The organism is Pseudomonas sp. B2021, from assembly GCF_018135665.1.
Lineage (GTDB): Bacteria > Pseudomonadota > Gammaproteobacteria > Pseudomonadales > Pseudomonadaceae > Aquipseudomonas > Aquipseudomonas lactis.
In genome coordinates this window covers 1,744,847-1,798,570 of the sequence record NZ_SMOF01000001.1, presented here as the reverse complement: position 1 = coordinate 1,798,570, position 53,724 = coordinate 1,744,847, and the positions used below count along the sequence as shown (strand labels likewise).

Genomic DNA, 53,724 nt, shown 5'->3' with positions numbered 1-53,724 from the left:
TTTCTTTCTTTTCATTTGAAGCCTATAGAAAAGATCATGTTCGCCATCATGCCGAAAAAATTGATATTGGTGGGTTCGATAGTGGTCACTTTGCTGTCGCTCATCCAAGGCTGTTTAGTGCGATCATTGTTGCAGAAAAAATATACCTTCCCGCCTTCTACTATTTGATCAAGCTTACCAATATTTACGCTGTGATATTTAGTGGCAGCAGGCGCGAGGTTGCAAGGGGTATTGGAAGCCTGTGCATTTACGTTGTAGCCTTCGCTACGTTTGCCCGGTTCTCCCTGATGGTTGTGCTGGTATGGCAAGCCTCCTCCTTCCTGAGGATACACATCGTACGATTCGTCGACTGTTTCCAGCATTCTTTCCAGCAGGTGTATACGCAAGGAGAAAAGCTAACCCATGGAAAACACTACGAAATCAAAAACACCTTCTCCGTACCGGTGGCAAGAAAGTTTACCTTCCTCAATCTGATTATTTTGAATTTTGGTTACCACGCGGCCCACCACTGCTTTCCAACGTGCCCTTGGTATATGTTGCCACACCTTGAAGCTGCAATAATAAAACAGTTGAGGCTTTACGGAGTATCTGACACAAGAGAAGAAAGCACGCCATTCTTCAACTTCTTGACTGCCTATCATCGTGGGCGATTATCAAGAATCATCAGCACCGATGAAGGACAACCCTATGATGCTGATGGCCAATTTACCACCCATCACTTCACCGGTGCGTACACAGATAAGCTCTTAGGTTGAGTCACCCACTCAGGTCGGGCCTTATCAAAGCATGGACACTGTCAGGTCGTGCTTACGGGGACCCCACCTCAGCGCTTGAAAGTCTTAATTTACTTATAACTTAACTCATGACAAATCAATCAGACCTTTAAAGGAGTGCGTGTGGACGATTCATGTGCAGACGCCAACAGCTTCTGGCTGACGGCCGTTGAAAAAGAGAGTATTCGGGACGCGCTTATAGACATTTGTTACGAGCCAACGGGAGGGCGAGACTACATCCACCTCATTCGCATGACCGCTTATCAAAAGTTTCCTGCGCGACTTCTAAAAAAGCTTGAATCCCTTAAAGATGACGATGCTTCTTATTGTGTATTCGAGAACCTTCCGATTGATAACACATTTGGCAGCCCGCAGGGCGACGCTAATAGCTTGAACTTCAAAAGCGGTTATCTTTCTGAAAATGTGCTGGTTGCCCTGGGCAGTTTGATAGCGGAGCCCTACTCCATCAAGCATGAGGGGCCAAAACTGATCAATGACTTGGTACCGCATCCGGAGGCCGTGGGCGAGTATACCGGCAACGGTTCGGACCTGGAGTTGGACCTGCACACCGAGAATGCCTTTCAGGCTTATGACTCCCGTGGAGACACCTCGCCGCTGGCTCTTTTGCTTCTCGGCGTTCGCGGTGACCCTGCCGGGGTGGGCCCGAAAACCTGGGTTGCCGATGCGAGGGAAGCCCTTCAGGCACTGGAACAGGCCGATATTGAAATCCTATATGGCAAACATTTCATCATTCGTCAGCCCTACCGCTGGAGGAACAGTACCGCAGGCGCGAAAGAAACTCATGTATACCCAATTCTGAGCGGCCCGCTGACTCACCCTAGAGTCACTGCGGCGTTTTACCCGGACATGGTAATTGCCGCTGATCACGAAGCACAAAATACCCTGTTGAGATTTTACAACGCGCTTAAAAGCGTAGCGCGGCCGCTGGACATTCAACCTGGCAAGTTGGTGTACATCAACAATCGTTTCATGCTCCATTCGCGTGATAAGTTCACCCCCAGTTTCGATCCAGAGGGGCATGCGTACCGTTGGATCCAGCGTTTGTTCATCACTAACAACTTGTGGAACTTCCGCTCATTCAACAAGTGTGGCGCGCGAATCTTCGAACCCGTTACTCGATGATATAAAGAGATAAATTAAATGTCGAACCATAAGCCATATACGTCAATTATTCATAATATAGGCACTTTTCTCACGGGTGATCTCGCAACTCCACTCATTACAGCCGATACCCTCGTCAGTGTTGATGGAATGATCACCTACGTTGGTCAGGCAGTAGATGTAGATTTTTCACACGCAGACCTGCTGATTGACGCCAAACAGAGCACGGTCATGCCAGGTTTGATCGACAACCACACTCACCCGACCCTGGGTGAGTACAGCCCGCGCTCTGGCAACCACAGTTGGATCTGGCACTCCTTGCAGGGCGGCGTGACGAGCATGATCTCTGCCGGTGAAGTGCACGTTCCGGGGCTACCGACCGACAGGGTCGGTACTATCGCCATGGCAATCGCAGCGCAGCGCTCTTTCTCCAATGCGCGCCCTAGCGGAATAAAAATGGAAGCCGGCGCGCCACTGCTCAACGATGAATTTTCGGATGAGGATTTCGCCGCAATGGTTGCTCAAGGCATCAACCAACTGGGAGAGGTCGGGATTGGCCCTGTCAAGTCAGTCAGTCGTGCAGCTGAATTGGTCAAAATGGCTCGCAAACACGGCATGACCTCTATCACCCACACGGGCGGTCCTTCAATTTCTACTTCCCAGAGCATGGGCGCAGAAGAGATCCTTGAAATTGCGCCCGATATCATCGGGCATATCAACGGCGGCTATACCGCACTGGCACCGAGCCAAATCAGATGCCTGTGTGAAGGCTGTCTGGGTGCCTTGGAAATCGTACATAACGGGAACGAGTTCGCGGCGGTCACCACCCTGAATTACGCACGAGAAATGAACCAACTGGACCGTATCGTCATTGGCACAGATTCTCCTGCCGGATGTGGGGTTCCCGCGCTTGGTATGCTCAGGGCAATTGCCTTGCTCAGTAGTTTCGGCGACGTACCACCGGAAAAGGCCGTCTGCTTCGCAACGGGTAACACCGCCAAGGTGCGAAAGTTGAATCGCGGGATTCTGGGCGTCGGAAGAGAAGCCGACATTCTGATCGCCTGCGGGCCTTTGGGAGGAGCGCAACCCAGCGTACTTGGAAGTTTCAGCAGTGGTGACCTTCCAAGTATTACCTCGATTCTGATCGATGGGCGCCTGGTCGTGAGGCAATCCAGGAACTCGCCACCGCCGTCTGTCACACCTGAAATAACTCTGCGTACCTAATAGCAGCGTCCCGAAAGGGACGTCGCCTCGAGAGCACTCATATGCACAGAATTCTGCCCGAAATTACGCGCAGAGGGCCTACCGTACTTGCATGCGGTTGCGCAATTGGATTGGCTATTCCCTATCTTGCAGACTTGGCGAGGCCGTTGCTCCCCGTCATGGTTTTCATATTTGTTCTGGGCACTCTGCTGCGTATTAACAACGCTGAAGTCATCACTGCAGCAAGAAACTTAAAAATATCTCTGATATTTCCAGCCCTGATGGTGGTGGCTTGCCCTTATATTTTTGGAATGCTTTCGCTTTACCTCACCGGCAATCAAGAACTGTCCCTTGCGATAGCCATCGCTGTTGCCGCCCCGCCCGCCAGCGGAAATGCAGCCGTCGCGAGAATGCTCGGGCTTGACCCTTCCATGTCGTTGGTGACTGCACTCTGCTCAATGGCAATTATCCCTGTCACCGCTCCGCTGATACTCCACCTATTCGCTGATGGCCTTTCACTCTCCTTAAACCCTGTTGATCTGGCGATCAGACTGGCCGTGTTGATAGGAGGCGCCGAAGGCGCTGCTATTTTGATACGTCGTTTTTCCCACACCTTCGTCGCCACGCACGGCCTGGCTATTGACGGTATTGTCGTCATCGCGCTTTTCCTCTTTGCAGTAGGCACGATGGCGGGCATGCAGCAGGTAATTCTGGAGACCCCTTCGTTGGCCATCTCAATGATCGCCATCGCCTACTGCATCAACGTTTGCCTGCAGCTTCTCATGGGCTGTTTATATCCCGGATCATTGATCTCCAAGTTCACCATGGCACTCAACGGCGGCAATAGAAATGTTGGACTATTATGGTCTGCTCTTGGTGTCAGCTTATCGCCCACAATGGCGTTGTATTTTGCATGCTGCCAACTGCCTATCCACACCATGCCGAAGATACTGCAGTTTGTTTTACCCAAAATTGAAAGCTATTTGAACAAACTGGTTTTAAGCAAGAACCGAATCTGAGCTATTACCGCCTGGAACAGCATAAAAATGATACTCACGCCAGAAACTATCAGGCAGATTGCCGAACGCTCTTCGCTGGAGCCTACTGCCTGCTCTTGTGTTCGGGGCTTGTCGCAGGGGTGGGAAACCTTACCCAAAACACTCGAGGCGAGCAGCCTATTGCGCTTCATAGGCGAAATATCGAGCGATAGGGCACAAGAACTCAGCCTTGAGGAATACCACCCGAACGGTACCCATTTCTGGTCTGAGGACGCGCCTATCTGCTTTGATTTCTTTCCTTATAATATTTCAAGCATCTGGGGCTGTAAGTGTTGCTCGCGAGCATTCCTCAAGTTTACAGAAGCAGGCGCCTATCACTCCGAGCAACGCATCCGTATTTTGCGTGCGTCGCTGATTAGCAACCCTGTTCAAGAAGAACACGTTGAGGATTAGCCGTTCTTGAGCCGCCCTCCCTGCCCATAGCACGGATATAAGCCTCAGGCTTTATTCGCTACCAACCCGCGATCACTCATGAAGGCCTCCAGCCGCGAGCGCATCCAGCGTTCCGCCGGGTCGGTGTCGACATGGCTGAGCCACACCATCGACAAATCCAGGGTCGGGGTTTCGAACGGGAACGGCTCGCAGAACAGGTTCCCGCTGGCGGCCATGGCCTGGGCGGTGTAATCCGGCAGGCTGGCGATCATGTCGGTGCCGGCGAGCAAGGCCGGCAACGAGCTGTATTGCGGCACCGAGAGCACCACATGGCGTTTGCGGCCCACCTCGGCCAGCCACTCATCGGCAAACCCGGCCACGTTGGCGGTGTGGGACACCAGCACGTGGGGCCGTGCGCAATATTCGTCGAGGGTCAGCGGTGTGTCCGAGGCATCGGCGCGCAGCAGGCACGGGCGAATGTGCCGCAACAGCTTACGCTTGGCATTGGCCGGCAGCCCGCGGGTCTGGGTGATGCCGACGGTAATGTCGCCGGAAGCCAGCAGGTCGGGAATGCGCCAGTAGTCCACATGCTGCACCACAAACACCACCTGTGGCGCTTCCTGGCGCAAGGCGCGCAGCAAGGGTGGCAGCAGGCCGAACTCCACATCATCGGACAGGCCGATGCGGAAAGTCATGGTGCTGATGGACGGGTCGAAATCATGGGTCAGGCTCAGGGCCGAAGACAGCGAATCCAAGGCCGGCGACAGGTGCTGGATGATCTCCTCCGCGCGCGCCGTAGGCTCCATGCGATGGCCGACACGAATAAACAGCGGGTCGTTGAACAGGGTACGCAGGCGGTTGAGGGCCGAACTGATGGTCGGTTGGCCGAGAAACAGCTTCTCCGCCACCCGCGTCACATTGCGCTCGAGCATCAGTGCTTCGAAGACCACCATCAGGTTGATGTCGGCCTTGCGTAATTCATTGCGATTCATCGGCGCCTGCCCCTTTCCCCAAGACAAGCGGCAGTTTAGGAAGGCTGGGGAGCTGCGTCTATGTGCACGGTAAAACATGTGGGAGCGGGCTTGCTCGCGAAGGCAATGGTTCAGCCGACGACTCCGTTGACTGACACACCGCCTTCGCGAGCAAGCCCGCTCCCACAATTAGACCGCGTTTTACCTGATGCTCAGGGCTTTAGCGGGCGCTCCTGGTCACGTTCGGAAAGCTCGGTGCCGTCGTCCGGATGCTTCCAGGTTTGCGGCTTTTCGTCTTCGCGCGGCTGCCGGGGTTCTTCACGCTCCGGCTTGTTGTGCTGCTGTTCGTTCCCCATAGCGACCTCCGCCGATAAGAATTGGACCCAGGTTCAAGCATAGAACACGGCAGGCCATTTTGAAGCTGGCTCAGATTGATAGCCAACACACATCAATCAATCCAAATTTGTCACTTATCATTTCTAAATGTGTCAGCCACTATCCCAAGTCTTAAGCGAAACAAGCACTTTAAAAAGAACGCTGGAGACACAAAACCATGACGACCCCTTCCCGGCCTGCGGCTGCCCCCTCGAAAGTAGGCGCGGTATTGCGCGTTACTTCGGGCAACTTCCTCGAACAGTTCGACTTCTTCCTGTTCGGTTTCTACGCCACCTATATCGCTGCCGCGTTCTTCCCGGCCGCTAATGAGTTTGCGTCATTAATGATGACCTTCGCCGTGTTCGGCGCGGGCTTCCTGATGCGGCCATTGGGCGCGATTATTCTGGGTGCCTATATCGATGACGTGGGCCGTCGCAAAGGCTTGATCGTGACCTTGTCGATCATGGCCAGCGGTACGCTGCTGATCGTGCTGGTGCCGAGTTATCAGACCATCGGCCTATGGGCACCGTTTCTGGTGCTGTTGGGGCGCCTGCTGCAAGGCTTCTCGGCCGGCGCGGAACTGGGTGGCGTGTCGGTGTACCTGTCCGAAATGGCCACGCCGGGCCGTAAAGGCTTCTACACCAGCTGGCAGTCGGGTAGCCAACAGATCTCTATCGTCGTTGCCGCGGCTCTGGGTTATGGCCTCAACGTGTGGATGGAACCTGCGGTGGTGGCTGATTGGGGCTGGCGGATTCCGTTTGCCGTCGGTTGCGTGATCATTCCGTTTATCTTTGTGCTGCGTCGCAACCTGCAGGAAACCGAAGAGTTCGCCAACCGCAAGCATCGCCCGACCATGCGTGAAGTGATGGCGACCCTGGTGAAGAACTGGACCGTGGTCATCGGCGGCATGCTGATGGTGGCCATGACCACCACCGCGTTCTACCTGATCACCGTGTACGCACCGACCTTCGGCAAAACCGTGTTGCACCTGAGCACCTCGGACGCCTTGCTGGTGACCTTGCTGGTTGCGATCTCGAACTTTTTCTGGCTGCCGATCGGCGGCACGTTAAGCGACCGCTTCGGCCGTAAACCGGTGCTGATCGCCATGACGGTGCTGACTGTCCTTACGGCTTATCCGGCATTGTCCTACGTGGTCAACGCACCAAGCTTTGCGCACATGCTGGAAACCCTGCTGTGGTTCTCGTTCCTGTATGGCATGTACAACGGCGCGATGATCCCGGCGCTCACCGAAATCATGCCGGTGGAAGTGCGTGTGGCGGGTTTCTCCCTGGCCTACAGCCTGGCGACCGCAGTGTTCGGTGGCTTTACCCCGGCGATCTCCACCTGGTTCATACATATCACTGAAGACAAGGCTTCACCTGCATATTGGATGATCTTCGCCGCGCTGTGTGCCTTGTGTTCGACCCTGGCGTTGTATCGCCGCGCCAATACCCGTGGCCAAGTCATGCAGGAGGCAGCGCAATGAAGCCGCTGGTCAAGACCCTCACTGCTGTCGTCCTCGGCACCCTGGCGCTGACCGCCCAGGCCGAACAACTCAAAGTCATGACCTCGGGTGGCTTCACCGCCGCCTATAAATTGCTCGGCCCGCAATACGCCGAGCAAAGCGGTGACACCCTCGACACCATCCTCGGCCCGTCCATGGGCAAGGCGCCGGAAGCGATTCCTAACCGCCTGGCCCGTGGCGAGCACGCCGATGTGGTGATCATGGTCGGCTATGCCCTGGATGAGCTGATCAAACAAGGCAAAGTCGACCCCGCCTCGCGCGTGGAATTGGCAGACTCGCGGATCGGCCTGGTGGTGAAGGAAGGTGCGGCCAAACCTGCGATCAGTACCGATGCCGAGCTCAAGGCTGTGCTGAGCCAAGCCAAGTCGGTGGCCTATTCGGATAGCGCCAGCGGCGTGTATGTCGAGAAGGAACTGTTCAAGAAGCTCGGCATGCCGGCCAAGGGCACCATGATCGAACGCGTGCCGGTGGGCGAACAGGTGGCCAAGGGTGATTACGAGGTCGGCTTGCAGCAAGTGGCGGAGTTGTTGCCAGTCAAGGGTGTAACGTTTGTGGGCAAGATCCCGGAAGACGTGCAGTCCGTTACCCGTTTTGCCGCCGGTATTCCGGTGAACGCCGAACACCCGGAGCAGGCCAAGGCCCTGTTGCAGTTCATGGCATCGCCCGAGGCCCAGCCGGAAGTGCAATCCACCGGCCTGGACTCGGTGTCACGCTGACCGGAACGGCATCTCCCGCACCAAGCGCTCCAACTCCAACGCCGCTGGTGGCAACGTCCGCCCGCGGCGCTTGATCAAGCCCACATTGCGCAGTACGTGAGGCTCCACCAGCGGCACACTGACCAGAATCGGGTGAGTGTGCGCCGGCATCGCAATCGACGGCACCATCGCCACGCCCAGCCCCGCCTCCACCAGCCCGATCATCGTGGTCACATGGTGGGTCTCGCAGATACTCGGCTTTTTCACCCGCACCCCACGCAGGGCCTGGTCGAGCAGGAAGCGGTTGCCCGACGTCTTGTCCACCTCAATGTAGTCATGCTCATAAGCCTCGGTCCAGCTCACGCTGTCACGCGCAGCCAGAGGGTGATCCCGCCGGCAGGCCAGCACGTAGCGCTCCTGCAGCAGCAACTCGAATTCCACCTCATCGGCCAGGCTGCCGCTGAAACTCACGCCAAAGTCTGCCTCGCCGCTGGCCACCGCATTGCACACCTCGCCGGCACTGGCATCCAGCACCCGCAGGCGAATCTTCGGATACAGCTTGTGGAATTCGGAGATCACGTGGGGCATGAAGTAATACGCGGTAGACGGCACACAGGCGATGGTGACGTTGCCCATGCGTGTGGACGCGACGTTGCTGATGCCCATCAAGGCGATGTCCAGATCATCGAGCATTCGCTCGACCTGGGGCAAAAACGCGCGCCCGACCATGGTCAGGCTGACCCGCCGCGTAGTGCGTTCGAACAACTTTACATCCAGCGCCGATTCGAGCTTTTCGATACGCCGACTGAGGGCCGGTTGCGAGATACGGATGGCCTCGGCAGCGCCACGAAAACTGCCCTTGTCCACCACGGCGCGGAAGGCTTGGAGGTCGTTGAGGTCGAAGTTGATGATCACGGGAGGCAGGCCAAAGGTGGTCGAGGTGGCGAGCATTATCGTATGGGAGCCGGTGGGACGCCATGTGTGCCGAGAGGGTTTGTCGAGATCATCCTGTTACACATATGAAGTCATACATATCAGCAGGTTATCAGCCGCCTGCGGCCACGCGATCGCCAAAACGGGTCAATACTTGAAGCCTGACCTACACAACTGGAGACGTAGCAACTCATGCAAACCTACCCCTTCTGGATGGACGACGAGGCGCCGGGCATCGGCATCGATCAGTTGCTTCTTGCATCGCGCCAATGGTCGAGTAGGATTGAATCCTACTCACCTGCGGCGGATACCCCCATGCGCTCAACCCAGCAAATGAGCATCACCTTGCCCCTTGAAATGGCAGCACTGGTCAAAGCCAAGGTGGCTGCCGGCGAATATGCCAGCGAAAGTGAAGTGATTCGCGACGGCCTGCGGGCGTTGCTGGCGCGTGATCGTGCCATGGAAGACTGGCTCAGAGACGAAGTTATCCCAGCAGCGACCGCCCTTGAGGCGAAGCCTGAGCTTGGGTTATCGCCAGAACAGGTCCGCGAACACATGGCCGCCAGACGTCAGCGCAAAGGCACAGGGGAAGCGTGAGCTACTCGGTAGTTTTTTCGCCCGAGGTCTTGGCGCAACTCGATGCACTCGAAGACTACATCAGCGATGTCGGCTCCCCTCCTGTAGCGGCGCGTTTTATCGACAATCTTGTCAGCTACTGCGAAAGCCTTGCCCTGTTTCCCTTGCGTGGAGTGCGCCGTGACGACCTGCTGAAAGACTTGCGCATCACTCACTATCGTCGCAGCACCATTATTGCTTTCTGGGTGAGGCCTGATTTCAAAACGGTATCGATCATGGGCGTGTTTTATGGGGGGCAAGACTACGCGGCGTCGTTGCATGCAGATGAGAACGAGCACCCAACAAGGACTGGAAAGCCTGCTGAAAACTGATCAGCAGGCTTTTAGCGTCTTCCAGGCTGTTGGCGTACTGAAAAACGCCTGCGCATTACTATTCAACGTCTCCAGGTGATAACCACCCTCCTGCACGATCAGGCACGGCAGCCCCAGCCCTCGAATGTACTGCCCCAACCGCGCAAAACCTTCCCGCGTCACCGCGACTTTGCTTTGTGGGTCCAGCTCGTAGATATCAAAACCCAGTGACAACACCAGCACATCCGCCGAGAAGTCCTTCACCGCTGCCAGGGCCTGCTCCAGCTTTTCGAAGAACACCGCTTCGCTGGCACCATGGGCCATCGGCAGGTTGAGGTTGTACCCTTCGCCGGCGTCGTTGCCTTTTTCCTCGGCAAAGCCTGCTACGCCCGGATAGAAGTTGGTCGGGTCGCCGTGGATCGACACATACAGCACGTCGTCGCGGTCGTAGAAAATTTCCTGGATGCCTTGGCCGTGATGCATGTCGGTATCGAGCACGGCGACACGCTGGAAACCTTGGCGCAGCGCTTGCGCAGCCACGGCCGCATTGTTGATGTAACAGAAGCCACCGGCCGCGTCGAAGCGGGCGTGATGGCCCGGGGGCCGGCACAAGGCATAGGCGGCAGGTGCGCCATCGAGGATGTCACCCGCTGCGGCAACGGCGCTCTGGGCTGACCAATAAGCCGAGCGCCAGGTCAGCTCACCGATGGGGCAACTGCCATCGGCCAGGTAGCGCGCAGCCTGGGCCAGGATGCCGCGCAGGGCATTGGGTTCACGTACGAAGATGTTGGACATGACTTCGTCGCCCCAGTCTTCGGGGATCTCTTTCCAGCGCTGATGAGCTTCTTGAAGAAAAGCCAGGTAGGCGCCACCGTGCACGGCGAGCAACGGATCCAGACCGTAATCGGCTGGTTGATGGATATCGAAGCCCAGGGTTTGCGCAGCCAGCAACAGGTTGCGCGCACGCTCGGGAACCTCCTGGGGCGTGCGCATCTGGCCGCGGGAGTAGTAGCTACGCGGGTGATGCAGGAGTTGTTCGGGGTGAAAAAACGTCTTCATGAGTTGCTCCTGGATAAACACAGAACCTGTGGGAGCTGGCTTGCCTGCTCCCACAGAGGCATGGCGTCAGCCTTCAGAAATGAACACGCCCGGCGCGTTTCAACACGGCGTTGAGCAAGACATCGGTGCCCTGGCGCACATCGTCGGGCAAGACATCTTCGGCTTCGTTGTGGCTGAGGCCGCCGACGCAGGGGATGAAGATCATCGCGGTGGGGCAATAGCGCGCCAGGTGAATCGCATCGTGGCCGGCGCCGCTGACGATGGTCTGCTGGCTGTAGCCCAAAGCGTCCACCGCAGCCTGCACGCAGGCCACGCACTCGGCGTCGAACGGCGTGGCCGGGCTGACCCAGTGCGGTGTGATGGCGACGCTCAGGCCACGGTGGTCAGCGATTGCCTGCAGGCGTGCGCGCACTTGCTGCTCCATGGCGTCGATATCGGCGTCGCGATGATGGCGCAGGTCGACGGTAAAATTGAGCAAGCCGGGAATGGTGTTGCGCGACGACTTGGCGATGCTCAGCTCACCCACAGTGGTGAGGCCCTGCGGGGCAAAATCGGCGGCGAGGTTTTCCAGGGCCTGGATCATTTTCGCCGCGCCGTACAGCGCATCTTTACGCAACGGCATTGGCGTGGTGCCGGCATGCGCAGCCATGCCTTCGACCCGCACATCGAGCCAGCGAATCGCTTGACCACCGGTGACTACGCCGATGCTGTTGGCGTTGTCTTCCAGGATCGGGCCTTGCTCGATATGCGCCTCAAAATACGCATCCACTGCGCCACCCAACGGGCGCTCACCATTGTAGCCGGTGGTGCGCAACGCCTCGGCCACGCTGATACCGTCGACATCGGCGGTGGCCAGTGCCTTGTCCAAGGCGAGCGTGCCGGTGAATACCGCCGAGCCCAGCATGGCCGGGGTGAAACGGGCGCCCTCCTCGTTGGTCCACACCGCAATTTCCAACGGCTTGCGCGTCTGGATGCCGTGGTCGTCGAGGCTGCGGATCACCTCCAGGCCAGCCAACACGCCGTACACCCCATCGAAACGTCCGCCTTCGGGCTGGGTATCCAGATGGCTGCCCATCATCACCGGGGCGGCGTCCTTATCGGTGCCGGCGCGGCGAGCGAACAGGTTGCCGATAGCGTCCACGCTCAACGTCAGGCCAGCTGCTTTACACCAGTGGCTGAATAGCTCCCGACCGGCCTTGTCTTCAGCGCTCAATGCCAGACGGCAGCTGCCACCGCGTGCCGTCGCGCCGATCTCGGCCATGGCCATCAGGCTATGCCACAGGCGCTCACCATTAATCTTCAACATTGCTGACTCCCTCAACTGTGTGCCATTTCCAGGCGGTGGGCCGTGGCGTGGCGGCGGGACAAAGCGAGTACGCACACCAACGACACCGCTGCGATGACGCTGTAGAAAACCGCCATCGGCCACCATTGGCCCAGGTATTGATGGGCCAGCCAGGTGCCGATCAGCGGCGTCAAACCACCGGCCAACGCGCCACACACCTGATAGGCCAAAGAGATCGCGGTGTAACGCACACGGGTTTCAAACAGGCCGCTGACGTAACCCGCGATCACGGCGTAGAACGACGCCATGCACACTACCGCCAAGGCAATACCAAAGATGATCAAGGGCGCCTGGCCGCTGCTGACCAAGACGAACATCGGATACGGCGAAGCCATTGCCAGTACGCACATGGCGCACAGGAACCGCGTAGCGCCGACCTTCTCCGCCACCCAGGCGGCCAGCGGCTGAACGCAGAACTGGATAATGGCAACGAAGAACAGGCATTCCAGAATCAGCGATCGCGGTAGGTCCAATTGCTGAGTGCTGTAGGCAATCATGAAGGTGTTGGTGAAATACACGCCGGCAATCCCCAACGTGTTGGCGCCAATGCACAGCAACAGGGGGCGCCAAGCCGTCTTCAGCACTTCCAGCACGGGGGCTTGGTCTTTCTTGATGGCGCGGGCTTTTTCCGCCAGGGCTTTGTCTTCGAGGAACTCCGGCGACTCGTTCACACCCAGGCGAATCGCCAGGCCGACCACCAGCAGCAAGGCACTGGCCAGGAACGGCAGGCGCCAGCCCCAACTGAGCAGATCCTCTTCTGGCAGACGGGTCACAGCGCTGAACGCCAGCAAGGAAAGGATCAAACCGGCTGGGCTACCCAATTGCGCGAAGGATGCAAAGAAGTTACGGCGCCCCTTTGGCGCATGTTCCCCGGCCATCAGCACCGCCCCGCCCCACTCGCCACCGACCGCGATGCCCTGCACCACGCGCAGCAAAATCAGCAACACCGGGGCCGCAGCGCCGATCTGCGCATAGGTCGGTAACAGGCCGATACACACCGTCACCACGCCCATCATCACGAGGGTAATCACCAGGGACTTCTTGCGCCCGATGCGGTCGCCGATATGGCCGAACACCACGCCACCCAACGGCCGTGCGAAAAAGCCCACGGCGAAGGTGCCGAATGCGGCCATGGTGCTGAACAGTTTATCGTCGGAAGGGAAGAACAGCTGACCGAACACCAGCGCGGCGGCGGTAGCGTAGATGTAAAAGTCGTACCACTCGATCATGGTGCCGATAAAGGCGGCGGCCGCGGCACGGCGAGGCTGCGGCGAAGCGGAAGGCTTCATGGGGCTGGCTCCTTTGGTTATTTTTTTGGCAGGAGAAGGTCAAACCAGTGCGCTCTGGTGGCGCTTGTTGAGCCCGATTTTTCGGCCTGGGGCTATGATTAGTCAATTTTCTATTTATTATCTTGATTATAAGAACTGCTTATTATCGAGCGACCCCATGCCCGAATCCCGCCGCGATATTCACCCCCTGCTCAATGACCGCCTGGACTGGAACTTGCTGCGCACCTTCCGTGTGATCGGCCAGGAACTGAGCATCAGCCGCGCCGCCGCCCGCCTGCACCTCACGCAACCGGCGATCAGCCAGGCGCTCAAGCGCCTGGAAGAACAGCTCGACTGCCAGCTCATCCTGCGCCGTGGCCCGCGCTTTGTGCTTACCGAGGCCGGTGAGCAGATCTTCGCCATTGCCGGTGAGATGTACGGCCAGGTCTCGCAGATGAGCAACGCCCTGCAAAAGCCGGGTGATGAAGTGATCGGCAAAGTGCGCTTGCTGATGATCAGCCGGATTAATTCCGACACGTTCGATGACTTTCTCGCAGGCTTTCATCGCGAGCACCCACGGGTAGACCTGGAGGTCGAAGTGATGCGCAGCTCCGACATCGTCGCCGCCCTGCTGGAAAAAACCGCAACCTTGGGGCTGAGCCTCAACCGTCGGCCACAGCCGCGCCTGGAACAGCACCTGTTCCTACGTCAGCGCTATGCGTTTTTTTGTGGGAAACACCACCCCTTGTTCGGACGCACCGGCTTGGTCGAAGGAGACTTGCAGTCGGAAAACTTCGTGAGTTTTACCAGCGATCAGATCGGCGGGATGCTCTCGCCGCTGACGATTTTTCGCGATCAGCAAGGGTTCGGCGGGCGGATCGTGGCGTCGTCATCCAGCCTTGAAGAAGTTCGGCGCCTGGTGATTGCCGGGTATGGCCTGGGATGCCTGCCGGTGCACGTGGTGGCCGAGGATGTGGAGAACGGGCTGCTCTGGCGGTTGCCGCCGGATGAGGGCATTGCGGATGTGGATATTCACGTGCTGTGGAATCGGGAGCAGAAGATGAGTCGGGCGGAGGGGGTGTTTATTGAGTGCCTTTTGGAGCGGTTGGCCAGAACATAATTGGCCGCATCCGAGTGCGCCAAAAAGCAGTTACAACTCACCGGATGCGCACCGAAGCGCGCACGGCTAGGATTGCAGCCAACTAAGCCAATGGCGTACATTAGCGATGATTTTCATTGAGACATCGGTCTTCACACGTCGCGTTAAAGAATTGATCGACGAGGATGCCTACATGGCCTTTCAGAACGTGCTTGTAGTGAATCCCGCCGCAGGCGATGTGATTGAGGGTACGGGCGGTATCCGCAAAATACGAGTAGCAGCCAAGAGCCATGGTAAACGAGGCGGGGCACGTGTGATCTATTACCACTTCGCCTCGGCATCACAGATTGTTTTACTGATGATCTATCCCAAAAATGAACAGCAGGACTTGAGCGCCGACGAACGCAAGTCACTGAAGGCTGCGATTGAGCACTGGAGATAGCTATGAGCCGACTTTTTGATGAATTGATGGAAAGCGTTCAAGAGATGAACGAGATCCTGCGCGGAGAACGGGAGCCATCCCGTGAATTTCATGTTGACTCAATGCGAGTTAAAGAAATCCGTAAGGCAACAGGGCTGACCCAGGCTAAATTCGCAGCGCTGATTGACGTTCAGCTCGGTACGTTGCGCAACTGGGAGCAGGGTCGTCGCGAACCTACTGGGCCGGCAAAGGCGTTGTTGAAAGCTATCCATAATGATCCAGTACATGTACTGAACGCGCTGGCTAGCTAAAATAAAACTCCACCCCCTGCACCTTAAACATCGTCATAACCGGAAAAGCTCGGAGCTGACTCAACTTCGGGCTTTTTCGTTTGTGATGCTGAGTGAGGACTCTTCAAAAACCTCACATCGATAGCACTGATGATTACTATCGAAACGAGCGCCTGCTCGATTGCCAACACTGATTCCTATAATCGCCCCCAGCTTCCCTCTCCTGCGTCTGACCTCAGGCGACTTTCACCTTGGAACCCCACACCATGCCAAGCGCGAGCCAGGCCTCTAACGGCCTTCCCGAACATAATCAACAAAGCGTCAAACAGCAGTGGCTGGCAATTCTTTCGGTCGCCGTGGGTGCATTTGCCCTGGTGACCAGCGAGTTTCTGCCGGTGGGCGTGCTCAACGACGTCGCCAGCGACTTGGGCATCAGTGCCGGCCACGCCGGCCTGATGGTCACCCTGCCCGGCATCATGGCGGCCCTTGCAGCGCCATTGCTGTCGGTTGGCATTGGCGCCATGGACCGCCGCTATCTGCTGATCGGCCTGACGCTGGTCATGATCCTCGCCAACGGGGTGGTGGCCTATGCCACCGATTTCAGCCTGCTGCTGTTCGGCCGCGTACTGCTGGGCATCAGCATCGGCGGTTTCTGGGCCACTGCCATCGCCCTCAGCGGCAGGCTGGCGCCCAAGGGCGTGGGCGTCGCAAAAGCCACGTCGATCATCATGATGGGCGTGACCCTGGCCACCGTACTCGGTGTGCCCGTAGGCACCTGGCTCAGCGGCCTGATGGGCTGGCGCATGACCTTTCTGGTCACCGCGCTGGTGGGTGTGCCGGTGCTGCTGGCGCAAGTCTTGCTGCTGCCGCGCCTCAAACCGGAAAAGGCCATAGAGGTACGCGACCTGCCGGCCCTGTTTATCAACCCACAAGCGCGCGTCGGGTTGATCGCCGTACTGTTGATCGGCTTGGCGCACTTTGCTGCGTACACCTATGTCGCGCCGTTCTTCAAGCACAGCTCCGGCTTCGACGGGCCGACGATTGGCTCATTGTTGCTGCTGTATGGCGTGGCAGGCGTTCTGGGCAATGTGTTCGCCGGCTTCGCCGCCAACCGCAGCGTACGTAACACCTTGCTGCTGGTCGCGCTGATGATCGGTACCAGCACCGCCCTGTTCCCCTACTTCGCCACCGGTATGACGGGTGCCGTGGTGCTGATCGCGCTTTGGGGCTTTGCCTTTGGCGCCTTCCCGGCCTGCGCCAGTATCTGGATGTTCGTGGTAGCGCCCAAGGATGTGGAGCGAGGCATGCCGCTGTTCGTGGCGCTGTTTCAGGTGATCATTGCCCTGGGCTCGTTCTTTGGTGGGCGGATCGTCGACCAAATGGGCAGCTCGGTGTTGTTGAGCCTGGCCACTGTGTTGGTGGGGTTGGGGTTTGCGACCGTGCTGGTGTTGGGCCGCAAGGTGAGCAACAGCTTGGTGGCGCAGCCTGCCTGACCGAGTTGCAGCCACAAAAAAGCCTGCTGAGCGCTGAGTTCAGCAGGCTTTTTTCGTTTCAGAAGCAGGTATTTATTTGGCCGTGGGGAAATCACGCTCAAGGACAGCATCCACCAAGGCTTGCGCGTTCTCGATCAATTGAGCCAGAGCCATGATCACGGGCGACTGCGTGCTGACTGGATCTTCGGCGCATTGGTAGGCGGATTGAAGGGCGGATGAGAGGGTTTCGGTGGCGTTTATAAGGGTTTCTTCGGTGCCGACATCATCGGCTACGCAAAAGATTTTGCGTGCATGCCCTTCGGTAGAATCAGCGGTGATCTTATTCATGATGTAACCCCAGCCAACGCAACCCTGCACGAAAACTGCCGAACCTGCACAACGTAAGCACCTGTTTCGGCAAAGCTTGGTAACCAGAATCTCCAACGGGAACCTTGTGTGCATAAGCCTGCGAGCTAGTCTCAAAAAGTCGCCGCCGTGGCGACATACTGTCAAGGGTGCTGATATGCCAACGAGATATCGCGATGCGGTCACAGGTGAATACGTAACCGAGCAAGAGGCGAAGAAAAGACCAAGGGAAACGGTGAAAGAAACCGATAAAAAGCGCCCGGCAAAGCCGACGGCCAAAAAGTAGGATCAACAGATGAGAGCGACTGCCGTATGTCCAGACAAACTTGCCAATGAAACCCGATTGCTCCAATGTAATGACCAACGTCATTACACAAGGAGCTATCCCTTGGCATCTATCAACATTCGTATCGATGACGACTTGAAAACTCGCGCCTACCTGGAGCTGGAGAAACTTGGTGTCACCCCTTCCGAACTGATACGCCAGGCGTTGCAATATGTTGCCGAGCGCGGCCAGTTGCCATTTAAGCCTGTGCTGATGACTGAAGAGGATGAAGCCTTGATGGCGACCGTACGTGAGCGTCTTGCATCGCCTCAACGCGTGAGGGTTTCTTTGGATGACCTATAGCCTTGATTTTGATGCGCGTGCATTGAAGGAATGGCAAAAGCTCGGTGACACCCTCCGTCAGCAACTCAAAAAGAAGCTAGTCGAAATCCTGTACAACCCACGTATTGAAGCTAATCGCCTACATAGCCTGCCTGACTGCTACAAGATCAAACTGCGTAGCAGCGGGTACAGGCTGGTGTATCAAGTGATCGACCAGGAAATTACGGTGTTCGTGGTCGCCGTTGATAAACGTGAGCGTGATCAGGCTTATCGCAAAGCGTCTGAGCGCCTTGAACAGCGCAAGGCAGGACTACAACAAATCCCTGAAGCAGCCGTTAATAACGGCCGGAAACGAAAAAGCCCCGCAGCTTATTCAGCTACAGGGCTTTTTCTATGTAATGGCGGAGAGATAGGGATTCGAACCCTAGGTACCGGTGAAGGTACAACGGATTTCGAATCCGTCCCATTCGGCCACTCTGGCATCTCTCCAACGGCGCGCATCATAACAGCATGATTGATGGATGCAAAGCGCCGAAGCGATTTTTTTCCGTGCTATCAGATGCTTGCGTCGATTACAGCGGTACGCCGAGACGATTGGCGACTTCTTCGTAGGCTTCGATCACGTCACCGAGGCCTTGGCGGAAGCGGTCTTTGTCCATCTTCTTCTTGGTGTCCTTGTCCCACAGGCGGCAACCGTCCGGGCTGAATTCGTCGCCCAGGACGATGGAGCCGTCGTGGAATACGCCGAATTCGAGCTTGAAGTCCACCAGCAACAGGCCAGCGTCGTCGAACAGCTTGCTCAGCACGTCGTTGACCTTGAGGGACAACTCCTTCATGCGCGCCAGTTGCTCAGCGGTGCCCCAACCGAACGCCACGACGTGGGATTCGTTGATGAACGGGTCGCCCTTGGCGTCGTCCTTCAGGAACAGTTCGAAGGTGTAAGGGTTGAGCTTGAGGCCCTCTTCCACGCCCAAACGCTTGACCAGGCTGCCGGCGGCGTAGTTACGCACGACGCACTCGACCGGGATCATGTCGAGCTTCTTGACCAGGCATTCGTTGTCGCCCAGCAGTTTGTCGAATTGGGTCGGGATACCGGCCGCTTCGAGTTTCTGCATGATGAAGGCGTTGAACTTGTTGTTCACCATGCCTTTGCGGTCAAGCTGTTCGATGCGCTTGCCGTCGAACGCCGAGGTGTCGTTGCGAAACAGCAGGATCAGGCGGTTAGCGTCGTCGGTCTTGTACACCGACTTGGCTTTGCCGCGGTAGAGTTCTTCACGTTTTTCCATGATGGGCTCCGCTTTGAGTAAGGTGGGCTAGGCGATGTGTCGCCAGTCGAGCCCTGAATCTTGATCGGCCAGTTGCAGCCAGTCCGGGTCGCACCCTAGGGTGTCGACAAAACATTGCCGGGCAAGCGTCGGCAGGTTGTTCTTGCTGCTGAGGTGAGCCAGGACCAGGTGTTGCAGGTCTTGCCAGCCCAACTCATACACCAGGTATGCGGCCTGGTGGTTGTTCAAATGTCCCAGCTCGCCGCCCACCCGCTGCTTGAGAAAATAAGGGTAATGACCGCGTGCCAGCAGGTCTCGGCAGTGGTTGGACTCGATCATCAAGGCATCGAGGTCCCGGTAACCCTCCAGCACCTTGGCGCAATAAGAACCCAGATCGGTGAGCACACCGAAGCGCCGCTCACCGTCACTGAATACATATTGCGTCGGCTCCTGGGCATCATGAGCAACCGCAACAACATTGATGCTCAGGGCGCCAATTTGCAGTTGCTCACCACCGGCCAGGAAGCCAGCAGGTTCAATGGGTTTGCGCATCCCGCGCAACGTGCCGCGACTCAAGTACACCGGTAAATTGTAGCGCCGAGACAGCAAACCCACGCCATGCACATGGTCGGCATGTTCGTGGGTTACCAGAATCGCGCTCAGTTGCGTGGGGTGAACCCCCAGGCGCAACAGGCGCCGCTCGGTTTCCCGCAGGGAGAAACCACAATCGACCAGCACGTACGTGTCATCATGGGCGACCAGCGTACCGTTCCCTTGGCTACCGCTGCCGAGAACGGCAAAACGCATCGGATCAGCCCAGGTTGTCTTGAATCACGCCCAACACTTTGCGCGCTGTTTCAGCTGGCGCGACGGTGTTGATGTTCTTCTCGACGGTAACTTGCACGCTTTCGCCCACCTTGCTCAAACGAACCTGGTAACGCTCGGCGCGGGTTTCGATCTCTTCCTTGGTCGGCGCGCTGCCGAACAATTTGCCGAAGAAACCTGGCTCGTCGTCTTTTTTCTCGGCCTTTTCAGCCACGTTGATGTAGTACAGGCCCAGGCTGCGGTTGATGTCTTCAACGCGCCAAGGGCCCTGCTCCAACGCGCGGCCAACACTGGCCCAGGCGCGGTCGAGGTCTTCACCCAGGTTCAGCACCACGTTGCCGCTGCCGTCTTCGGTGAGGCTGACGCGACTAGGGGTGTCGTAATCACGGGCGGCGAGTAAGGATACGGAACCACCCTTCTCGGAGATACGGCTCATGCTGGCCAGCATCTCGTCGACCAGCGCGGCGTCGACACCGGTGTTGACCGAGCGCGGGGTGAAGTCGACGTCAGCCGTGCTGCCGGCAGGCCGCTCGGCGCTGACCACATAGACTTCGCTGGTGTTGCGCTGCACGCCAGGCTCGATGCGCACACGCACACGGGCTTCGCTGTCGGCGGCTACACCGCCCGCCAGCAGGCGCTGGGCCATGTTGGCGGACAGCTCGCGACCTTGCTGCCACGCGGTGGTGAACTCACCGGTCTGCGGGCGTTGCTGGTCGAGGCGGAAACCGTTGTCCTGAAAGAACTGCACCGCCACCGGCCAGACTTCAGCAGGTGGGCGCTGAGCCACGATCCAGCGGTTGTCGCCGCTTTTCTGCAGGCTGTAGTCGCTGGCATCGGCCACGGCCGTGATCGGCTGTGGGCGTGGCACTACGTACTCACCCTTGACCGTGTCGTCGGCAACGTTGCGTGGAATCGGCAGCAACGGGTCAAGGCGCTTGGCGACATTGACATCAGGCGGCAGTTGCATCGGTTTGGTTGCTTGCGCTTCCAGGTAATCGCTGCCGCGGTCACGGAAGTAGCCTTCCGGGCCCCATACCCAACCGCAGCCACTGGTGCTGGAGATAATCAAGGCAAGTGCGGAAAGTCCGGCCAATCGCTTCATGCGTAGTGCTTCCTCAATTAAACCAGGACGCCGGACTGGCGCAGGGCCTGTCGCAGCGGTTCGTGACAGGCTTCGCTGAGGCGGGTGAGCGGCAGACGGATACCGTCCGGCATCAGGCCCATCTCAAACAGCGCCCACTTCACGGGAATAGGATTGGATTCGATAAACAGTGTCTTGTTGAGCGGCATCAGCTTCTCGTGGATCGCACGAGCGGTGGCTGCATCGCCAGCAATGGCGGCGGCGCACAGCTCGCTCATGGCGCGCGGGGCCACGTTGGCGGTCACGGAGATGTTGCCCTTGCCACCCAGCAGGATCAGCTCGACAGCGGTGGCGTCGTCACCGGAATACACCAGGAAGTCGCTGCTCACGCCGGCCAGGATGTCCTTGGCGCGCTGCAGGTCGCCGGTGGCTTCCTTGATGCCGATGATGTTCGGCACGGTGGACAGGCGGATCACGGTCTCGGCCTTCATGTCGCACGCGGTGCGGCCCGGCACGTTGTAGAGGATCTGCGGGATCTGCACGGCTTCGGCGATGGCTTTGAAGTGCTGGTACAAGCCTTCCTGGGTCGGCTTGTTGTAATACGGGGTTACCAGCAGGCAAGCGTCGGCGCCGGCCTTCTTGGCGTTCTTGGTCAGCTCGATCGCTTCACGCGTCGAGTTGGCGCCCGTACCGGCGATCACGGCAATGCGGCCCGCCACGCGCTTGACCACGAACTCGATCACCTGGATGTGTTCTTCCACATCGAGGGTAGCCGATTCACCTGTGGTGCCGACCGCCACAATGGCGTTGGTGCCCTCTTGCAGGTGGAAGTCCACCAGTTTGCCCAGGCTGTCCCAGTCGAGACGACCTTGTGCATCCATGGGTGTGACCAGTGCCACCATACTGCCCGCAATCATGCAACCGCTCCTGCCGGAAAAAGAGAGCCGTAATGGTACTGGCGCCAAGATGCTTGTACAAGCGAAGTACCGCGTGAGGATGCGTTCTGGCGCAACTAAACCTCGGGCAATGCCATCATTGGGCCAAAGCACCGCCCGAAGGCGGCTGATCACGCAATGAAAACGCCACCTCCTAGCCCTTGGCGACGCTTTTCGCTACCCTTGATCCTTTGATCGATACCGCCCACACGGCATCGACCGCTCATCGCTTTAGGAAGGCTGCATGTCCACCCCCACAGTTCGCGAACAATTCCTTGTTATCAGTGCCCTCGGCGCCAACCCCATGGAGCTGACCAACGTGCTGTGCCGCGCCAGCCATGAGAATCGCTGCGCCGTCGTGACCTCCCGCCTCACCCGCCATGGCGAGTGCAGTGCGCTGGTCCTGCAGATTTCTGGCTCCTGGGATGCCTTGGCGCGCCTGGAAACCGGCCTGCCGGGCCTGGCCAAGAAGCATGACTTCACCGTCAACGTAGTACGCAGCGCCGCCCTGGAAAACCGCCCCCAGGCTCTGCCTTATGTAGCGTATGTCAGCTCGGCCTACCGCTCGGACATCGTCAACGAGCTGTGCCAGTTCTTTATCGACCATAACGTCGAACTGGAAAACCTGACCTGTGACACCTACCAGGCGCCACAAACCGGCGGCACCATGCTCAATGCCACCTTTACCGTGACTTTGCCGGCCGGCGTACAAATCAGTTGGCTGCGCGACCAGTTCCTGGATTTCGCCGATGCCCTGAACCTCGACGCCTTGATTGAGCCATGGCGCCCACAGAACCCAATGTAAGGAAGTACTTCTCTATGCCGGTAGCCATCGACACACCCGTGGCCGATTTCGAGGCCCAGGCCACCAGCGGCCAGACCTTCAGCCTCGCAGCCCTCAAGGGCAAGCAAGTGGTGATCTACTTTTACCCGAAAGACAGCACCCCTGGCTGCACCACCGAAGGCCAGGGTTTTCGTGACCAGTACGCCGCGTTCAAGGCCGCCAATACCGAAGTGTTCGGCGTGTCGCGCGACAGCGTGAAGTCCCACGAGAACTTCAAAGGCAAACAAGAATTTCCTTTCGAGCTGATCAGCGATAAGGACGAAGCGGTCTGCCAGCTGTTTGATGTGATCAAGTTGAAGAAACTGTACGGCAAGGAATACCTGGGCGTGGATCGCAGCACCTTCCTGATCGACAGCCAAGGTGTGCTGCGCCAGGAATGGCGCGGCGTGAAAGTGCCGGGGCATGTTGATGCCGTGCTGGCGGCAGCGCAGGCGCTGAACAAGGCTTGATCTTGCCTCGATAAGGCCTTCAGGCCTTGCGCAACCAATAACGATACACACCCTCGGCGGCGTCTTCATGCTCCAGGGTGTGGCCGGCCAGCTTGGCAAAGGTGCGAAAATCGCGCTGGGAGCCGGCGTCGGTGGCTGTCACCTTGAGCACGGCACCGCTGGCCAGTTTATTGAGCTCCAGCTTGGCCTTGAGCAAGGGCAACGGGCAGTTCAGACCGCTGGCGTCGAGTTCGGCGTCACAGGCTACAACGTCGGTCATGGTGTTACTCCAGGCAAACATTTAGGCTGCTTAGAATATCTGGTCCCAAGCTCAGTGTCCGGCTACAGTAAGCTCTTTGTCGAAAGGCTTTGTGCATGACTTTTTTGCGCCCTACCCTGCTGACGCTGGCCTGCCTGCTGGCCTCCCCGGCCTTCGCTGACGACCTGCCGTCACTTGGTGACGCCAGCTCTGCCATTGTCTCGCCGCAACAGGAATACCAACTGGGCCGCGCCTGGCTGGCTTACCTGCGCGGCCAGGTCTCGCAACTCAATGACCCGCAACTCAAGGATTACGTCGAAACCAGCGTGTACAAGCTGGTGGAGACCAGCCAGGTCAATGACCGGCGCCTGGAATTTATCCTGATCAACAGCCCACAGCTCAACGCCTTTGCGGCACCGGGTGGGATCGTCGGGGTCAACGGCGGCCTGTTTCTCAATGCACAGACCGAAGGCGAATACGCGTCGGTACTGGCCCACGAACTGGCGCACTTGTCCCAACGCCACTTCGCCCGAGGCGTGGAAGCGCAATCACGCATGCAACTGCCGATGATGGCCGCCCTGCTTGGCGGCATTATCGCCGCCGCTGCGGGTGCCGGGGATGCCGGTATCGCCGCGATTGCCGGTTCACAAGCCGCCGCGATCCAGGAGCAGCGCCGATTCTCGCGCCAGAACGAGCAGGAGGCTGACCGCATCGGCATCCTCAATCTGGAAAAAGCAGGCTACGACCCGCGCTCCATGCCCACCATGTTCGAACGGCTGATGCGCCAATACCGCTTCGACGCCAAGCCGCCAGAGTTCCTGCTGACTCACCCGGTCACCGAATCGCGTATCGCCGACACCCGCAACCGCGCCGAACAAGCCAAACCCGGCGGCAAGGAAGACAGCCTGCGCTATCAACTGATTCGCGCACGGGTACAGCTCAAGTACGAAGACACACCAGGCCTGGCTGCCAAGCGCTTCCAGGCACAGCTGGATGAAAACCCTAAAAATGACGTGGCGCGCTATGGCCTGGCCATCGCCCAGATCAAGGGCACTCAACTCAAGGAAGCACGGGAAAGCCTGGCGCCGCTGTTGGCCAAGGCGCCCAACGACATCACCTACAACCTGGCCCAAATCGAACTGGACATTACCAGCAACCGCATGCCCGATGCGCAGCAACGCACCGACCGAATGCTCACCCAATACCCCAGCAACTATCCGCTGAATCAGGTGCGGGTAGACCTGTTGCTTAAACAGAACCGTACCGCCGATGCAGAAAAGGCGCTGGACGGGCTGCTCAAATCGCGCCCGGACGATCCGGACGTGTGGTATCAGGTCGCCGAAACACGCGGCTTGTCCGGCAACATCATTGGCCTGCATCAGGCCCGTGCCGAATATTTCGCACTGGTGGGGGATTTCCAGCAAGCCATCCAGCAGTTGGACTTTGCCAAGCGGCGCGCTGGCAGCAACTTCCCGCTGTCCTCGCGCATCGACGCCCGTCAGCGCGAACTGATCGAACAAGAGCGCTTGGTGAAAGGCATGATGAGCTGAACCCGCCGCCCACAAAAAAGCCCCGCCGCCGTTAACCGGCAGCGGGGCTTTTTTATAGGTCTAACGGATTACTCAGCCAGCTTGAAGGTAATGAAGCTGGCACGGCCTTGACGCAGGACGCGCATCGACACCGAGCGATTCTTCGGCAACGCCTTGGCGATGTCGGCGAATTCCTTGGTGGTATCGATTGCCTGGTTGTTCAAGTGAGTGATCACGTCACCCGGTTGCAGGCCGATCAAGGCGGCTGGGCCGTCCTGAACTTCCTTGATCACCACACCGCTTTGCAGGTCGAAGGTTTTCTTCTGCTCGGCGGTCAGTTCAACCACGGCGATACCCAGGCGGTTACTGCTGCGCTCGGCACCGGGCTTGGCGTTGCCCAGGGCATCCAGGGTCGCGCCTTCTTCCGGGATGGCACCTACGGTCAGTTCGACGTTCTGGCGCTTGCCATCACGAATCACTTCCAGCTTGGCTTTGCCGCCGGCCTTGAGCGCGCCGACCAGATGAGGCAAGTCCGCCGACATGATGATCGGCTGGCCGTTCATGCTCAGGATGACGTCACCCACTTTCAGGCCGCCTTTGGCCGCAGGGCCATTGTCCTGAATCTGCGCAACCAGGGCACCCGCCGGCTTGTCGAGACCGAAGGACTCAGCCAGGTCCTTGTTCACTTCCTGGATCACCACGCCCAACCAGCCACGGCTGACCTTGCCGCCGCTTTTGAGCTGATTGGAGACGTCCATGGCCACATCGATCGGGATCGCGAAGGACACGCCCATGAAGCCACCGGAGCGGGTGTAGATCTGCGAGTTGATGCCCACCACCTCGCCGGCCAGGTTGAACAGCGGGCCACCGGAGTTGCCTGGGTTGATCGGCACGTCGGTCTGGATGAACGGTACGTAGTTTTCGTTCGGCAGGCTGCGACCGATGGCGCTGACGATGCCTTGGGTAACGGTGTGGTCAAAGCCGAACGGCGAACCGATCGCGACCACCCACTGACCGGCCTTCAGGTCCTGGGACTTGCCCAGCTTAAGCACCGGCAAGTCCTTGCCCTCGATTTTAAGCAAGGCCACGTCGGAACGTGGATCGGTGCCAATCAGCTTGGCCTTGAGTTCACTGCGGTCGGCCAGGCGCACGAGAATCTCGTCGGCATCGGCAATCACGTGGTTGTTGGTGAGGATATAGCCGTCAGGCGAAATGATGAAGCCGGAGCCCAGGGATTGGGCTTCGCGCTGGCCACCGCCGCCACGGGGGGAGCGTGGCTGCGGCATCCCTCGTTCGAAGAACTCGCGCAGCATGGGCGGCAAGCCTTCCAGGTCGGGCATCTGCTGGTTCGAGACTTTGCGATCCGGCAGCTTCTGCGTGGTACTGATGTTCACCACGGCAGGCGAGGCCTGCTCCACCAGTTGGGTGAAGTCAGGCAACTCGACCGCTTGCGCAGGTAAGGCCTGACCCAGCACCAGCACTGTGGCGACTATGGATAAGTAAGACTTCAAACGTGGTATCGACATACAGCTCCCGTTACGACGAGCAGGGTTAAGCGACAGGGTTCAATAAATGCCGGGCACTGCGACCGGCATTTTTTGTTCCGCGAACAAACAAGGCCAGAGCCATCAAACCCTGACCTATAAAAAACATGGGAAGTTTTTGCAAGTGAAAATGCTGATCCAGAGATTTCATACACCCAGCCCCCAACCAAATTCGGGCTCAGATTGAAAGAACAGGATGAACATAAGATTAACAATCTCAGGGCTTGGCGGCGGCCTTTTCACCACGCACCGACAACGCGATACGCTCAGCAGTGCCAATGGGAATTTCGCCGACCACCGTGACCATCATTTCGCCATCCACCGTATTCAAGCGCCGCGAGACTGCCACGGTCGGCCCAAGCTGAGCACGGGTTTCATTCACGTCAGCGCCGCTGGCTGACTCAAGAAACACCGAAAAACGCGCGAGCCCATCGTCATACATCAGGCTGTCGACGGTAGATTTCGTTTGGGTATCTTTACGCGTGGCGCTGCTGATCTGTTGGAAACCTGGCGGTAGCCAGTCCAGATGCCACCTTTGCGTGGCAGACAAGTCAGGTGCTTTAGCGGCGGACGACATTGTTACCGGCGAACAGTCGCTGCTGGGCTGCAAGTCCTGGTCAGAAGGAATGGCCGAGGGGTCCAGGCGCGTGAACTGGAAACGCTCCAACAACTGCCCTTGATCGTTGAGCAGCAAGGACTTGAGCGGCAGCGCAGTCTCACGATCCAGGTGTAATTCAAACCCATAACGGTAAGGGTCACGCGGACTGATCGACACAATCACCGCATTACGACCAGCCACGCGGGATTTGCCAATGACGGCCAGTTCATAGAATGGATTGAGTTTTTTGGGATCGAGAATACGCGAGGGTGCATCAGAAGAATGACCGAGGCTGGCAACCAACGTGCCACTGATGCATTGCGCCCGGCCGTCTATCCGAACCGCTTCTTGGGCGGAGCCGTCAAGCTGCAACAAGCGTTCACGGACATGACCCTCCTGGACGCGATGCCAGATGTCATGGGTGGAAAAACTGCCGTTACGTTCGTAGACAAACGTACCTTCAAAGCTTTGCTGCTGCTCTGCACGCCCAAGTCGAGTCAGCCAGTCTTGGGCTTCATCGGCATGGGCGGATAGTGCAAACCAACTACTGAGCAAAAGCGTAAGGAGCGGTATGGCGCGCATAGGGCTCCTTAGCGAATCAGCGGTTTTCCTGGCTTGCTGCACGAGCGTATGGCAGAGCGCTTTCAGTGCCTTTGGCGGCCGATTCCTGCGCATGTTGACGCAGGTAGCCTGGAAGGCGCTGATCCTGCCAACCGGATTGCCCCTGAAGTACACCATTGGCCATAGGGCCGGTGGTATCGGTGCTTTCCTTGTAGCCAGCCAGCACGGCCGGGCCCTTGACTTGCGGACCGGCCATGACCGGTTGCTGAGTCTGTTGGGCCAGCTCGTTGCCTGCGATCTCGTCCTGGTTGTACAGGCGAACACCTGCCAACACAGCAACGGTCACCGAAGCGGCCACTGCCAGACGACCCAGGCTGCGCCATGGACCACGCGAGGCTTTTGCCGGAACGGCTTCATCAGCCAGTGCAGCAGAAACGGCCGCAGCAATATCCAGACGAGGGATTAGGAGATCCTTGTGCATCACCGCCCGAGCGACTTGGTAACGAGACCAGGTATCACGGGTTTGGGCGTCATCAAATGCATTGAGCACTCGACGAAGTTCCAGTTCATCCGCTTCGTTATCCATCACTGCGGACAGCGATTCCTGCAGGGCATCACGACTCATGGCGGTTCCTCTCTTGGCTGTCGCCGCTGTCTTTAGTTTTCCTGCAACAACGGTTGCAAGGCTTTGTCGATGGCTTCCCGGGCCCGGAAAATCCGTGACCTCACAGTCCCCACCGGACATTGCATGACGCTCGCAATGTCTTCGTAACTCAGACCATCGAATTCACGTAAAGTTAACGCCGTACGCAAATCTTCTGGCAGTTGCTGAATAGTGCGATGAACGGTGCCTTCGATCTCGTCGCGCAGCAATGCACGCTCCGGCGACTCGAGATCTTTGAGGCCGTGATCACCATCGTAAAATTCTGCATCTTCTGAACTGACATCACTGTCTGGTGGGCGGCGACCGCGTGACACCAGATAGTTTTTCGCCGTGTTAATGGCGATGCGGTACAGCCACGTATAAAACGCACTGTCACCGCGGAAATTTCCAAGTGCACGGTAAGCCTTGATAAAGGCTTCCTGTGCAACGTCCTGCGCTTCATGGGTGTCGTGCACAAACCGCACGATCAACCCGAGAATTTTGTGCTGGTATTTCAGCACTAGCAGATCAAATGCTCGCTTATCACCGCGCTGTACGCGCTCGACCAGCTGCTGATCCTCTTCCTGGGTTAGCATGAACACTCCTCGTTGTACTTGAAGGAGGCTTGCATAACTAAACGATCAGGCTTGCAAACATAGACTCGGGCTTTTCGCAAAAGTTCTCCCCCTTCAAGCAAGTTTCCGGCATGCACTGATTTGGCACACACGAAAAACGCAGCACGGTCGGTGCCGGCTGCGCGAATAATCTTGTCGCCGGTTTCGTGACGCGTCCAATGCTCCCGACGGGCCAATAAACTCAACGTTTTCCCAGCTTTCGGGCAACCTGCTATTGAGTCGGGGCTTATGCAAAAAGTTCCCGTCCCGCCAACCGGCCGTTTCCCAACGCTGCGCAGCATAATCTCACAATGCCACGAAGGCGTGGCTATTGTGCCGCTCCACCCCTCTATATACTAGTGGCCCGTGTGACCCTTTGATTCGCCGATCCAGGCGTCCTGTTTGCGCCCCCCTTTGGATCGCTTTTTGCGGAATCCGTCAAATGAGCCAACAGTTTCAACACGATGTCCTCGTCATCGGCAGCGGCGCCGCCGGCTTGAGCCTGGCCCTGACCCTGCCCAGCCATTTGCGTATAGCGGTTTTGAGCAAAGGCGACCTGGCCAACGGCTCGACCTTCTGGGCCCAGGGCGGCGTGGCTGCGGTGCTGGACGACACAGACACCGTGCAATCCCACGTCGAAGACACCCTTAACGCCGGCGGTGGCCTGTGCAACGAAGACGCCGTGCGCTTCACCGTCGAGCACAGCCGGGAAGCCATCCAATGGTTGATCGACCAAGGTGTGCCCTTCACCCGTGATGAACATGCCGGCAGCGACGACGGTGGCTTTGAGTTCCACCTGACCCGCGAAGGCGGCCACAGCCATCGCCGAATCATTCACGCTGCCGATGCCACCGGGGCCGCGATTTTCAAGACCCTGCTCGATCAGGCCCGCCAACGCCCCAACATCCAATTGCTGGAGCAGCGCGTCGCCGTCGACCTGATCACCGAAAAACGCCTGGGCCTGCCGGGCGAACGCTGCCTGGGCGCCTACGTACTGAACCGCACCAGCGGTGAAGTCGATACCTATGGCGCACGCTTCACCATTCTCGCCTCGGGCGGCGCCGCCAAAGTCTACCTCTATACCAGCAACCCCGACGGTGCGTGCGGCGACGGCATTGCGATGGCCTGGCGCTCGGGCTGCCGGGTCGCCAACCTGGAGTTCAACCAATTCCACCCCACGTGCCTGTATCACCCGCAGGCCAAGAGCTTTTTGATCACCGAAGCCCTGCGCGGCGAAGGCGCACATTTGAAGCTGCCCAATGGCGAACGCTTCATGCAGCGCTTCGACCCACGCGCCGAGCTGGCACCACGCGATATCGTCGCCCGCGCCATCGACCACGAAATGAAGCGCCTGGGTATCGACTGCGTGTATCTGGACATCAGCCACAAGCCCGAAGCCTTCATCAAGACCCACTTCCCGACCGTCTACGAACGCTGCCTGACCTTCAATATCGACATCACCAAGGGCCCGATCCCCGTGGTGCCGGCCGCGCACTACACCTGCGGTGGCGTGATGGTCGATCAGCATGGCCGCACCGACGTGCCGGGCCTGTATGCCATCGGCGAAACCAGCTTCACTGGCCTGCACGGCGCCAACCGCATGGCCAGCAATTCATTGCTCGAATGCTTCGTGTATGCCCGCTCGGCGGCAGCGGACATTCTTGAGCAACTGCCGCGCATCCCGGTACCAGCCGCCCTGCCCCGCTGGGATGCGAGCCAGGTCACTGATTCGGACGAAGACGTGATCATCGCTCACAACTGGGACGAGCTGCGACGCTTCATGTGGGACTATGTGGGTATCGTGCGCACCAACAAGCGCCTGCAAAGGGCGCAACATCGGGTGCGCTTGCTGCTGGATGAGATCGACGAGTTCTACAGCAACTACAAGGTCAGCCGCGACCTGATCGAATTGCGCAACCTGGCCCAAGTGGCCGAGCTGATGATCCGGTCGGCCATGGAGCGCAAGGAAAGCCGCGGCTTGCATTACACCCTCGACTATCCACAGATGCTGCCCGAAGCCCGGGACACTATCCTGGTGCCAACCACCTACGCCGGCTGAACTTCAGGCGTACCCGCAGGCGCCGGTGCACATCGGCGGCCTGTGCATCCCTTGGCACGCAGATGGACCGCACTCGCCGTTCACCCTGCGCCCGGTAACGCAACACCACGATCAGCGGCAACGCCAGGCTGTCGGGCCGCAGTTGCACAGGGTGCCACCCGCGTGCGGCGCTCCATAATTGCCAGCCATCGTCGTCACGGCGCAGGCCACGAATCGACGAACGGTGAGTGAGCAGAATTTGCCGCGGTAACACCCAGGCACAATGAGCCAGGCATAACAGGATGCCCAGGCTTGAGTAAGGCAGATTTAGAACCAGCAGGCTGCCCAGCGCGATCAGTTGGGCAAGCACATAGGCCGCGAGCAACAGCCGCGAGGCCTGCCAGCGGCATTCGAAACGATTACTTGGGCTGGACACGGTCCAGGATCATCCGAACCATGCGCTGCAGCTCCGGGTCTTCGGATTCGGCGCGCTCCATGAACCAGCCAAACATGTCCTGGTCTTCGCACGTAAGCAACCTGACGTAGAGGTCGCGGTCCACCTGATTGAGCGTCGCGTACACCTCTTTGGTGAAAGGCACCAGCAACACATCCAGCTCCAGCATGCCGCGACGGCTGTGCCAGTAGAGGCGATTGATTTCTACATCTTCGACCATGGAGCCCTCCTAAAATAGAGCGCAAGTATACAGCCCCGACGACACTGGAACAGTCGGCTTTGGTCGCCCTATATGGAAACTATGCATTTGCCGGACGCCCCTCTATGATGCACCCATGACTTTTTGACCTGCGATGACCCATGGCTGACTCCGCTTTTTTCTGCTCCCTGTCCCACGAAGGCGTTCTCGCCGTCCGCGGCTCTGATGCTGCCAAGTTCCTGCAGGGCCAACTGACCTGCAACCTCAATTACCTGAGTGAAACCCAGGCCAGCCTGGGCGCGCGCTGCACGCAAAAAGGCCGGATGCAGTCGAGCTTCCGCATCCTGCTGCAGGGGGATGGCGTACTCCTGGCCATGGCCACCGAGTTGCTTGAACCGCAGCTGGCAGATTTGAAAAAGTACGCGGTGTTCTCTAAATCCAAGCTCACCGACGAAAGCGCTGCCTGGGCGCGCTTCGGCCTGGCTAACGCAGACGCGGCCTTGACCGCTCTTGGCCTGGAACTGCCGGTCGAGACCGACAGCGTGGCACGCAACGAGGCATTGATCGCCGTCCGCGTTTCCCAGGGCCGTGCCGAACTCTGGGTACCTGCCGAACACGCCGACGCCGTGCGCAGCCAATTGGCCGCGCAGTTGCAACAGTCTGAATTGAATGCCTGGCTACTTGGCCAGATCCGTGCCGGTATCGGTCAGGTGATGCCCCAGACGCGCGAGCTGTTCATCCCGCAGATGCTCAACCTGCAGGCCGTGGGTGGCGTCAGCTTCAAGAAAGGCTGCTACACCGGCCAGGAAATCGTCGCGCGCATGCAGTACCTGGGCAAACTCAAGCGGCGTCTGTATCGCCTGAACCTGGAGGCTGCCGAACTCCCCGAGCCAGGTACTCCACTGTTTTCCCCCAGCCATAACAGCGCAATCGGCGAAGTGGTCATCGCCGCAAAAGCTGACCAGTCGATTGAACTTCTCGCTGTGCTGCAAGCCGAAGCTGCCGACAGTGGCGACGTGCGCTTGGGCACCTTGGAAGGCCCAGGCCTGCACTTGCTTGACCTGCCCTACCAACTGGACCGAGATCGCGAGATCCAGCGTTAATCGCCGTACTTTTTTGCAGCACCCTAGAGAGCATGAATGAACAAGCTGGCGGAAAAAGTCCAACAAGCGTTGGTAACGGCCATCGATAACGATGACCTGGTTCTGCCGACATTGCCGGAGGTGGCCCTGAAAATTCGCCAGGCCGCCGAAGACCCGGAGATCAGCATCAGCCACCTGAGCAAAGTGATCAGTCGTGACACGGCCCTGTCGGCGCGCCTGATCAAAGTGGTCAACAGCCCGTTGCTGCGGGCCAGCCAGGAAGTCACCGACCTGCACACCGCCATCACCCGGCTCGGTACCAACTACAGCAGCAACCTGGCTATCGGCCTGGTGATGGAGCAGATCTTTCACGCCCGCTCCGAGGTGGTCGAACAGAAAATGCGCGACGTGTGGCGCCGCAGCCTGGAGGTGGCGGGCGTGAGCTACGCCTTGTGCCGTCGCCACAGCCAGCTCAAGCCGGACCAGGCGGCGCTGGGCGGCCTGGTGCATCAGATCGGCGTGCTGCCGATCCTCACGTATGCCGAGGACCATTATGAGCTGCTGGCCGACCCCGTCAGCCTCAACCACGTCATCGACAGCATTCACCCGGTGCTGGGGGACAAGCTGCTACGGGTGTGGGACTTCCCCGAGATGCTGGTGAACGTGCCGGGCCAATACCTGGACCTGACACGCGACTCTGCCAGCCTGGATTACGTCGACCTGGTGCAAGTCGCCGCGCTGTACTGCCACCGCGGCACCGACCATCCCCTGGGCACCGTGCCGCTTGCCACATTGCCGGCTCTCATGAAGTTACGCATAGACCTGCACAGCGACGCCCTGCGCAGCGAACTGGACGAAGCCCGCTCGATGTTTTACTGATCAACCCGCGATAAAACTCACGCGTACCTTAAGCCCCGCCAGCTCGCCATCATGCAGGCTGATCTGCGCCAGGTGCGCACGGCAAATCTCCCCGACAATCGCCAACCCCAAGCCCGAGCCCATGCCCTGCTGGCTGCGTCGATAAAAGCGCTCGAACACCCGGTCCCGCTCATCCAGCGGGATACCGGGGCCGTCATCTTCCACCTCCAGCACCGCCGGGGCCGTCACCCGCAGAATCACATTGCCGCCGGGTGGCGTATGGGCCAAGGCGTTGTCCACCAGGTTGCTCAGCAGCTCATTGAGCAGCGTCGGTTCGCCACGCAGCCATACCGGCTCATCGGCCTCCAGCGCCAGCGCCACGCCCCGCGCGTGGGCCAGCGGCGCCATGGCCATACCGAGCTCACGGGCCAACTGGCTTAAATCGAGCAACTGCGCACCACCTTCGGCAATGGCCCGGGCACCGTTTTCGATGCGGGCCAGGGACAACAATTGATTGGCCAGGTGCGTCAAGCGGTCGGTGCCCTGGGCGGCCGTTTCCAGGGTGCTGCGCCAGGTGGCCGGTTCTTCGGCACGCAGGCCCAGTTCCAGCCTGGCCTTGAGCGCCGCCAGGGGTGTGCGCAGTTCGTGGGCAGCATCGGCAATAAACTGCGCCTGACGCTCGAACTGCCCGCGCAGGCGTTCGGTGAAATGGTTGAGCGAGCGCACCAGTGGGCCGAACTCGTCCTGAACTTCCACCAAAGGCAGGGGCCGCAGGTCATCGGGCTGGCGCTCTTCCACCGCCGTGCGCAGGCGTTCCAGCGGGCGCAGGGCGGCGCTTACCGCGAACCACACCAGCAACAATGCGCCGATGGCGAGCATGCCCAGGCGCAGCAGGGTGTCAGCCATCAGGCTGCGGGCCATGGCCACCCGCGCTTCGTCGGTCTCCGCGACACGAATTTCGGCCATGCCATTCATGTTCGGCTCCGAGACGGCCTTGAGCAGGCTCACCACCCGTACGTGCTGGCCCAGGTACATGGCGTTGTAGAACCGCGCCAAGGCTGGGTAATCGTCGGTGCGGGGCGTGCCGGGCGGCGGGCCGGGCAGGTTTTCGTAACCGGAAATCAGCTTCTGATCAATGTCATTGACCTGATAATAAATGCGCCCGGCACTGTCGTAGGCAAAGGTGTCCAGGGCTACATAAGGCACATTGGCGCTGAGGGTGCCGTCCACCTGGGTCAAGCCGGCGGCAATGGTGCGCGCCGAGGCCAGCAGCGTGCGGTCATAGGCGGTGTCGGCAGCTTCGCGACCGTTCCAATAAGCGCTCATGCCGCTGGCGAGCATCAACAGCACCAGCAACAGCGCCAGGTTGCACAGCAAGCGCCAGCGCAGGCTGCTGGGCTTATGCATCACGGGCTTCCAGCAAGTAGCCAAGGCCACGGAAGGTAACAATGGCGATGGGCTGGCCATCGAGCTTCTTGCGCAGGCGATGCACGTAAATTTCGATGGCGTCAGGGCTGGCCTCCTCGTCCAGGCCAAATACCTGGGAAGCCAATTGTTCCTTGCTCATCACGCGACCCGGCCGGGCAATCAAGGCTTCGAGCACCGCTTGCTCTCGGGAGGTCAAGGTCATCAGTTCGCCTGCGACCGTGAAGCGCCGGGTGTCGAGGTCGTACACCAGTACACCGCAGGTCTGCTGGCGCTCGCCGCCCAACACGCTGCGCCGCAACAGTGCCTTGACCCGTGCTTCAAGCTCCGAGAGTTCAAACGGCTTGGCCAGGTAGTCATCGGCGCCCAGGTTCAGGCCGTGCACGCGGTCTTTTACATCACTGCGAGCAGTCAGCATCAGCACCGGCAGGTTTTTTCCACGTGCCCGCAAACGCGCGAGCACCTCGAAGCCATCCAGGCGCGGCAACCCTACGTCCAGGATCACCGCGGCGTATTCCTCGCTGCTCAAGGCCAGGTCCGCCGCCACGCCGTCATGCAACACATCAACGGTCAAACCCATGCTCTTGAGCGCTTGGGCGACACTTTCGGCGAGCTGCAGATGGTCTTCAACCAACAGGACACGCATGGATTTCTACCTCATTCAGGGGTGGTCGGCGCCACGCTTTGCCCGGCAGTTTACAGCCGCAACCTGGCCTGTGAAGCCCGAAAACATTGAAAGGCGATTGAAAGGTTAGTGAAAGCTTCGCCCTTTAGGATCTAAACACGGTGGTCTATGCCCGCCGAGTTGCCTGACCCGTAGCGCCCGAAAAACGCCTCGAAGCGTTTTCGCCAAAATAAGAACAATAACGGAGTACACCACGATGCTGTCGACCCAGCCACAGGCTTGCGCGCCTGTTCGCTCTTCCCGCCTGACCCATACCGCCCTCGCCAGTGCCGCCGCCCTTGCCGGCTTTACGCCGCTCAGCCAGGCTGCCTTCTTCGAAGACAGTAGCGCGACCCTGGAAACCCGCAACATGTACTTCAACCGCGACTTTCGCGACGGTACCAGTGCGCAGCAATCCAAGCGCGACGAATGGGCACAAGGCTTCATGCTCAATGTGCAATCGGGCTACACCGACGGCACCGTCGGCTTTGGCGTGGATGCGCTGGGCATGCTCGGCGTCAAGCTCGACTCCAGCCCCGACCGCACCGGCACCGGCCTGCTGCCGACCCACGATGACGGCCGCGCCGCCAACGAGTACTCCAAGCTGGGCCTGACCGGCAAAGTGAAAATCTCCGCCACTGAGCTTAAGATCGGCTCGCTGATCCCCGAACTGCCGATCCTCAAGCCCAACGACGGGCGCATCCTGCCGCAGACCTTCAACGGTGGCTTGATCACTTCCAAGGAATTCAAGAACCTGGTGTTCACCGGTGGCCGCCTGGACAAAGCCAAGGACCGCGACGACACCAACTACGAAGACATCGCGCTCAATAACAAGAACAGCCGCTTCCTCAGCGGTGCCACCGGCAAGCACTTCAACTTTGGTGGCGTGGACTACAAGTTCGCCGAAAAGGTCACCGGCAGCTACCACTTCGCCCAACTTGACGACGTGTATCGCCAGCACTTCCTCGGCATGGTCGCATCCCGCCCGATGGGCCCTGGCACCTTCGCCGCCGACCTGCGCCTAGCCATCAGTGATGACACCGGCTCAGCGCGCGGCGGCAATATCGATAACAAATCCCTCAACGGCCTGTTCAGCTATGCCCTCAATGGCCACAAGCTCAGCGCCGGCTACCAGCACATGTCCGGCGACAGCGCCTTCCCGTATGTGGATGGCAGTGACCCGTACCTGGTCAACTTCGTGCAGATCAACGATTTTGCCGGCGCCGAAGAACGCTCCTGGCAGGCACGTTACGACTACGATTTCGCCAAGCTGGGCATTCCGGGCTTGAGTTTCATGAGCCGTTACCTCTCGGGTGACAACATCAAGCTCAAGAATGGCGAGACCGGCAAGGAGTGGGAACGCAACAGCGAGATCAAGTACGTGGTGCAAAGCGGCACGTTCAAAGATGTGGCCGTGCGCCTGCGTAACGCCACCTATCGCTCCAACTATTCGGCCCGTGACGCAGATGAAATGCGCTTGCTGGTCAGCTACAGCGTCGCACTTTGGTAATACCCCCCTCATAACAACAACGATGGAGATCACCATGACCCTTTCACTGCGTAAATTTGCCCTCGCCGCCGGCTGCATGCTGTTCGCCGGCCAACTGCTGGCCGCCGACGAACCCAAGCGTCCGGAATGCATCGCCCCGGCCTCCCCTGGCGGTGGTTTTGACCTGACCTGCAAGCTGGCGCAAAGCGCGCTGGTAAACCAAAAGCTGCTGACCAAACCGATGCGTGTGACCTACATGCCCGGCGGCGTGGGCGCAGTGGCCTACAACGCAGTGGTCGCCCAGCGCCCTGCGGACGCCGGTACTCTGGTCGCCTGGTCGAGCGGTTCGCTGCTGAACCTGGCCCAGGGCAAGTTCGGCCGTTTTGATGAAAGCGCCGTGCGCTGGTTGGCGGCAGTGGGCACCAGCTATGGCGCCATCGCGGTGAAAAGCGATTCGCCCTACAAGACCCTCGACGACCTGGTCAAAGCCCTGAAGAAAGACCCAGGCAGCGTGGTGATCGGCTCCGGCGGCACCGTCGGCAGCCAGGACTGGATGCAAACCGCACTGATTGCCAAGGCCGCCGGGATCAACCCGCGCGAGCTGCGTTACGTCGCCCTTGAGGGCGGCGGTGAAATCGCCACAGCCTTGCTGGGTGGTCACATCCAAGTGGGCAGTACCGACATCTCCGACTCCATGCCGCATATCCAGAGCGGCGACATGCGCCTGCTGGCGGTGTTCTCCGAGAAGCGCCTGGATGAGCCGGAAATGAAGGATATTCCGACCGCCAAAGAGCAAGGCTACGACATCGTCTGGCCGGTGGTGCGTGGCTTCTACCTGGGGCCAAAGGTCAGCGATGAAGACTACGCCTGGTGGAAAGCCGCCTTCGACAAACTGCTGGCTTCCGAGGAGTTCGCCAAGCTGCGTGACCAGCGCGAGCTGTTCCCGTTTGCCATGACCGGCCAGGAGCTGGACACCTACGTGAAGAAGCAGGTGGCTGACTACAAAGTGCTGGCCAAAGAGTTCGGCCTGATCCAGTAATCGCCCCTCTTTTTGTGTAATGCCCCTGTAGGAGCGAGCTTGCTCGCGAAGAACGCAAGTACACCGTGTGCATCCAGGATGGCCGGCGTCATCGTTGACGTTTTTCGCGAGCAAGCTCGCTCCTACAAGAGGGGCCTTGGAGTTTTCTATGCTCTTACAACGCATTTTTGCCGCGGTGCTGTTACTGGCCTGTATCGGCCTGGCACTGATGGCCTGGCCATATCAGGCGGCCTTTTCCTACGAACCCGTGGGGCCCAGGGCCTTCCCCCTGCTGCTGCTCGGGCTGATGGGCCTGGCGCTCATCTACATGATGATTCGCCCGCAGGCGACCAAACACACCGACGATGAACCCGCACTGGACCAACCCACGTTGATCAAGATCGGCATCTGTGTGGCCCTGCTGCTGGTGTTTGCCGGCACGTTCGAATCCTTGGGCTTCATTCTCAGCAGCATGCTGATCGGTATTCCGATGGCACGGCTGTATGGCGGCCGCTGGTTGCCCAGCGTGGTGATCATCACCTTGATGAGCGTCGGTCTTTATCTGCTGTTCGATAAAACCATGGACGTACCGTTGCCCCTCGGCCTGCTCGACGTTCTGGAGAACTGATATGGATACTTTTGGCTATTTGGGCCAGGGTTTCGGCGTTGCGCTGAGCCCCTATAACCTGGTGACCGCGTTGTGCGGCACCTTGATCGGCACCGTGGTCGGCCTGTTGCCGGGCCTGGGCCCGATCAACGGAGTGGCGCTGTTGATCCCCATCGCCTTCGCCCTGGGCTTGCCGCCCGAGTCGGCGCTGATCCTGCTGGCAGCCGTGTACCTGGGCTGCGAATACGGTGGCCGCATCAGTTCGATTCTGCTGAACATCCCGGGCGAAGCGTCCACCGTGATGACCACCCTCGACGGTTACCCGATGGCCCGCAAAGGCCTGGCTGGCGTGGCACTGTCGTTGTCGGCCTGGAGTTCGTTCATCGGCGCGTTTATCGCCACCTGCGGCATGGTGCTGTTCGCCCCGCTGCTGGCCAAGTGGGCGATTGCGTTCGGCCCGGCGGAATACTTCGTATTGATGGTGTTTGCGATTGTCTGCCTGGGCGGCATGGCCGGTGACAAACCGCTGAAGACTTTTGTTGCGGCGCTGATCGGCTTGTTCCTTTCCTGCGTGGGCATCGACGCCAACAGCGGTGTGTACCGCTTTACCGGCGACAATATTCACCTGACCGACGGCATCCAGTTCGTGGTGCTGGTACTGGGGCTGTTCTCCATCAGCGAGATTCTGCTGCTGCTGGAAAAAACCCACCGTGGCCAGGAAGCAGTGAAAGCCACCGGGCGCATGATGTTCAACGCCAAGGAAGCCTTGTCGGTACTCACCGTGAACCTGCGTTGCGGTGTGTCGGGCTTTATCATCGGCGTGTTGCCGGGTGCCGGTGCGACCATGGCGTCGGCCGTTGCCTACATGACCGAGAAACGCATCGCAGGCGCGAGCGGCAAGTTCGGCCAAGGCGACATGCGCGGCCTGGCCGCCCCTGAAACCGCGATTGGCGCATCGGTTTGCGGCGCCATGGTACCGATGCTGACCCTCGGTGTTCCGGGCTCGGGCACCACAGCGGTGATGATCGGCGCCCTGTCGCTGTACAACATCACTCCTGGCCCGCTGCTGTTCCAACAGCAACCGGACATTGTGTGGGGCCTGATCGCGTCGTTGTTCATTGCCAACATCATGCTGGTGGTGCTCAACATCCCGATGATCCGCATCTTCACCCGTATCCTCGCCGTGCCGAACTGGGCGCTGGTGCCGGTGATCGCCATCATCACCGCGATTGGCGTGTACGCCGTGCATGCCACCACCTTCGATCTGTTCCTGATGATCGCCATCGGCATCTTCGGCTACATCCTGCGCAAGCTGGACTTCCCGCTGTCGCCGCTGCTGCTGGGCTTTATCCTCGGCGGCCTGATGGAGCAGAACCTGCGCCGTGCGCTGTCGATCTCCAACGGTGCGCTGGAAATCCTGTGGTCGAGCCCGATCACCTTTGGCGTCTGGGTACTCACCGCAATCATGCTGCTTGTACCGCTGCTGCGTATCTGGCGTAAACGCGTGCAACAGCGTCGTGCCCTGGCCGATGTCTGAGGTCACCTTTAAACATTGGTGGGGAACACCGCTGGTCGGCCTGGCCGGCGGTTACCTGGCCAGCCTGGTGGGCTGGCCTTTGCCGTACATGGTCGGCTCGTTGCTGGCGATCATCCTGGTGCGGTGCCTCACGCCCTGGCAGTTGGCGGAGATTCCCGGCGGGCGCAAATGCGGCCAATGGGTGGTGGGCATCGGCATCGGCCTGCACTTCACCCCGGTGGTGATCGAGCAGGTGATGAGCCATTTCGGCCTGATCTTCTTCGGCGCACTGGTCACCAGCTTGTCGAGCGTGGTGGGCGTGTGGTTGATGCGCCGCAGCGGTGAAGACCGTGCCACGGCGTTTTTCTCCAGCATGCCGGGCGGTTCCGGCGAGATGGTCAACCTCGGCGCCCGCAATGGCGCGGTGCTCAGCCGGGTTGCGGCCGGGCAAAGCCTGCGAGTGCTGGTGGTGGTGCTGTGTGTGCCGGCGATCTTCAAGTATTTGCTCGGAGGCGGCGCGCCGCAGTTTCATCCGGCGCCCGTAGACTGGGCCTGGCTGGCCCTGCTGTTTCCGGTGGGTGCGCTGGTCGCCTGGGGCTGGCAACGCTTGCGCCAACCCAACCCCTGGTTGTTCGGACCATTGCTGGTGAGTGCGGTGGCGAGCGTGACCTGGGATTTGCACATCGGCCTGCCAGACGGCGGCAGCCAGATCGGCCAATGGTTGATCGGCAGCGGTTTGGGTTGCCACTTCAATCGGCAGTTCTTTCGTCGGGCACCGTCGTTCATGGGCCGCACCTTGATTGGCACGGCATTGACCATGCTGCTGGCGACATTGGCGGCGGTGGGCTTGAGCGCCCTCACTCACCTCGACCTGCGATCACTGACCCTGGGCATGATGCCAGGCGGTATCGCTGAGATGAGCCTGACGGCTGAAACCCTGCAGCTGTCGGTGCCCTTGGTGACGGCGATGCAGGTGATGCGCCTGTTGTTCGTGCTATTTTTGGCCGAGCCTTTGTTTCGGCACTGGAACCGTCAGCCAGCCCCTCTCTAAACCCTCCCACATTCTGAATGTGCCAGGCCTCAGACCGGTGGCAAACGCCACTCGATGGGGGCCTCGCCATTCTGCTCAAGGAACTTGTTGGTCCGGCTGAAATGCCCGCAGCCCAGAAACCCACGATACGCCGACAACGGTGACGGATGCACCGACGTCAGCACCAGATGCTTGGTGGCATCGATGAGCTTCTGCTTGCTTTGAGCATGGGCGCCCCACAGCAGGAACACCAAGTGCGGCTGATGCTCGCTGACCACTTCGATGATTCGATCGGTAAAAAACTGCCAGCCCTTACCCGCATGGGCGTTGGCGTTGGCGCGCTCCACGGTCATGGTGGTGTTGAGCATCAGCACGCCCTGGTCGGCCCAGCTTTGCAGGTAACCGTGGTTGGGGATGTCGATGTTCAGGTCGCGCTTGAGCTCTTTATAGATATTGACCAGCGACGGCGGCGCCGGCACGCCCGGTTGTACCGAGAAGCACAGGCCGTGGGCCTGGCCAGGGCCGTGGTAGGGGTCTTGGCCGAGGATCACCACCTTGACCTTGTCCAGGGGCGTGGAATTAAGGGCATTGAAAATCAACGGGCCGGGCGGGTAGATCTCTTTGCCAGCGGCATGTTCCTGGCGCAGAAACTCGCGCAATTGCGCCATGTAGGGCTTCTCGAACTCATCGCGCAGGGCGTGTTTCCAGCTGGGTTCGAGTTTGATACGGTCGCCATCGGTCATAGTTCAATTGTCTTGTAAAAAAGAATGAGGCGAACCCTAGGAAAGCCTACCCCGCTTGTCAATTGATCTGACACAGCACCGGCACTTTCCCACGAAGGGATCATACTCATCCTTCACCTTCTCGATTGAGGTCACGATGAACCTGCATTTCGAAGAACTGACCGGCAGTGGCGGCGCTCGCATCGGCATCGCCAGCCTGGACGCGCCAAAGTCCCTCAATGCCCTCTCCCTGCCGATGATCCTGGCCCTGGATGAGCGCATGGAGGCTTGGGCCAAAGACCCGCAGATCGTCTGCGTGCTGCTGCGCGGCAACGGCCCCAAAGCCTTTTGCGCCGGTGGCGAAGTGCGCAGCCTGGCCCAGGCATGCCGTGAGCAGCCCGGCGAAGTTCCGGCTCTGGCCGCGCAGTTTTTTGCCGCTGAATATCGTCTTGACTACCGCCTGCACACCTACCCCAAACCGTTGATCTGCTGGGGCCACGGTTATGTATTGGGCGGTGGCATGGGCCTGTTGCAAAGCGCCGCCGTGCGTATCGTTACGCCGAGCAGTCGTTTGGCCATGCCCGAGATCAGCATTGGCTTGTACCCGGATGTGGGGGCCAGTTGGTTCCTGTCCCGCCTGCCAGGCAAACTCGGCCTGTTCCTGGGCCTCACCGGCGCCCATATCAACGGTCGTGACGCGCTGGACTTGGGCCTGGCCGATCGCTTCCTGCGCGATGACCAGCAAGACGAATTGCTCGATGGCCTGTTGCAACTGAACTGGCAGGAACAGAGCGCGATGCAACTCAACAGCCTGCTAAAGGCCCTGGGCCAGGAGGCGGTCAGCGATCAACCCGAAGCGCAATGGCTACCGCGCCGCGCACAAATCGACGAATGGCTGGATGTCGGAGATGTACGCTGTGCCTGGCGTGCCTTGAGCCTGCTGCGCGACCACAGCGACCCGCTATTGAACCGCGCCGGCAAAACCCTCAGCGAGGGCTGCCCGCTGACGGCGCATCTGGTGTGGGAACAGCTCCAGCGCGCGCGCCACCTATCCCTGGCCCAGGTGTTCGAGATGGAATACACCCTGAGCCTCAACTGCTGCCGTCATCCGGAGTTCGCCGAAGGCGTTCGGGCGCGCCTGATCGACAAAGACCAGACGCCTCATTGGCACTGGCCGGATATCAACACACTGCCGGATGCAGTGGTGCAAGCGCACTTTGACAAGGCTTGGGAAGGTAGGAATCCTCTGGCAGATTTATCTGACTACTGACAGGTCTGTACGTTTGTCGTTGACCTTGAACGCGCAATTGTCCGGTTGGCTGTCCACGCACGTATACACCGGCAACTCGAACGCATCGGGCTGCAGCTTCCAATACAAGGAGCTGGTCAACGACATGTTGATAATCTCATTGCCCCTGCTTGGCCTCAACACTACTACCCCGTTCCAGCTGGTGCGGTAGATGCACTTGTCCATGTAGCCGTTTCCTCTCTCCTCGCCGTCGCCCGGCATGAAGACTGCGCCAATGAACCCGTCGACAACACCACGCGACGCTACCTTCGGACTTTGCCAGCGCAGGCCATTGTCCTGGGCGCGATAATGGCCATCGGCGTACACGATCTGCGTCGTATAAGGACAGCCCTGCTCCGCTCTTGCCGATGCAATGAAGCCGCTCATCAGCAGGAGCACGCAAATCAATTGTTTGAACATAGGGATTCCATCTGCTCAGTCTCACCACGCAAAAGCACAAGGCTTCTCGTTAGTGAAGTACAGCTAGCGCCTCAAAGATAGCTGTTAAATCTGACAGTACGGACATACGGTACCTATAAAAAACGGCGCATGATGCGCCGCTTGTTTTTCAAGATATTTAACGGTGACCGCCGCGGCCACCTCCGTGGTCGGAACCACGTCCACGCCCGCCATTGCCCCAGCGGTCGCCCCACCCCTGATTTGGGTAGGGCCGGTAGCCGGCGCGAGGGTAATAGCGCGGGGCCGGTTGGTAGTAGCGCGGCGCCGAATAGTAGCGAGGCTGCGGCGCATAGTAGCGAGGCGCTGGCGCGTAATAGCTGCGCCCAGAAGGGTAATAACGCGGGCCGCCGTAGTAGTAGGCTGGCGCCGGTGCGGTGTAGACCTCGGAGCGATAGTAGGTAGCGCCTCCATCGTAGTAGGGCACGCAGGCTGAAAGGGTCAGGCCGAGCAAAGCGATAAGCAGCAGTCGTCGATACATGGCGGCCTCCTGGACCGCGGAAGAGCTCCTCCAGCGACGCTGGCGAGCGGCATTCAGCCTTCACTGAATGACGAAACATCTGACATCAAAAACCGAATCTGGTGCGTTCGCGACACAAGTGGAAACATCTGTTTCAGACGAAGTGAAGCCTCGCCAAAAAGCCATGGTGATGGAATGCCGCGCAGCCGCGCTGTATCGTGCAATAACTAACGCGCCCTACCCGATTCCCTTCTGAACCGACCCATGACCACACCGACCCTCTGCCCCGCCTGCGGTGCCCGCAACGACTGCTCCCTGGCCGACCCGCGTACCGTCGACCAGGCCTGCTGGTGCTACAGCGTCATCATCAACCCGGCGGTGCTTGAAGCCCTGCCGGATGAGTTGCGCAATAAAGCCTGCCTGTGCCCACGCTGCGCCCAAGTGGACGAACAGTTGCGTAACCGCCATGCGCGTTGATCGCTTCCTCAGCAACCTGCCACAGTTCAATCGCAAGCAAGTGCGCCTGTTGCTGGCGGAGCGCCGGGTAACCGTCGAGGGTGTTGCAGTCAGCGATCCGCACCATCACGTACGTGAATTCAGCCAGGTCTGCGTGGACGGTGAAATCCTGCAAGCGGGCAAGCCGGCGCGTTATTTCATGCTGCACAAACCTCAGGGTTGCGTCAGCGCCACATCAGACCCGCAACACCCCACGGTCCTGGACCTGCTGGACGAACCAGACAAAGCCGACCTGCATATCGCCGGGCGCCTGGATTTCAACACCACCGGCCTGATGCTGATCACCAACGACGGCCAATGGTCACGGCGTCTCACGCAACCGCAGACCAAGTTGCCCAAGGTTTACCATGTGCAAACCGAACAGGACATCGGCCCGCAGTACGCACAGACGTTCGCGGCAGGCGTGTATTTCGCTTTTGAAGATCTCACTACCCAACCTGCCGAACTTGAACTGCTGAGCCCCAGAACGGCCCGGTTGAGCATCATCGAAGGCCGCTATCATCAGGTGAAGCGCATGTTCGGGCATTTTGATAACAAGGTGACCGGCCTGCACCGCGAGCGAATGGGGCCCTTGGTGCTGGATACGTCGCTTGCGCCGGGTCAGTATCGGCCACTGACTGACGACGAAATCCGACAAGTCTGACGACCGTTCAGCCGGTGATGGCAAAAAACCAGCCGCTTGCCTTGCGACCTGCTTTCGGTGCTGCTTGAATCAAGGCTTCAGCCAGATGATGACTGACGAGTCGCCCTATAACCTCCAAGAAACACCTTGCCTCGCCCGCGCTTGATACCCGGGCCTTCCCGGCAAACCGCCCGCCATAACAACACCCGCCGGCCAGCCGTCATCGGACCGACATGGGCCCTCATTTTCCAGGCGTATGCCTACCTGTCATAAAGCTCGTGCAGAGTGATCTGCGCGCACTACCCGCTTGCCAGGAGTCTTACGACATGAGGCCAGAAATCGCTGTGCTGGATATACAGGGTCAGTTTCGGGTGTACACGGAGTTCTATCGCGCGGACGCAGCGGCCAAGACCATCGTCCTGGTTAACGGCTCCATGGCGACCACAGCGTCCTTCGCTCAAACCGTGAAAAGCCTGTACCCGCAATTCAATGTGGTGTTGTACGACCAGCCCTACGCTGGCCGTTCCAAAATCCACAACCGTCATGAGCACATGCTGACCAAGGAAGTCGAAGGCCAGATCCTCCTGGAACTGCTCGACCACTTCGCCGCTGAACACGTGTTGTCCTTCTCCTGGGGCGGCGCAGCCACGTTGGTTGCCCTCGCCCAGCGACCCCGTCGGGTGGAAAAAGCCGTGATCAGCTCATTCTCGCCGGTGATCAATGCGCCCATGCGTGACTACCTCGAACGTGGCGTCGACTACCTGGGCAACCTCGACCGCGACCGTGTCGGCCACCTGGTCAACAGCACCCTCGGCAAGCACCTGCCGTCGCTGTTCAAGCGCTTCAACTACCGCCATGTCAGCAGCCTGGCCGCACACGAATATGGGCAGATGCATTTTCACATCAGCCACGTGCTCAACAGCGACCGGCAGTGCTACCTCAAGGCCGCCAGACAGATCGACATTCCGGTGCTGTTCTTGAACGGAGAATGGGACGAATACACCAGCGCAGACGACGCCAAGCTGTTTGGCCAGCATGTCGCCAAGAGCAGCTTCAGCACTATCCAGGCGACGGGACACTTCTTGGACATGGAACATAAAGCCGCATGCCGCGATAGCCGTGAGGCCGTGGTGGGCTTCTTGAAAGGGCAGCGGCCCGCCAGCCCGTTGCGATATAGCCAGGGCCAGGCGCAGCATGCATGGGCGCTTTGAAATCAAGCCTGACACTGTGGCGAGCAAGCTTGCTCGCCACACGCAACTCTCACATTTTTCAAAGAAAAACTTCAAATCCAGCCGAACATCTGGTACAAAGTCAGCCGCTCTGAGCGGGTATAGTTTAGTGGCAAAACGAAAGCTTCCCAAGCTTTAGTTGAGGGTTCGATTCCCTCTACCCGCTCCACTCAGATTTGCACTTGCGTCAGGAGGGTTCTGGCGCAGGATGCACAAAAAACCGGTCCTTGGTGACCGGTTTTTTTATACCAATAATTTAGCCTCCAGCGCTCATCTGCTGCTCGGCAGTCGAGCCTGAGGGCGTGAAGCACCTCGTAATACCTCCAAGCGGCGCCATTTCTGTGCGCCCATACACTTCATTCAACACCTATCGAAATCTCGGACATCAACCGTTGGTAGGTAGAGTGTTGATAATTTTATAGCAGTGGTTATAGTCTCCACCAACACACACCACAAGGAGGTGATGTGGATAGCCGGTATTTGATAGGACACATCGTTGCAGACGGTTGGTATCTGGTGCGCATCCGAGGTAGCCATCATCACTTCAAGCACCCGACAAAGCCGGGGCTCGTGACGATCCCTCACCCCAAAAAGGACCTGCTGGATAAAACCGCCAAGAGCATTTTGAAACAGGCTCTGCTGAGCTAACCGTCCCTGGAGGGCAAGAGCATGCTTTACCCCATCGCAATTTCAACGGGCGACGCGGACCACGCCTGGGGCGTGGAAGTCCCGGATATTCCTGGCTGTTATTCAGCCGGCGATGATCTGGACGATGCCATGGCCATGGCCCGCGAAGCCATCGAAGGGCACTTCGAGATCCTCGCAGAAGATGGCGCGCCGATCCCCAGCGCGCAAAAAGTCACCGTGCACGCCGCCAACCCTCAGTACACCGGTTGCACGTGGGCTGTGGTGGACATCGACGTGACCAAATATCTGGGCAAAGCTCAAAAGCTCAACATCACCCTGCCCGGCTATCTGTTGAATCGCATCGATGAGTACGTGTTGAATCATCCACAGGAAAAAAGCCGCTCGGGATTCCTGGCGTCCGCTGCGCTCAAGGTATTGCAACAGGAACGGTAGTTACGCCTAAACAAAATCTTACGGCAAGGACGGCAACACCCCGCGATGATGTAGGCTCATCGGCCAAGAGTTCGGACACATGGCAATGCTGGACACCCAAAAAAACACACCCAAGATCATCCTGCGCCAAGTCGTCGGCTGGGTGTTGGTGTTGCCACTGCTGGCCTCGTTTGCAAGGCTGCCCTTTCCTCTCGGATTACTCTTGGAAATAGGCGTGATTGCCGCGTCGGCTTACGGGGTGAGCCTGGCCTGGCGTCATGCGAGCCGCCGCGTGGCAGTATTGGCTTTGATTATCACCCTGCTCAATATCATTTCTGCGTTCATGCTAAGCACTGCATCTGCGCTGAAGGCGCTCTACATAATCTCGTGGCTTTACTGTTACCCCTACTACGCCGATTGGGTTTACTGGAATTTCTAGACGAGCGCAAAATTTGACCGCAAGAAACGTAGTTTCCAGGCACTCTGATGGAACTACAGTGACGTCGTCCCCCTTCACGCCCCTTCAAGGAGCCTGCCGATGACTTACCACTACAAGCTCATGCCTTCCCCCGTCGGTGAGCTCACCCTGGTGGCGCGCGATGGCAAACTCAGCGCCATCCTCTGGGAAGTGGAACGTGCGAATCGCGTACGCCTGGGTGAATTGATCGAGGCCAACGACAGCCCGGTGCTGCGAGAAACCGAACGCCAATTGAAGGAATACTTTGCCGGAACACGTAACCAGTTCGAGCTGGAGCTGGACTTCACGGGCACTGACTTCCAAAAGCAGGTCTGGCAGGCACTGCTGACCATCCCCTTCGGCGAAACCCGCAGCTACAGCCAGATCGCCGAGCAGATCGGCAACCCCAAAGCCGTGCGCGCTGTCGGCGCGGCGAATGGGCGCAACCCCATCTCAATCATTGCGCCCTGCCACCGGGTGATTGGTGCTTCTGGCGGCTTGACCGGTTTCGCGGGCGGGCTGGCGGCCAAGCAGTATTTATTGGCGCTGGAAGGCACCGGTCAGGGGGAACTGGCGTTATAGCGCTACATTGAACAAGCCGCGTCCAGAACGGGCCTGAACTCGGCATAAAAAACGGCGGCTGGATTCTCTCCAACCGCCGTTTTTCATATCAGGCAGCAGCCTCAACCGTCGCCTTGATGGCCCTTGCCGTAGGTCGAGGCCAGGGCCCGGGCTTTTTGCAGGCGCTCTTCAAGCTTGGGCAGCGTCTCATCCACCAACGCTTTTATCTCTGGTACATCCGACGCCGCACCTTCTTTCTGGAACAGGGCGATGGCATCTTCGTTCTCCTTGACCTGCTGCGCGGTATAGGCAGCGTCAAACGAATCGCCGTCCTTGAGTTCAGGCATCAGGGTTTCGGCCTTATCAACGATCTTCTCCCGTGGGGCCACAGGCAAATCAAGCTTCTTGGCAATCGCCGCCAAGTGCTGGTTGGCCAGGGTGCGCTCGTTGATGACCTCGATGGTGTAGTCCTTGATCTCTTGGGACGAGGTCTTGGCGTGGGCCATGCGGCTGGTTTCGATATCGGCCATGCCTTTGGCCGAAGCCTGCTCGATGAATTCTGCAGGCGACTGGGCGAAAGCATTGCTGGCGCCGAGGCCCAGCAGCATCGCGAAACTGGCGGTGCGTAACCGGATAGCCATGCGGCTCATGATGGGTTCCTCCAGGGCAAAAATAGGCGCGGGAGTATACTCCTCGCCCTGAATTGGAATTTTCAGGGCGGCAAAGGTTTAGAAAAAACTTCCCTGTGCGACGAACGGCAGTCGTCGCCTCAGGCCGGTTTGCTGCCAAACAGGCCCGGCAATGCGTGCGCCAGGGCATTGAGGGCGAAGCCGATAAACATCACGCCGCAGAGTCTGGTGATGAGAATTTCGTGGCGTTGATACAGCGTCCGCACCCGTTGGGCGCCCACCACACCGATCAGGATCGCGTAGGCCAGCAAGCCACCGATAAAGCTCAGCAGAATCAAGGTCGGCAGCATCGACCAAGTCAACAGCTCGGCCCGGCTGGACAGCAACGCAGTGAAGGTCGCCACGGCCACCGGATACGCCTTGGGGTTGGTCAAGCCAAACAGAATGCCGTGCCAGAACGGATGACGCGCCGCGCCCTGAGGGGCATCGCTGTTGCGGCGTTGGGTGCGGATCGCACGCCAGCCGAGCCAGAACAAATACACCCCGCTGAGTACGCCGAGCACATCAAAGGCACTGCTGCCGACTTCCCGCGCACCGACGATGGCTATCAGCGCCGTGCTGCACCACACCACATCGCCGAGCAAATGACCGCACAAGAATCCTGCCCCGGCACGCCGGCCACGGGCCGCACCGATGCCGAATACGGCCAGGACACCGGGGCCAGGGGTAATGCCGTAGATAAAACCCGAAGCCAGCACGGCGAACAGCAAGGATGGAGTCATGGATAGACGCTCCGACAGACGCTAAAAGGTGATTGATTCTGCATGCTTCACCGCGACGGGTAAAACTTCATTCCAGCATAGGGCTTGGCACGACAGGCTTGCAGGCGCGAGGCCAAATCGCCGACATGGGCCTCCAGCTTGTGGCCGTCGGGATCGAGGAAATAAAACGATGCGCCTTCGCTGCGGTTGTCTCGCCACTCCCGTACGCCGGCAGCACGCAGGCGTTCGACCAAGGCAGTGAAATCGGCAGCATCGACAGTGAAGGCATAGTGGGTGTAATCCACCGCCGCAGTAGTCGAACGCAACGGGTCCAGCGACAGGCACAGCCAAAGCCCAGGCAGTGAGAGGTAGGCACCGTGGTCCCAGGTTGCGTCGAGCTGCAGGCGCAGCAGGTCGTGATAGAAACTGACGCTGCGCGGCACATCGGTGACGGCCAGGGTCAGGTGGTTGAATCCAGAAAGCATGACTGTTCTCCTTGATCGTCATACGCCTGACGAGCGGGGCAAACCGTGGCGGTAATGACGATGTAGTATGTTGCACTACACATCACTACATCGAGGTTCATATGTCTGTTATGTCCCTACGTATACCGGAAGACGTCGCCGATACCCTCGCCAGTCTCGCCAAGGCTACCGGTCGCAGCAAATCCTTTCTGGCCGTTGACGCATTACGCGAATACCTGGCCCGCGAAGCCTGGCAAATCGAAGAAATCCAGAAAGCCGTGAAAGAAGCGGATGCGGGGGATTTCGCCACGGCTGCCGAGGTAAAGGCGGTCGCTGATAAATGGCGCGCCAATGCAGGTTGAGTGGCTGAGGGCAGCCCTCAGAAATCTTGACGATGAAGCGGCTTATACTGCCGAAGAAAACCCCAAAGCAGCCCATGAATTTGTCCTGGCAATTCTAAGTGGTCTGGAACAGGTCGCCGCGTTTCCCGCGATGGGGAAAGAGGGACGAGTGCCGGGGACTCGCGAGTGGGTTGTATCCCGATGGCCCTACATTGTTCCTTACCGAATTCGAGAGGGGCGACTACAAGTAATGCGGATTTTTCATACACGTCGTCAACCTCCGAAAGCCTGGTAACAGGAGCCTAATCAACCAGCCCCACCACCCGCTCAATCAACCACTGCAACCCTGCATCCCCACCCCGCCGCGTATGCCAGGCCAGCTCAAAGGCAAACGACGGGATATGAAAGGGCGGTGGCACGGCCAGCAATTGCCGAGCGTCGATATTCAATAAACCCCGGGACGACACCGTCAGAATCAAATCCGTGCCCTGGATCAACTGCGGCGCCACCCCCCAATGCGGCAGGCTGATCGCCACATGGCGGCGTTCACGAATGGCCGTCAGTGCCCGTTCGATTTCCGGTGTGCCGCTGCCGCGCATCTCCAGCAGTACATGGGGGCGCGACAGGTAGCCCGGCAGGTCCAGCACCCCACTTGGCGCAAGGCTGTCGCGGTCGACCAGGCAGGTGTAATGCTCTTCGAACAGCGGCGTGGTGCGCAGTTCGGCGGGCATGTCGGGAAATACACCTGCCACCAGGTCGAGGTCGCCATTGAGCACACCGTCGACCATGCCTTCGCGGCTGGCCTGGATGATCTGCAAGTCGATACCGGGCGCTTCCTGGCGTAGGACGCGAACCAGGCCGGGTAGGAAAATCGCTGCGCTGTAATCCGACATCGCCACGCGAAAGCGGCGTTTGGCAGAAGTGGGATCAAAACGATTCGGCGTCAATAAGGCCTGCACCTGCGCCAGGGTTTCGGCCAAGGGTGCCGCCAACTCCAAGGCGCGCGCGGTTGGCACCAGCGTGCCGCCCTGACGCATCAGCAGCGGGTCGCCCAGCATATCGCGCAGCCGCGCCAACGCATGGCTGACCGCCGGCTGGCTCAGGTGCAGGCGCTCGGCGGCGCGGGTGACGTGCTGCTCGCTGAGCAAGGCGTCGAGGACCACCAACAGGTTAAGGTCGATGCGGCGCAGATCATTCATCAGCTGCATGCCCAGCATAAGAATTTGGAATTTAAATTTGCTCGACGAATAACCTAGAGTCCAGCAAAACTTCTGGGAGCGTCGAGATGACGGTGTTGCATTGGGTAGGTTTGTTGGCGCTGGCGGTGTTCGCCGGTGCAGTGGTGCCGTTTCAAAGTGCGATCAACGCCAACCTCGGGCGCGGGCTGGGCCATCCTTTGTGGGCCACCTTGGCGTCGTTGCTGGTAAGCATCATCGTGCTGCTGCCGGTGATTGTGGCGCTGCGTTTGCCTCTGCCGAGCCTGGCCTTTATCAGCAAGGCACCGTTGTGGATGTGGGCCGGCGGTGCCTTTGGCGTGTGTTTCATTTCATTGGCGTTGATGCTGCTGCCCAAGCTCGGCGCATCAGGCTTCATTGCGCTGGCCATGGCCGGGCAGATTCTCGCCTCGTTGCTACTGGACCATTTCGGCCTGTTCGGCCTGGTGGAACGCCAACTGACAACCTCGCGGGTACTGGGCGCATTGCTGCTGATCGGCGGCGTGGCATTGATTCAGTTCAGCGGCGCTCAGCCGCCAGGCGATTGATCTGCGCCTGCTCCACCACCGGCTGCGGCGCGCCCTGGCTGGCCGCCTGCAACATCGCACGGCCGACCGTCTCGGTGCTCACCACCCAGTCCGGCTTTAGTCGCCGCACAAACGAAAGCACCGGCCCGAGCACGCTGTAGAAAGATTGATACAACGGCGTCTTCGAACGTACGCCGTGCAACGGCTGGATGATCCCCGGACGGAACAGATACACCGCCTTGAACGGCAGGCGCAGCAAGGCATTTTCGGTCTTGCCCTTGACCCGCGCCCACATCGACTTGCCGGCTTCGGAGCTGTCCGTGCCAGCGCCGGACACATAGATAAAGGCCATCTGCGGATTGAGCCGCGCCAGGGTACTGGCCGCCACCAGGGTCAGGTCATAGGTGAGGTGGGTATAGCGCGCTTCTTTCATGCCCGCCGACGAAACACCCAGGCAGAAGAAGCACGCATCAAAACCTTGCAACAGGTTTTCCAGGGGTTGGAAATCCAGCATGTCGCTGTGCAACACCTGGTGCAGCTTGCCGTGCTCCTGGGTCAAGGGCGTGCGGCCCACGGCCACCACTTCCTGCACATCAGGCGCCAGCAGGCACTCGCGCAGCACACCCTGGCCCACCATGCCGGTGGCGCCGAATAACAGAACTCTCATGAAAGGACCTCAGCGGCACGCCGCACGCTTGATGCTTGAATGCATTAGGCGTGTAGCTTAACGCGTGCCGCTGGAGGCTGCGCCTATCAAAACTACACAACTTTGTAAGTTGTCGCAGCCGACGGTAACCACGATGCGAAGCGAGCCGCCCTTGATCTTGATCTGCTTTTGATCTTGATCTTGATCTTAAGCGCCCCGTCAAACCACGCTGGCCGGAATTCGACAGGGATTTGGGGGGTAAACCGGCAGGGATGCCGGTTTAGCCGCCCCGCGCCATGGATGGCGCGTGGCGGCGGCCCCCCAAATCACTGGCGGATTACGGGCACACCGAGCCTAAGCGAGGTGCCGAGTGGTGGGGCAAGAGC

63 protein-coding genes, 2 tRNA genes and 1 pseudogene (1 of these 66 running past the window's edge) are annotated in these 53,724 nt (G+C 59.2%); 37 read left to right on the top strand and 29 right to left on the bottom strand.

Going from position 1 to position 53,724, the window contains the following annotated elements; genetic code table 11:
- From E1K68_RS08145 to E1K68_RS08130, 4 genes are all read left to right on the top strand, one after another.
- Positions 1–755 carry the 3' portion of a fatty acid desaturase gene (locus E1K68_RS08145; RefSeq protein WP_212613933.1) on the top strand. It extends 385 nt beyond the left edge of the window, so only the last 755 of its 1,140 coding nucleotides appear in the window; the start codon falls outside the window, past its left edge; the stop codon is at positions 753–755.
- 141 nt (positions 756–896) lie between these two features.
- On the top strand, positions 897–1,916 hold the full coding sequence (locus E1K68_RS08140) for a TauD/TfdA family dioxygenase (protein WP_212613932.1): 1,020 nt from the start codon (positions 897–899) through the stop codon (positions 1,914–1,916).
- An 18-nt stretch (positions 1,917–1,934) separates the two neighbouring features.
- Positions 1,935–3,119 (top strand): amidohydrolase family protein, encoded by a 1,185-nt coding sequence (locus E1K68_RS08135; protein ID WP_034135089.1) that lies wholly within the window; start codon positions 1,935–1,937, stop codon positions 3,117–3,119.
- 41 nt (positions 3,120–3,160) lie between these two features.
- Complete coding sequence (locus E1K68_RS08130; protein ID WP_003189555.1) at positions 3,161–4,117, top strand: hypothetical protein; 957 nt, start codon at positions 3,161–3,163, stop codon at positions 4,115–4,117.
- A gap of 476 nt (positions 4,118–4,593) precedes the next feature.
- Here the strand turns inward: E1K68_RS08130 and E1K68_RS08125 are convergent, their stop codons facing one another.
- Both E1K68_RS08125 and E1K68_RS08120 read right to left on the bottom strand, forming a co-directional pair.
- Positions 4,594–5,520: a LysR substrate-binding domain-containing protein gene (locus tag E1K68_RS08125; RefSeq protein ID WP_003189553.1), complete on the bottom strand. Its 927-nt coding sequence runs from the start codon at positions 5,518–5,520 to the stop codon at positions 4,594–4,596.
- 191 nt (positions 5,521–5,711) lie between these two features.
- Entirely contained in the window at positions 5,712–5,855 is a 144-nt protein-coding gene (locus E1K68_RS08120; RefSeq protein WP_003189552.1) for a hypothetical protein, read from the bottom strand.
- A gap of 197 nt (positions 5,856–6,052) precedes the next feature.
- On the opposite strand from E1K68_RS08120, the gene E1K68_RS08115 reads away from it, so the two are divergent.
- Both E1K68_RS08115 and E1K68_RS08110 read left to right on the top strand, forming a co-directional pair.
- A complete protein-coding gene (locus E1K68_RS08115) occupies positions 6,053–7,360 on the top strand; it encodes an MFS transporter (protein WP_003189550.1) in 1,308 nt (435 codons plus the stop codon).
- Entirely contained in the window at positions 7,357–8,115 is a 759-nt protein-coding gene (locus tag E1K68_RS08110) for a substrate-binding domain-containing protein (protein ID WP_034135088.1), read from the top strand. Before E1K68_RS08115 ends, E1K68_RS08110 begins: the two co-directional genes overlap by 4 nt.
- On the opposite strand, the gene E1K68_RS08105 is transcribed toward E1K68_RS08110, so the two are convergent.
- Complete coding sequence (locus E1K68_RS08105; RefSeq protein WP_032901014.1) at positions 8,107–9,009, bottom strand: LysR family transcriptional regulator; 903 nt, start codon at positions 9,007–9,009, stop codon at positions 8,107–8,109. The genes E1K68_RS08110 and E1K68_RS08105 overlap by 9 nt on opposite strands.
- A gap of 333 nt (positions 9,010–9,342) precedes the next feature.
- On the opposite strand from E1K68_RS08105, the gene E1K68_RS08100 reads away from it, so the two are divergent.
- Positions 9,343–9,624, top strand: coding sequence for a type II toxin-antitoxin system ParD family antitoxin (locus E1K68_RS08100; RefSeq protein WP_032901013.1), 282 nt, complete (start codon positions 9,343–9,345; stop codon positions 9,622–9,624).
- A complete protein-coding gene (locus tag E1K68_RS08095) occupies positions 9,621–9,974 on the top strand; it encodes a type II toxin-antitoxin system RelE/ParE family toxin (RefSeq protein ID WP_003189544.1) in 354 nt (117 codons plus the stop codon). The genes E1K68_RS08100 and E1K68_RS08095 overlap by 4 nt, the downstream gene beginning before the upstream one ends.
- Here E1K68_RS08095 and E1K68_RS08090 read toward each other — a convergent pair whose 3' ends face one another.
- The 3 genes from E1K68_RS08090 to E1K68_RS08080 all read right to left on the bottom strand — a co-directional run bounded on the left by E1K68_RS08090 (position 9,975) and on the right by E1K68_RS08080 (position 13,646).
- A complete protein-coding gene (locus tag E1K68_RS08090; protein ID WP_003189543.1) occupies positions 9,975–11,012 on the bottom strand; it encodes a histone deacetylase family protein in 1,038 nt (345 codons plus the stop codon).
- A 73-nt stretch (positions 11,013–11,085) separates the two neighbouring features.
- Positions 11,086–12,318 carry a Zn-dependent hydrolase gene (locus E1K68_RS08085; RefSeq protein ID WP_003189541.1) on the bottom strand — a complete coding sequence of 411 codons (1,233 nt, stop codon included), beginning with the start codon at positions 12,316–12,318 and terminating at the stop codon, positions 11,086–11,088.
- Between the two features lie 11 nt (positions 12,319–12,329).
- Entirely contained in the window at positions 12,330–13,646 is a 1,317-nt protein-coding gene (locus tag E1K68_RS08080) for an MFS transporter (RefSeq protein ID WP_034135086.1), read from the bottom strand.
- Positions 13,647–13,803: 157 nt separating this feature from the next.
- On the opposite strand from E1K68_RS08080, the gene E1K68_RS08075 reads away from it, so the two are divergent.
- The 4 genes from E1K68_RS08075 (at position 13,804) to E1K68_RS08060 (ending at position 16,928) form a co-directional block, all read left to right on the top strand.
- Entirely contained in the window at positions 13,804–14,745 is a 942-nt protein-coding gene (locus E1K68_RS08075; RefSeq protein WP_057710827.1) for a LysR family transcriptional regulator, read from the top strand.
- Between the two features lie 106 nt (positions 14,746–14,851).
- Positions 14,852–15,166, top strand: a complete 315-nt coding sequence (locus E1K68_RS08070; protein ID WP_034135084.1) for a type II toxin-antitoxin system RelE/ParE family toxin — start codon at positions 14,852–14,854, stop codon at positions 15,164–15,166.
- A 2-nt stretch (positions 15,167–15,168) separates the two neighbouring features.
- The gene (nadS, locus tag E1K68_RS08065; protein WP_014717446.1) at positions 15,169–15,456 is read left to right on the top strand and encodes a NadS family protein; all 288 of its coding nucleotides are present in this window, start codon (positions 15,169–15,171) and stop codon (positions 15,454–15,456) included.
- A 245-nt stretch (positions 15,457–15,701) separates the two neighbouring features.
- A complete protein-coding gene (locus E1K68_RS08060) occupies positions 15,702–16,928 on the top strand; it encodes an MFS transporter (RefSeq protein ID WP_034135083.1) in 1,227 nt (408 codons plus the stop codon).
- 72 nt (positions 16,929–17,000) lie between these two features.
- Here the strand turns inward: E1K68_RS08060 and E1K68_RS08055 are convergent, their stop codons facing one another.
- A complete protein-coding gene (locus E1K68_RS08055) occupies positions 17,001–17,255 on the bottom strand; it encodes a hypothetical protein (RefSeq protein WP_019818461.1) in 255 nt (84 codons plus the stop codon).
- Positions 17,256–17,661: 406 nt separating this feature from the next.
- On the opposite strand from E1K68_RS08055, the gene E1K68_RS08050 reads away from it, so the two are divergent.
- A complete protein-coding gene (locus tag E1K68_RS08050; protein WP_020301039.1) occupies positions 17,662–17,901 on the top strand; it encodes a type II toxin-antitoxin system RelB/DinJ family antitoxin in 240 nt (79 codons plus the stop codon).
- Positions 17,891–18,172, top strand: a pseudogene (locus E1K68_RS08045) (type II toxin-antitoxin system RelE/ParE family toxin); the annotation flags it as partial. The gene E1K68_RS08050 and the pseudogene E1K68_RS08045, both read left to right, overlap by 11 nt.
- A gap of 107 nt (positions 18,173–18,279) precedes the next feature.
- Here E1K68_RS08045 and E1K68_RS08040 read toward each other — a convergent pair.
- From E1K68_RS08040 to dapA, 5 genes are all read right to left on the bottom strand, one after another.
- Positions 18,280–18,369: transfer RNA gene (locus E1K68_RS08040), tRNA-Ser, on the bottom strand.
- 83 nt (positions 18,370–18,452) lie between these two features.
- Positions 18,453–19,166, bottom strand: a complete 714-nt coding sequence (purC, locus tag E1K68_RS08035) for a phosphoribosylaminoimidazolesuccinocarboxamide synthase (RefSeq protein ID WP_010212191.1) — start codon at positions 19,164–19,166, stop codon at positions 18,453–18,455.
- Between the two features lie 27 nt (positions 19,167–19,193).
- Positions 19,194–19,952 (bottom strand): MBL fold metallo-hydrolase, encoded by a 759-nt coding sequence (locus tag E1K68_RS08030; protein WP_003189469.1) that lies wholly within the window; start codon positions 19,950–19,952, stop codon positions 19,194–19,196.
- 4 nt (positions 19,953–19,956) lie between these two features.
- Positions 19,957–21,072 (bottom strand): outer membrane protein assembly factor BamC, encoded by a 1,116-nt coding sequence (bamC, locus tag E1K68_RS08025; protein WP_003189467.1) that lies wholly within the window; start codon positions 21,070–21,072, stop codon positions 19,957–19,959.
- A gap of 17 nt (positions 21,073–21,089) precedes the next feature.
- Positions 21,090–21,968, bottom strand: coding sequence for a 4-hydroxy-tetrahydrodipicolinate synthase (gene dapA / locus E1K68_RS08020; protein ID WP_034135081.1), 879 nt, complete (start codon positions 21,966–21,968; stop codon positions 21,090–21,092).
- Positions 21,969–22,230: 262 nt separating this feature from the next.
- Here dapA and E1K68_RS08015 point away from each other — a divergent pair, with 262 nt between their 5' ends.
- Positions 22,231–22,791 (top strand): glycine cleavage system protein R, encoded by a 561-nt coding sequence (locus E1K68_RS08015; RefSeq protein WP_003189463.1) that lies wholly within the window; start codon positions 22,231–22,233, stop codon positions 22,789–22,791.
- Positions 22,792–22,805: 14 nt separating this feature from the next.
- Positions 22,806–23,279 (top strand): peroxiredoxin, encoded by a 474-nt coding sequence (locus E1K68_RS08010; protein ID WP_003189461.1) that lies wholly within the window; start codon positions 22,806–22,808, stop codon positions 23,277–23,279.
- Between the two features lie 19 nt (positions 23,280–23,298).
- Here E1K68_RS08010 and E1K68_RS08005 read toward each other — a convergent pair whose 3' ends face one another.
- Positions 23,299–23,538 carry a sulfurtransferase TusA family protein gene (locus tag E1K68_RS08005; RefSeq protein ID WP_003189460.1) on the bottom strand — a complete coding sequence of 80 codons (240 nt, stop codon included), beginning with the start codon at positions 23,536–23,538 and terminating at the stop codon, positions 23,299–23,301.
- A gap of 95 nt (positions 23,539–23,633) precedes the next feature.
- Between E1K68_RS08005 and E1K68_RS08000 the strand changes: the two genes are divergently transcribed.
- Positions 23,634–25,067: a M48 family metalloprotease gene (locus E1K68_RS08000; protein ID WP_032892982.1), complete on the top strand. Its 1,434-nt coding sequence runs from the start codon at positions 23,634–23,636 to the stop codon at positions 25,065–25,067.
- 68 nt (positions 25,068–25,135) lie between these two features.
- On the opposite strand, the gene E1K68_RS07995 is transcribed toward E1K68_RS08000, so the two are convergent.
- The 4 genes from E1K68_RS07995 to rpoE form a co-directional block, all read right to left on the bottom strand.
- A complete protein-coding gene (locus E1K68_RS07995; protein ID WP_003189456.1) occupies positions 25,136–26,572 on the bottom strand; it encodes a DegQ family serine endoprotease in 1,437 nt (478 codons plus the stop codon).
- A 235-nt stretch (positions 26,573–26,807) separates the two neighbouring features.
- Positions 26,808–27,770 carry a MucB/RseB C-terminal domain-containing protein gene (locus E1K68_RS07990; RefSeq protein WP_212613931.1) on the bottom strand — a complete coding sequence of 321 codons (963 nt, stop codon included), beginning with the start codon at positions 27,768–27,770 and terminating at the stop codon, positions 26,808–26,810.
- A gap of 16 nt (positions 27,771–27,786) precedes the next feature.
- Positions 27,787–28,374 (bottom strand): RseA family anti-sigma factor, encoded by a 588-nt coding sequence (locus E1K68_RS07985; RefSeq protein WP_032892984.1) that lies wholly within the window; start codon positions 28,372–28,374, stop codon positions 27,787–27,789.
- 32 nt (positions 28,375–28,406) lie between these two features.
- The gene (gene rpoE / locus E1K68_RS07980) at positions 28,407–28,988 is read right to left on the bottom strand and encodes an RNA polymerase sigma factor RpoE (protein WP_003172477.1); all 582 of its coding nucleotides are present in this window, start codon (positions 28,986–28,988) and stop codon (positions 28,407–28,409) included.
- Between the two features lie 460 nt (positions 28,989–29,448).
- Between rpoE and nadB the strand changes: the two genes are divergently transcribed.
- On the top strand, positions 29,449–31,065 hold the full coding sequence (gene nadB, locus E1K68_RS07975; RefSeq protein WP_003189449.1) for an L-aspartate oxidase: 1,617 nt from the start codon (positions 29,449–29,451) through the stop codon (positions 31,063–31,065).
- Here nadB and E1K68_RS07970 read toward each other — a convergent pair.
- Together E1K68_RS07970 and E1K68_RS07965 are read right to left on the bottom strand one after the other, a co-directional pair.
- A complete protein-coding gene (locus tag E1K68_RS07970; RefSeq protein ID WP_003189446.1) occupies positions 31,034–31,480 on the bottom strand; it encodes a protein YgfX in 447 nt (148 codons plus the stop codon). The two genes, nadB and E1K68_RS07970, sit on opposite strands and share 32 nt — an antisense overlap.
- Positions 31,464–31,718, bottom strand: a complete 255-nt coding sequence (locus E1K68_RS07965) for a succinate dehydrogenase assembly factor 2 (protein ID WP_014717362.1) — start codon at positions 31,716–31,718, stop codon at positions 31,464–31,466. Before E1K68_RS07965 ends, E1K68_RS07970 begins: the two co-directional genes overlap by 17 nt.
- A gap of 140 nt (positions 31,719–31,858) precedes the next feature.
- Between E1K68_RS07965 and E1K68_RS07960 the strand changes: the two genes are divergently transcribed.
- Positions 31,859–32,800, top strand: coding sequence for a folate-binding protein YgfZ (locus E1K68_RS07960; RefSeq protein ID WP_003189442.1), 942 nt, complete (start codon positions 31,859–31,861; stop codon positions 32,798–32,800).
- 36 nt (positions 32,801–32,836) lie between these two features.
- Complete coding sequence (locus E1K68_RS07955; RefSeq protein ID WP_003189441.1) at positions 32,837–33,658, top strand: HDOD domain-containing protein; 822 nt, start codon at positions 32,837–32,839, stop codon at positions 33,656–33,658.
- Here the strand turns inward: E1K68_RS07955 and E1K68_RS07950 are convergent, their stop codons facing one another.
- Positions 33,659–35,044 (bottom strand): sensor histidine kinase, encoded by a 1,386-nt coding sequence (locus E1K68_RS07950; RefSeq protein WP_003189439.1) that lies wholly within the window; start codon positions 35,042–35,044, stop codon positions 33,659–33,661.
- The gene (locus E1K68_RS07945) at positions 35,037–35,708 is read right to left on the bottom strand and encodes a response regulator (RefSeq protein WP_003189437.1); all 672 of its coding nucleotides are present in this window, start codon (positions 35,706–35,708) and stop codon (positions 35,037–35,039) included. Before E1K68_RS07945 ends, E1K68_RS07950 begins: the two co-directional genes overlap by 8 nt.
- Positions 35,709–35,943: 235 nt before the next feature.
- Between E1K68_RS07945 and E1K68_RS07940 the strand changes: the two genes are divergently transcribed.
- The 5 genes from E1K68_RS07940 to E1K68_RS07920 all read left to right on the top strand — a co-directional run bounded on the left by E1K68_RS07940 (position 35,944) and on the right by E1K68_RS07920 (position 41,407).
- Entirely contained in the window at positions 35,944–37,236 is a 1,293-nt protein-coding gene (locus E1K68_RS07940) for an OprD family porin (protein WP_192001988.1), read from the top strand.
- Positions 37,237–37,264: 28 nt separating this feature from the next.
- Complete coding sequence (locus E1K68_RS07935; protein WP_169855587.1) at positions 37,265–38,254, top strand: tripartite tricarboxylate transporter substrate binding protein; 990 nt, start codon at positions 37,265–37,267, stop codon at positions 38,252–38,254.
- Between the two features lie 148 nt (positions 38,255–38,402).
- On the top strand, positions 38,403–38,861 hold the full coding sequence (locus E1K68_RS07930; protein ID WP_003189430.1) for a tripartite tricarboxylate transporter TctB family protein: 459 nt from the start codon (positions 38,403–38,405) through the stop codon (positions 38,859–38,861).
- A gap of 1 nt (position 38,862) precedes the next feature.
- A complete protein-coding gene (locus E1K68_RS07925) occupies positions 38,863–40,377 on the top strand; it encodes a tripartite tricarboxylate transporter permease (RefSeq protein ID WP_003189428.1) in 1,515 nt (504 codons plus the stop codon).
- Entirely contained in the window at positions 40,370–41,407 is a 1,038-nt protein-coding gene (locus E1K68_RS07920) for an AbrB family transcriptional regulator (RefSeq protein WP_034135075.1), read from the top strand. Before E1K68_RS07925 ends, E1K68_RS07920 begins: the two co-directional genes overlap by 8 nt.
- A 29-nt stretch (positions 41,408–41,436) precedes the next feature.
- On the opposite strand, the gene ung is transcribed toward E1K68_RS07920, so the two are convergent.
- The gene (gene ung / locus E1K68_RS07915; protein WP_003189424.1) at positions 41,437–42,129 is read right to left on the bottom strand and encodes a uracil-DNA glycosylase; all 693 of its coding nucleotides are present in this window, start codon (positions 42,127–42,129) and stop codon (positions 41,437–41,439) included.
- A 136-nt stretch (positions 42,130–42,265) separates the two neighbouring features.
- Between ung and E1K68_RS07910 the strand changes: the two genes are divergently transcribed.
- Positions 42,266–43,378 (top strand): enoyl-CoA hydratase/isomerase family protein, encoded by a 1,113-nt coding sequence (locus tag E1K68_RS07910; RefSeq protein ID WP_003189421.1) that lies wholly within the window; start codon positions 42,266–42,268, stop codon positions 43,376–43,378.
- On the opposite strand, the gene E1K68_RS07905 is transcribed toward E1K68_RS07910, so the two are convergent.
- Positions 43,364–43,816 (bottom strand): DUF3757 domain-containing protein, encoded by a 453-nt coding sequence (locus E1K68_RS07905; protein WP_032900451.1) that lies wholly within the window; start codon positions 43,814–43,816, stop codon positions 43,364–43,366. The two genes, E1K68_RS07910 and E1K68_RS07905, sit on opposite strands and share 15 nt — an antisense overlap.
- 157 nt (positions 43,817–43,973) lie before the next feature.
- Positions 43,974–44,333, bottom strand: coding sequence for a hypothetical protein (locus E1K68_RS07900; protein ID WP_019818497.1), 360 nt, complete (start codon positions 44,331–44,333; stop codon positions 43,974–43,976).
- A gap of 243 nt (positions 44,334–44,576) precedes the next feature.
- On the opposite strand from E1K68_RS07900, the gene E1K68_RS07895 reads away from it, so the two are divergent.
- The 8 genes from E1K68_RS07895 to E1K68_RS07860 all read left to right on the top strand — a co-directional run bounded on the left by E1K68_RS07895 (position 44,577) and on the right by E1K68_RS07860 (position 48,777).
- Positions 44,577–44,789, top strand: coding sequence for a cysteine-rich CWC family protein (locus E1K68_RS07895; protein ID WP_057710821.1), 213 nt, complete (start codon positions 44,577–44,579; stop codon positions 44,787–44,789).
- Positions 44,779–45,471: a 16S rRNA pseudouridine(516) synthase gene (locus E1K68_RS07890; RefSeq protein ID WP_003189418.1), complete on the top strand. Its 693-nt coding sequence runs from the start codon at positions 44,779–44,781 to the stop codon at positions 45,469–45,471. Before E1K68_RS07895 ends, E1K68_RS07890 begins: the two co-directional genes overlap by 11 nt.
- Before the next feature lie 305 nt (positions 45,472–45,776).
- Positions 45,777–46,661, top strand: a complete 885-nt coding sequence (locus tag E1K68_RS07885; RefSeq protein ID WP_094775371.1) for an alpha/beta hydrolase — start codon at positions 45,777–45,779, stop codon at positions 46,659–46,661.
- A gap of 113 nt (positions 46,662–46,774) precedes the next feature.
- Positions 46,775–46,848: transfer RNA gene (locus E1K68_RS07880), tRNA-Gly, on the top strand.
- 296 nt (positions 46,849–47,144) lie between these two features.
- A complete protein-coding gene (locus tag E1K68_RS07875) occupies positions 47,145–47,327 on the top strand; it encodes a type II toxin-antitoxin system HicA family toxin (RefSeq protein WP_003189411.1) in 183 nt (60 codons plus the stop codon).
- Positions 47,328–47,348: 21 nt separating this feature from the next.
- Entirely contained in the window at positions 47,349–47,759 is a 411-nt protein-coding gene (locus E1K68_RS07870; protein WP_034135072.1) for a type II toxin-antitoxin system HicB family antitoxin, read from the top strand.
- 85 nt (positions 47,760–47,844) lie between these two features.
- Positions 47,845–48,177, top strand: coding sequence for a hypothetical protein (locus E1K68_RS07865; protein ID WP_212614879.1), 333 nt, complete (start codon positions 47,845–47,847; stop codon positions 48,175–48,177).
- Positions 48,178–48,276: 99 nt separating this feature from the next.
- A complete protein-coding gene (locus E1K68_RS07860) occupies positions 48,277–48,777 on the top strand; it encodes a methylated-DNA--[protein]-cysteine S-methyltransferase (RefSeq protein WP_034135071.1) in 501 nt (166 codons plus the stop codon).
- A 101-nt stretch (positions 48,778–48,878) separates the two neighbouring features.
- Here the strand turns inward: E1K68_RS07860 and E1K68_RS07855 are convergent, their stop codons facing one another.
- From E1K68_RS07855 to fos, 3 genes are all read right to left on the bottom strand, one after another.
- Entirely contained in the window at positions 48,879–49,406 is a 528-nt protein-coding gene (locus E1K68_RS07855; RefSeq protein WP_003189402.1) for a DUF4142 domain-containing protein, read from the bottom strand.
- A gap of 119 nt (positions 49,407–49,525) precedes the next feature.
- Positions 49,526–50,167, bottom strand: a complete 642-nt coding sequence (locus E1K68_RS07850) for a LysE family translocator (protein WP_003189401.1) — start codon at positions 50,165–50,167, stop codon at positions 49,526–49,528.
- A gap of 47 nt (positions 50,168–50,214) precedes the next feature.
- Positions 50,215–50,631 (bottom strand): fosfomycin resistance glutathione transferase, encoded by a 417-nt coding sequence (gene fos / locus E1K68_RS07845; protein WP_003189399.1) that lies wholly within the window; start codon positions 50,629–50,631, stop codon positions 50,215–50,217.
- Positions 50,632–50,732: 101 nt separating this feature from the next.
- Here fos and E1K68_RS07840 point away from each other — a divergent pair, with 101 nt between their 5' ends.
- Together E1K68_RS07840 and E1K68_RS07835 are read left to right on the top strand one after the other, a co-directional pair.
- Positions 50,733–50,972: a ribbon-helix-helix protein, CopG family gene (locus E1K68_RS07840; RefSeq protein WP_032900450.1), complete on the top strand. Its 240-nt coding sequence runs from the start codon at positions 50,733–50,735 to the stop codon at positions 50,970–50,972.
- Positions 50,962–51,246, top strand: a complete 285-nt coding sequence (locus E1K68_RS07835; RefSeq protein ID WP_192001990.1) for a type II toxin-antitoxin system RelE/ParE family toxin — start codon at positions 50,962–50,964, stop codon at positions 51,244–51,246. The genes E1K68_RS07840 and E1K68_RS07835 overlap by 11 nt, the downstream gene beginning before the upstream one ends.
- Positions 51,247–51,253: 7 nt before the next feature.
- On the opposite strand, the gene E1K68_RS07830 is transcribed toward E1K68_RS07835, so the two are convergent.
- On the bottom strand, positions 51,254–52,168 hold the full coding sequence (locus tag E1K68_RS07830) for a LysR family transcriptional regulator (RefSeq protein ID WP_192001991.1): 915 nt from the start codon (positions 52,166–52,168) through the stop codon (positions 51,254–51,256).
- 68 nt (positions 52,169–52,236) lie between these two features.
- On the opposite strand from E1K68_RS07830, the gene E1K68_RS07825 reads away from it, so the two are divergent.
- Positions 52,237–52,713, top strand: coding sequence for a DMT family transporter (locus tag E1K68_RS07825; RefSeq protein WP_069557927.1), 477 nt, complete (start codon positions 52,237–52,239; stop codon positions 52,711–52,713).
- Here E1K68_RS07825 and E1K68_RS07820 read toward each other — a convergent pair.
- Positions 52,685–53,359, bottom strand: coding sequence for an NAD(P)H-binding protein (locus E1K68_RS07820; protein WP_003189392.1), 675 nt, complete (start codon positions 53,357–53,359; stop codon positions 52,685–52,687). The genes E1K68_RS07825 and E1K68_RS07820 overlap by 29 nt on opposite strands.
- Between the last annotated feature and the right edge of the window lie 365 nt (positions 53,360–53,724).

Coding starts and splice junctions, on each gene's coding strand:
- dapA (WP_034135081.1), bottom strand. CDS start 21,968: ATGATTGCGGGCAGTATGGTGGCACTGGTCACACCCATGGATGCACAA.
- purC (WP_010212191.1), bottom strand. CDS start 19,166: ATGGAAAAACGTGAAGAACTCTACCGCGGCAAAGCCAAGTCGGTGTAC.
- E1K68_RS08080 (WP_034135086.1), bottom strand. CDS start 13,646: ATGAAGCCTTCCGCTTCGCCGCAGCCTCGCCGTGCCGCGGCCGCCGCC.
- E1K68_RS08100 (WP_032901013.1), top strand. CDS start 9,343: ATGCGCTCAACCCAGCAAATGAGCATCACCTTGCCCCTTGAAATGGCA.
- E1K68_RS08115 (WP_003189550.1), top strand. CDS start 6,053: ATGACGACCCCTTCCCGGCCTGCGGCTGCCCCCTCGAAAGTAGGCGCG.
- nadS (WP_014717446.1), top strand. CDS start 15,169: ATGAGCCGACTTTTTGATGAATTGATGGAAAGCGTTCAAGAGATGAAC.
- E1K68_RS07995 (WP_003189456.1), bottom strand. CDS start 26,572: ATGTCGATACCACGTTTGAAGTCTTACTTATCCATAGTCGCCACAGTG.
- E1K68_RS08060 (WP_034135083.1), top strand. CDS start 15,702: ATGCCAAGCGCGAGCCAGGCCTCTAACGGCCTTCCCGAACATAATCAA.
- E1K68_RS08110 (WP_034135088.1), top strand. CDS start 7,357: ATGAAGCCGCTGGTCAAGACCCTCACTGCTGTCGTCCTCGGCACCCTG.
- E1K68_RS08130 (WP_003189555.1), top strand. CDS start 3,161: ATGCACAGAATTCTGCCCGAAATTACGCGCAGAGGGCCTACCGTACTT.
- E1K68_RS08085 (WP_003189541.1), bottom strand. CDS start 12,318: ATGTTGAAGATTAATGGTGAGCGCCTGTGGCATAGCCTGATGGCCATG.
- E1K68_RS07950 (WP_003189439.1), bottom strand. CDS start 35,044: ATGCATAAGCCCAGCAGCCTGCGCTGGCGCTTGCTGTGCAACCTGGCG.
- E1K68_RS08055 (WP_019818461.1), bottom strand. CDS start 17,255: ATGAATAAGATCACCGCTGATTCTACCGAAGGGCATGCACGCAAAATC.
- E1K68_RS07965 (WP_014717362.1), bottom strand. CDS start 31,718: ATGGTCGAAGATGTAGAAATCAATCGCCTCTACTGGCACAGCCGTCGC.
- E1K68_RS07945 (WP_003189437.1), bottom strand. CDS start 35,708: ATGCGTGTCCTGTTGGTTGAAGACCATCTGCAGCTCGCCGAAAGTGTC.
- E1K68_RS07820 (WP_003189392.1), bottom strand. CDS start 53,359: ATGAGAGTTCTGTTATTCGGCGCCACCGGCATGGTGGGCCAGGGTGTG.
- E1K68_RS07870 (WP_034135072.1), top strand. CDS start 47,349: ATGCTTTACCCCATCGCAATTTCAACGGGCGACGCGGACCACGCCTGG.
- E1K68_RS08030 (WP_003189469.1), bottom strand. CDS start 19,952: ATGCGTTTTGCCGTTCTCGGCAGCGGTAGCCAAGGGAACGGTACGCTG.
- E1K68_RS08015 (WP_003189463.1), top strand. CDS start 22,231: ATGTCCACCCCCACAGTTCGCGAACAATTCCTTGTTATCAGTGCCCTC.
- E1K68_RS07985 (WP_032892984.1), bottom strand. CDS start 28,374: ATGAGTCGTGATGCCCTGCAGGAATCGCTGTCCGCAGTGATGGATAAC.
- E1K68_RS07825 (WP_069557927.1), top strand. CDS start 52,237: ATGACGGTGTTGCATTGGGTAGGTTTGTTGGCGCTGGCGGTGTTCGCC.
- ung (WP_003189424.1), bottom strand. CDS start 42,129: ATGACCGATGGCGACCGTATCAAACTCGAACCCAGCTGGAAACACGCC.
- E1K68_RS07910 (WP_003189421.1), top strand. CDS start 42,266: ATGAACCTGCATTTCGAAGAACTGACCGGCAGTGGCGGCGCTCGCATC.
- E1K68_RS07930 (WP_003189430.1), top strand. CDS start 38,403: ATGCTCTTACAACGCATTTTTGCCGCGGTGCTGTTACTGGCCTGTATC.
- E1K68_RS07940 (WP_192001988.1), top strand. CDS start 35,944: ATGCTGTCGACCCAGCCACAGGCTTGCGCGCCTGTTCGCTCTTCCCGC.
- E1K68_RS08125 (WP_003189553.1), bottom strand. CDS start 5,520: ATGAATCGCAATGAATTACGCAAGGCCGACATCAACCTGATGGTGGTC.
- bamC (WP_003189467.1), bottom strand. CDS start 21,072: ATGAAGCGATTGGCCGGACTTTCCGCACTTGCCTTGATTATCTCCAGC.
- rpoE (WP_003172477.1), bottom strand. CDS start 28,988: ATGCTAACCCAGGAAGAGGATCAGCAGCTGGTCGAGCGCGTACAGCGC.
- E1K68_RS08010 (WP_003189461.1), top strand. CDS start 22,806: ATGCCGGTAGCCATCGACACACCCGTGGCCGATTTCGAGGCCCAGGCC.
- E1K68_RS07890 (WP_003189418.1), top strand. CDS start 44,779: ATGCGCGTTGATCGCTTCCTCAGCAACCTGCCACAGTTCAATCGCAAG.
- E1K68_RS07835 (WP_192001990.1), top strand. CDS start 50,962: ATGCAGGTTGAGTGGCTGAGGGCAGCCCTCAGAAATCTTGACGATGAA.
- E1K68_RS07920 (WP_034135075.1), top strand. CDS start 40,370: ATGTCTGAGGTCACCTTTAAACATTGGTGGGGAACACCGCTGGTCGGC.
- E1K68_RS08000 (WP_032892982.1), top strand. CDS start 23,634: ATGACTTTTTTGCGCCCTACCCTGCTGACGCTGGCCTGCCTGCTGGCC.
- E1K68_RS07840 (WP_032900450.1), top strand. CDS start 50,733: ATGTCTGTTATGTCCCTACGTATACCGGAAGACGTCGCCGATACCCTC.
- E1K68_RS07960 (WP_003189442.1), top strand. CDS start 31,859: ATGGCTGACTCCGCTTTTTTCTGCTCCCTGTCCCACGAAGGCGTTCTC.
- E1K68_RS07895 (WP_057710821.1), top strand. CDS start 44,577: ATGACCACACCGACCCTCTGCCCCGCCTGCGGTGCCCGCAACGACTGC.
- E1K68_RS08120 (WP_003189552.1), bottom strand. CDS start 5,855: ATGGGGAACGAACAGCAGCACAACAAGCCGGAGCGTGAAGAACCCCGG.
- E1K68_RS07830 (WP_192001991.1), bottom strand. CDS start 52,168: ATGCTGGGCATGCAGCTGATGAATGATCTGCGCCGCATCGACCTTAAC.
- E1K68_RS07855 (WP_003189402.1), bottom strand. CDS start 49,406: ATGAGCCGCATGGCTATCCGGTTACGCACCGCCAGTTTCGCGATGCTG.
- E1K68_RS07860 (WP_034135071.1), top strand. CDS start 48,277: ATGACTTACCACTACAAGCTCATGCCTTCCCCCGTCGGTGAGCTCACC.
- E1K68_RS08005 (WP_003189460.1), bottom strand. CDS start 23,538: ATGACCGACGTTGTAGCCTGTGACGCCGAACTCGACGCCAGCGGTCTG.
- fos (WP_003189399.1), bottom strand. CDS start 50,631: ATGCTTTCTGGATTCAACCACCTGACCCTGGCCGTCACCGATGTGCCG.
- E1K68_RS08135 (WP_034135089.1), top strand. CDS start 1,935: ATGTCGAACCATAAGCCATATACGTCAATTATTCATAATATAGGCACT.
- E1K68_RS07900 (WP_019818497.1), bottom strand. CDS start 44,333: ATGTATCGACGACTGCTGCTTATCGCTTTGCTCGGCCTGACCCTTTCA.
- E1K68_RS08090 (WP_003189543.1), bottom strand. CDS start 11,012: ATGAAGACGTTTTTTCACCCCGAACAACTCCTGCATCACCCGCGTAGC.
- E1K68_RS07865 (WP_212614879.1), top strand. CDS start 47,845: ATGCTGGACACCCAAAAAAACACACCCAAGATCATCCTGCGCCAAGTC.
- E1K68_RS07925 (WP_003189428.1), top strand. CDS start 38,863: ATGGATACTTTTGGCTATTTGGGCCAGGGTTTCGGCGTTGCGCTGAGC.
- E1K68_RS07850 (WP_003189401.1), bottom strand. CDS start 50,167: ATGACTCCATCCTTGCTGTTCGCCGTGCTGGCTTCGGGTTTTATCTAC.
- E1K68_RS07885 (WP_094775371.1), top strand. CDS start 45,777: ATGAGGCCAGAAATCGCTGTGCTGGATATACAGGGTCAGTTTCGGGTG.
- nadB (WP_003189449.1), top strand. CDS start 29,449: ATGAGCCAACAGTTTCAACACGATGTCCTCGTCATCGGCAGCGGCGCC.
- E1K68_RS08075 (WP_057710827.1), top strand. CDS start 13,804: ATGCCCGAATCCCGCCGCGATATTCACCCCCTGCTCAATGACCGCCTG.
- E1K68_RS07990 (WP_212613931.1), bottom strand. CDS start 27,770: ATGCGCGCCATACCGCTCCTTACGCTTTTGCTCAGTAGTTGGTTTGCA.
- E1K68_RS07905 (WP_032900451.1), bottom strand. CDS start 43,816: ATGTTCAAACAATTGATTTGCGTGCTCCTGCTGATGAGCGGCTTCATT.
- E1K68_RS08070 (WP_034135084.1), top strand. CDS start 14,852: ATGATTTTCATTGAGACATCGGTCTTCACACGTCGCGTTAAAGAATTG.
- E1K68_RS07955 (WP_003189441.1), top strand. CDS start 32,837: ATGAACAAGCTGGCGGAAAAAGTCCAACAAGCGTTGGTAACGGCCATC.